Below are 57,671 nucleotides of genomic sequence, written 5' to 3'. Positions count from 1 at the left end.
TTCGCCGACGTGGCGGGCGTCGACGAGGCCAAGGAGGAACTCAAGGAGGTCGTATCCTTCCTCAAGGACCCGACGAGGTACGGGAGGCTTGGAGCCCACGTCCCCAAGGGCGTGCTCCTGGTGGGACCGCCCGGCACCGGCAAGACGCTCCTGGCCCGTGCCGTTGCCGGCGAAGCCGGCGTGACCTTCTTCTCGATCTCGGGTTCCGAATTCGTCGAGATGTTCGTCGGCGTCGGCGCCGCGCGCGTGCGCGATCTCTTCGAGCAGGCGCGCCGGAGTGCTCCGGCGATCGTATTCATCGACGAACTCGACGCACTCGGCCGCGCCCGCGGTTCTTTCCTGCCGGGCGGAGGCGGGCATGACGAAAAGGAACAGACGCTCAACCAGCTCCTGACGGAGATGGACGGGTTCGACGCGAGCGCCGGCGTCGTTCTGCTTGCAGCGACCAACCGCCCCGAGATTCTCGACCCGGCGCTGCTGCGTGCCGGCCGCTTCGACCGGCAGGTGCTGGTGGACCGGCCGGACAAGAAGGGCCGTGCAGAAATCCTCCAGGTGCACATGCAAAAGGTCAAGCTCGCCTCCAATGTGCCGGTCGACGACGTCGCCGCGCTGACTCCGGGCTTTACCGGGGCGGATCTTGCCAACCTCGTCAACGAAGCGGCGCTGCTCGCCACGCGGCGAGGCGCGGAAAGCGTCGCGCTCGATGATTTCACCCAGGCAATCGAGCGCATCGTAGCCGGGCTGGAAAAGCGCAACCGCCTGCTCAATGCGCACGAGCGGGAAGTGGTGGCGCATCACGAGATGGGCCACGCCCTGGTGGCGATGACGTTGCCTGGGATCGATCCCGTCCAGAAGGTTTCCATCATCCCGCGCGGCATTGCGGCTCTCGGTTACACCATGCAGCGGCCGCTCGAAGACCGCTTCCTCATGGACCGCGCGGAGCTTCTCAACCGCATGACGGTGCTGCTGGGCGGGCGAGCGGCGGAGAGCCTCGCCTTCGACGAGGTTTCGACGGGCGCAGCTGACGACCTCGGCAAGGCAACGGAAATCGCCCGCAACATGGTCTTGCGCTATGGCATGGACGAAACGCTCGGGCAGGTCTCCTACGAGCCCCAGGCCGCCCCGCTCCTTGGCGGGTCGGACGGCGCCGAGTGGCATCCGCGGCGCTATGGCGAAGAGACGACGGCGGCGATCGACAAGGCCGTGCGCGGCCTGATCGACAATGCTTTCCGTGAGGCCGTCGCGATCCTCGCTTCCAATCGCAAACTGCTCGAGCAGACAGCGAGAGATCTTCTGGCCAAGGAGACTTACTCGGCGGATGATTTGCGCGCGATCGCAAGCAAGCTCACGCCAGTTTCGAGTACCGAAAAGACACCAAAGCCGGCGGCATTGGTCGTGCCGGCACGGGCGGGATGAGGGGGGTAGCCATGCGTGTGCCGGAACATGATGACGCCCGAAGAGGCGCGGCCACGGCGAAGGGCACAGCCCTGATGAGTGTACATTTGCGACGGTTGCCGCCTGCAACCCGGAACAGGGGAGTCACCCAATGAGAGAGGCGTTGCTTTTCATTCATCCGACCCTCGGCGTGCTCGGTATCCTTGGGGCGGTCTGGGTTTTCGTCGAGGCGCTGAGTGTGGACAAAGACCGGCTGCGACGCATGCGGATCATGAGCATCGTCGTGGCGGTGCTGTTCCTCCTCACGTGGATATCGGGAGGGCTCTGGGACAGCTACTATTACGGGGCCGACCGGATGATGGCCGCAAAAGGATCATGGGTGGCGGTCGGCGATATCGCGATGGAATTCAAGGAGCACTTGTTCGTCCTCATTCTTCTGCTTTCCCTCTACCTGCCTGTCCTGACCTATCGCCTCGACCTTCAGAACACCGTCGCGCGAACGCCGATCCTGACGGTCGCTGCGCTGATCGTGCTCTTCGGCCTTGCCATGGAAGGCGCTGGCGCGACGCTTGCCGGCTCTGTCCACGTCGGCATGGAAACGATGATGCCCTCATAGGAGAGAACCATGGACCGCCAAATCTACTCGTTCGGTGCATCCATCGTGGTCGCATCGCTTCTGACCGCGGTGATCTACGCCATAAAAGCCGTCATTCCTGGCCTGGACGAAGCGATCGAGGATTCGATCGGGCACGCCTGGTCATACATGGGCGTGATCGGGCTGGTCGTGTTCTTCGGGCTCGGCCTCGCGCCGGTCCGGTTTGCAAAGGACGGCAGAAGCCTCGCCGTGCAGATTGCTGGAGCGGCCCTCGTCAGCGCCGGCGTGCTGTTTCTGCTTTCGGCCTGGCTTGCGGTGCGCGGCAACTGATCGCGTTGAGCCAAAGGAAGCGAAGGAATCGGCAATGACCAAGGTGACGTTTGAAACCCGCGGCCTGATCTCGATGCTCGACCACTTGGCGGTGGAGAAGCGGCTGCTGTCCATCCCCGGGGTCGTCAACGCTGTCATGAATCCCGGTGGCGAGACGGCGACGGTCACTTTCGATGAAGGCCGCACCGATGCTGCCGCCATCCGACGCGCCATCGACGAGTGCGGTTTCCATTGCCGCGGCGAGAAAGTACCACGGCACGTCTGCATAGCTGACAGCACGGCCGTTCCACCGGACCACGCGCACGCGCCCTCGCACGCCGAGCACGGCCGACATGCGCATGCGACAGCCGCTCAGCGGCACGCCGGCACTGCCCCGGCCGCTCCCGCCCATGACATGGCGGCGCACGAGATGGGACACGCAGCAGGCATGGACATGCAGGACATGGTCCGCGACATGCGCAACCGTTTCCTGGTCGCGCTTGTCTTCTCGCTGCCTCTCTTTGCCATGGAGCCGATGGGGCTGGGCGAGCCTCTCCTCAGGCCGCCTTTCGGACTCAGCGAGAACGTCACGATGTTCGTGCTGGCCAGCGCTGCAATTCTCTATCCGGTCTGGCCCTTCGCGGTCGCGGCATGGCGAGCCCTTCGAAACGGCGTATTGAACATGGCCGTGCTGGTCATGCTCAGCGTCGGCACGGGTTATCTCTTCAGCACCGGCAGCACCTTCATTTGGCAAGGCCAGCAGTTCTATGAAGCAGCTGCGGTGCTCCTGGTCTTCATCCTGCTCGGGCATTGGCTGGAGATGCGGGCGCGGGCCGGAGCCTCGGCGGCCATCAGAGCCCTTCTCGATCTTGCGCCGCCGAAGGCGACGGTGATCCAAGAGGGCAGGGAGGTCGAGGTCGCAACCGCAGATGTCGCGCTGGGCGACGTCGTGGTCCTCCGCCCCGGCAACAAGATTCCCGTGGACGGCACGGTGACCGAAGGCGAATCGGCGGTCGACGAGTCCATGCTGACCGGCGAGTCCATGCCGGTGACGAAAAGGGTCGGCGATACCGTCATCGGCGCCACGATCAACAAGAGCGGCACGCTTCGCTACCGTGCGACCAAGGTGGGCGCGGACACCGCGCTCGCGCAGATCGTCAAGCTCGTCCAGGAGGCACAGAACTCCAAGGCGCCGGCCCAGCTTCTCGCCGACCGCGCGTCGCAGTGGCTGGTCCTGGCAGCAATCGTCATCGGCCTCATGACTTTTGTCGTCTGGTTCTGGTTCCTCGGTCAAACGCTGCTGTTTGCCCTGACGCTAACGATCACCGTCTTCGTCATCGCCTGCCCAGACGCCCTTGGCCTCGCCACCCCGATGGCCGTGATGGTCGGGACCGGGCTCGGGGCCATGCACGGCATCCTGTTCAAGAACGCCAGCGCGCTGGAGGACGCGACGAAGCTCAACGTGCTCGTCTTCGACAAGACCGGCACGCTTACGATGGGCCAGCCCAAGGTCGTCGAGATCGTACCTGCCGCCACCGTGTCACCCGACGAAGTCCTGCAGGCCGCAGCCGCTGTCGAGCGCGGATCGGATCACCCGCTCGCGATCGCCATCCTTGAGCGCGCCAAGAGCCTCGAGATTCCCGGCACGTCCGGTTTCCTCAATATCGAAGGAAAGGGCGCGACCGCCGTCATCGCCGGCAAGCAGGTCTTCCTTGGCAACCGACGCCTCATGGAGGATCAGAAGATCGACCTCTCGGCTCTCGGCGAGAAGGCGGAAGCGCTCAAAGGTGAGGGCCGCACCGTCATCCATGTGGCGCGGGCTGGAGCCCTTCTCGGACTGGTCGCCATAGCCGACACGCCCCGCCCGAGCGCCGCGGCAACGATCGCAAAACTGCACGACCAGGGCGTGCGCGTCGCGATGCTGACAGGTGACAACGCCGGAACCGCCAAGCGCATCGCCGACGTTCTCGGCATAGACATCGTTCTGGCCGACGTTCTGCCGGGACAGAAGGCTCAAAAGATCAAGGAACTACAGGACCAGGGGCTGAAGGTTGGCATGGTGGGCGACGGCGTCAACGATGCGCCGGCCTTGACGCAGGCCGATGTCGGCTTCGCCATCGGCGCCGGCACGGACGTCGCCATCGAAAGCGCCGACGTCGTGTTGATGAAGAGTGATCCTTACGACGTTGTCGGCGCGATGACGCTTTCGCGCGCAACACTCCGCAAGATGCATCAGAACCTCTGGTGGGCAGTCGGCTACAACCTCATAGCCTTCCCGCTTGCAGCGGGCGTGCTCTACCCCTTCCTGCTCAGCCCCGAGATCGCCGCGCTCGCCATGTCCGGCAGCTCGGCGCTGGTCGCCATCAACGCGCTCCTGCTCAAGCGAACGAAGCTGGAGGGGATCGGTCCGAGCCGCGGCACCGCGAGCGGCCAGCTTGACGCTGGCGAGAACCCTACAGGAGCTCTGGCGTGATCCGGCTGGCGAAGACGCTCGAGCGCCGTCAGTCGCGGGCGCTTGCCGCGCTCGTCTTCTCCGCATTCGTGATAGCCCTCGGCTACGGAACGATCCTGCCAGTGCTGCCGCAGATGGTCCAGCGATTGCTGTCGGCGCCGAACGCCGTCGACATCGCACGTCACACAGGATTCCTGACCGCCGCATTTGCTGTCGCACCGTTGGCGACAGCGTTTCCCTGGGGTCGATTGTCGGATCGCTATGGGCGGCGGCCGATACTAATTCTCGGCCTCGCGGGATTCGCCGTCACCTTTGCGGCAACGACAATTCCGCTAAGCCTGACGTTTCTCTATGTCATGCGCCTGCTCAACGGCGGCTTCAGTGCGGCCGTGCTTCCCAGTGCCTTTGCGTTCGTCGCGGACACTGAAGCCGACGAGCAAAGACGCGCTCGAGCCTTCGGGCGGATCAGCGTGGCATCTAGTCTCGGGCTTCTAGCCGGCCCAATGATCGGCGGGCTCGCGTGGCAGCGGCTCGGCACCATGCCGTTTGATGAGATGTCAAACGGCGCGTTCCTTTTGAGCTTTCTCGTCGCCGGAGGGGCCGTCGTCGCCGCGGCGACGGTTGCGCGTGCCATTGAGCGTGGTCCACCGCCGCGGCAGAAGCGCGACGACCTCGAATCCACGGCGGCGGCGAAATCAGGCGAACTCCGTTTGCTGGTGCTCGCGGGCGTTTTGGCGGGAGGACTCGGGCTGTTCGAGGTGGGCCTCACGCTGCGGAGCCGCAGCCTTTCGATCACACCGACGGAGCTCGGGTCCATGTTCGCGATGTGCATGGCGGTCATGTTGATCGCTCAGGGCATCGTATTCTCGCGGCTGGTGAAGCCGGAGACGACACGGTGGCTAATCGCTCCAGCTTTTGCAGTGATGGCCGTCGGCTTGGCGATGGTTCTCCTTGCGGGCGGGTCCGATGGACTACTGATCCCTACAAGCATGGTGGCGGCTTCCGGAGGCCTACTGGCTCCTACGCTCACCTATTGGATATCCTGGATTGCCAAGCGCGGCCATGCTGCCGAACTTGGCCTCCAGAGCACCGTGACAAGCATGGGACAGGCACTCGGCTCCGCAGGCGCCGGGCTGCTTTACGAATCTTTCGATGTCTCGGTTGCGTTCCTTGCGCCTGCCGCGGTGCTAGCCATTGCCGCGGTGGCAAGTCTGCAGCTGCCGCGTCAGCTTGAGACCACGCCGGCTGTCGCTCGCGACCCTGGCGGGAAGAGCGTCGCAGAATGAGCATTGCCGCAATGTCGCACGCAGTCGGGAGCATTCCATGAAGAGTTCTTCTTCCTTCTCGCTTCGATTTCTTGGCGCGGCCGGAACAGTGACAGGGTCGCGATATCTTGTCGAAGCGGACGGCCACCGCATCCTCGTCGACTGCGGTCTTTTCCAGGGCTACAAGCAGCTGCGCGACCGTAACCGCGCGCCGTTCCCGGTACCGCCAGAGTCCATCGAGACGGTGCTGCTGACCCACGCGCATCTCGATCATTCCGGCTACATTCCCGCGCTCGTCCGCGACGGCTTCCGCGGCCGCGTTGTCTCCACCCCCGCCACCGCCGAGCTCTGCGCACTGTTGCTTCCCGACAGCGGGCACTTGCAGGAAGAGGAGGCGAGACACGCCAAAGAGAAAGGCTATTCAAAGCATGCGGACCCACGGCCGCTCTACACAGCCGAGGATGCACGAGCTTCTCTTGAGCGTATCGTAACGCGGAAATTCGATTCCGATTTCGATGTCGGGCATGGCATCCGGGCGCGCTTCGTTCATGCCGGGCACCTTCTGGGCGCCGCGCAAATCCGCCTCGACCTGGAAGGCACAATCCTGCACTTCAGCGGCGACCTCGGGCGCACGCAAGACCTGTTGATGCGGCCGCCCGAGCCGCTGCGCGAGGCCGACGTGCTCGTCTGCGAATCCACCTATGGCAACCGCGCGCATCGCCGGATCGATCCGGAGGCGGAACTCGCGCCGATCATTCAGCGTGTCGTCGCACGGGGCGGCGTGATCGTCATTCCGGCGTTCGCCGTAGGCCGCGCACAGGCCATCATGCTCTGCATAGCCCGCTTGCGACAGCGCGGCGCGATCCCTGCCGTGCCCGTCTATCTCAACAGCCCCATGGCGATCGATGCTACGGATATCTACCATCGTTTTCACGACGAGCATCACGTCAGCCTCGACGATTGCCGAGCGATGTACACGCTTGCGACCTTTGTGCGAACCGTTGAGGAATCGAAGGCGCTGAACCTCAGGCGCGGCCCGATGATCATCATATCGGCGAGCGGCATGCTCACCGGTGGGCGTGTGCTGCATCATATTCAGGCCTTCGGAGCAGATGCGCGAAACGCAATCCTGCTTTCCGGCTTCCAGGCCGGCGGCACACGCGGCGCGGCTCTCGCGGGCGGCGCGGACCACTTGCGGATGTTCGGGCACGACGTTCCGATCCGCGCCGAAGTCGTGCAGCTCGAAAGCCTCTCAGGCCACGCCGATGCCGAGGAAATTCTCGAATGGTTGCGGCACGCCGGGCGGGCCCCGGAGATGACCTATCTCACGCATGGCGAACCCGACGCGGCCGACATATTGCGTGGCCGCATCAGTCGTGAAGTGAGGTGGCAGGCGCGCGTTCCCGAGCATCTCGAACGCATCGACCTGGAGCAGCCGACATGAGCGAGCCACGCACACGGCTGCGCATGGTCCGGACGGGCATCGGACGCAGCGTTCTGGCGAACCAATTCTTTTCCAGCAAATGAACAAGGAAGGAACCCGGAGATGGCCAGCCGGAGACTAGAACCCGCTCCCCTCAGCCCGCTTTCGGAAGAGGAGCTGCAGCAGATCGACGCCTACTGGCGTGCCGCGAACTATCTCACGGTGGGTCAGATCTATTTGCTCGACAATCCGCTCCTGCGCGAACCCTTACGGCTCGAACACGTGAAGCCCCGGCTTCTTGGTCACTGGGGAACCTCTCCGGGCCTCAGCTTCATCTACACGCATCTCAACCGGATGATCCGGACCCAAGACGCGAACATGATCTATATCTGCGGGCCGGGACATGGCGGCCCGGCGATGGTCGCGAATTCGTATCTTGAGGGAACCTACAGCGAGCTCAACCCGGACGTTTCCCTCGACGAGGCGGGAATGCGGAGGCTCTTCCGGCAGTTCTCGTTCCCCGGCGGAATTCCAAGCCATGCGGCGCCCGAGGTTCCGGGGTCCATCAATGAAGGCGGCGAGCTCGGCTACGCACTATCGCATGCCTATGGCGCGGCCTTCGACAATCCGGGTTTGATCGTTGCCTGCGTCGTCGGCGACGGGGAAGCCGAAACCGGACCGCTGGCGGCCGCGTGGCATTCAAACAAGTTCCTCAATCCCGGGCACGACGGGGCGGTGCTGCCGATCCTGCACTTGAACGGCTACAAGATCGCAAACCCGACAATACTGGGCCGCATCCCCGCGGACGAACTGCGCTCCCTGTTCGTCGGCTATGGCTATGAGCCGCTCTTCGTCGAGGGCGATGAGCCGCGCGCGATGCACCAACAGATGGCTGCGACTCTGGACGAAGCGATGCGGAAGATACGTGCGATCCAAGAGGCCGCGCGAAACGGCACGGACCGCCAGGATAGGCGTCCGGTGTGGCCGATGATCGTCCTGCGTAGCCCGAAGGGCTGGACCGGGCCTAAAACCGTCGACGGCCTCAAGACGGAAGGATTCTGGCGCGCCCATCAAGTGCCGCTCGCCGCTCTGGCCGAGAATCCGGAGCACCTGCGTCTTTTGGAAGAATGGCTGCGCAGCTATCGCCCGGAAGAACTGTTTGATGGGGCAGGCTCACCGATAGCCGAAATCCGCGCGACGGTACCAAGCGGACAGCGCAGGATGGGCGCGAACCCACACGCCAATGGCGGGCTGCTACGCAAATCCCTTGATCTGCCCGATGTCCGCCAGCACGCCGTTTCCATTTCACTGCCCGGCACGGTGAAGGCAGAGGCGACCAGGGTCATGGGCGACTATCTGCGGGCGGTCATGCAACTCAACGAGGCCTCGCGCAATTTTCGCATTGTCGGCCCGGACGAAACCGCTTCGAACCGACTGCAGGATGTCTTCAACGTGACCGAACGAGCCTGGATGGAAGAGATCCTTCCGGAGGACGTCCATCTCGGACGGGAAGGAAGGGTTCTCGAAATCCTCTCCGAGCACACCTGTCAAGGATGGCTCGAAGGCTATCTCCTCACTGGACGACATGGGCTTTTCTCCTGCTACGAGGCGTTCATCCACATCGTTGATTCGATGTTCAACCAGTATGCGAAATGGCTTGATGCCAGCCACGGAATTCCATGGCGGCGGCCGGTTTCGTCGTTGAACTATCTCTTGACCAGCCATGTCTGGCAGCAGGACCACAACGGGTTCAGTCATCAGGATCCCGGCTTTGTCGATGTGGCCCTGAACAAGAAGGCTGACATTGTCCGGGTTTATTTTCCGCCGGACGCCAACACGCTGCTTTATCTGACCGACCACGTGCTGCGGACCTGGGACCGCATCAACATCATCGTGGCTGGGAAAGCACCGTCTTGGCAGTGGCTTTCAATGGATCAGGCAATCACGCATTGCAAAGCGGGAGCCGGCATCTGGGAATGGGCCTCGCACGGAAACAGTGTCGAACCCGACGTCGTGATGGCCTGCGCCGGCGACGTGCCCACGTCCGAAACGCTGGCCGCCGTCCAGATCCTGAAAGAGCACATCCCCGATCTCAACATTCGTGTCGTAAACGTGGTCGACCTCATGACCCTGCAGCCAAGGGAGGTCCATCCCCATGGCCTGACAGATCGCGATTTCGATAGGCTCTTCACCACCGACAGGCCGGTTATCTTCGCCTATCACGGCTACCCGTGGACCATCCACCGACTGACTTATCGCCGGACAAATCACTTGAACTTTCATGTGCGCGGCTACAACGAAGAAGGAACGACAACGACGCCCTTCGACATGACCGTCCTGAATGGCCTCGACCGCTTCCACCTTGTCCTGAGCGTTCTTGACCGGGTTCCCCAGGTCAAGACTGCTGCGCAGTTGAAACAACTGATGGACACCAACCTCATTGAGCACCGTCGCTACGTCCTGGCCCATGGACAGGACCTGCCGGAGGTTCGTGACTGGAAGTGGGCGGTAGGGTGACAGGTTGCGGCACAGATGCCATCGACCGGCTTCGGCTCGCCGATTGGACAAAATTCGCGAGGTGATCCCGGCATGACCGACTTAACACTCGTCTTGAATGCCGGACCATCGAGCGTTTGCGCTCTTGGAGCGGCACCACGGACTCTCCCTACTGCTCAATCGCAAGTTTTCGAATGGCGGCGACGCGCCGAGCGGGCTCCCAAGATGACCTGTCTCGCGCACGGCGAACCCGCTGCGGCCAACATATTGCCTGGCCGCATCAATCGCGGAATTGGGTGGCAGGCGCGCCTTCCCGAGTATCTCGAACGGATCGAGTTGGAGCAGCCGACATGAGCGAGCCACACAACCGGCTGCGCCTGGTCCGGGCAGGCATCGATACATACCAGCAGCCAGTGGTCTACATGCATCGCGATTGCCATGTGTGCCGTTCCGAAGGCTTCACCGCGCTAACACGCGTTTTGGCGCGTAGCGGCGATCGAGAGGTGATCGCCACGCTTAACGTGGTCGTTGACGATCATCTTGCATTGAATGTCGCCGCGTTGTCAGAGGCTGCCTGGCAAGTGCTCAAGCCCGACCCTGACGCGTGGGCGACCTTCTCCCACGCGGAGCCACCCGCGTCGGCAGCTGCGTTGCGGGCCAAGGTCTTTGGCCAGCGGCTCGACGACACGGATTTCCTTGCCCTCATGCAGGATGCAGTCGCCAATCGCCTGTCCGACATCGAACTGACAGCCTTCGTCACGGCCTGTGCCGGCGATCGATTGGACAACGACGAGACGATCGCGCTCACCAAGGCAATGCTGGCCGTCGGTGAGCGCATTGAGTGGGGCGGCGGGCCGGTGCTGGACAAGCACTGCGTCGGCGGCCTGCCAGGGAATCGCACCACTCCGATCGTCGTTGCAATCATCGCTGCTGCGGGGCACCGGATCCCCAAAACGTCCTCCCGTGCCATCACATCCCCGGCGGGCACTGCCGATGCCATGGAAGTGATGGCGCCTGTAGCCCTGGATATCGATGCCATGCGGCGCGTCGTCGAGCGGGAGGGAGGCTGCATCGTGTGGGGCGGCAATGTCCGTCTGAGCCCGGCCGACGATCTCTTGATCCGCATCGAGCACCCGCTCGACTTCGACAGCGATGGGCAGTTGGTCGCAAGCGTACTTTCCAAGAAGGCCGCGGCCGGCTCCACACACGCTCTCATCGACATTCCGGTCGGGCCCACCGCAAAGGTGCGCTCCGCGGCAGCCGCCGCATCTCTCGAGGCGAGGCTGCTTGTGACGGCACAGGCTCTGGGACTGCACCTTACGGTGATGCGCACTGACGGCGCCCAGCCTGTCGGATACGGCATCGGTCCGGCCCTTGAGGCGCGCGACGTGCTGAGCGTCCTGCGCAACGAAGCAGAAGCCCCCCGTGACCTGCGCAACCGCGCGCTCGACATAGCCGGCGCGCTGCTCGATGCCGTGCCTGGCGCCGAGCCTGGCAAGGGGCGCGCACAAGCCCACATGCTGCTCGATAGTGGTGCCGCGCTAGCCAAATTCCTCGCGATCTGCGAGGCGCAGGGCGGCTTCACCGAACCGAAACCGGCGCCGCATCTCCGTCCGGTTCTCGCTAACCGGACAGGCCGGATCGAGCGGATCGACAACCGCCGACTTGCAAGGATCGCCAAGCTCGCCGGCGCACCCGGCAGCGCTGCTGCAGGAATCGATTGCCGCGTCCGGATCGGGAACAGCGTCCGTTCCGGCGAACCGTTGTTTCAGATCCACGCTCAAACACCGGGGGAACTCGAATACGCGTTCGGGTACGCCACCGCTCATCCTGACGTTTTCGAAATCGGAGCGGCAGGATGATTCACACGATGCCCCCTTGGCACTTCGGCGGGAGTATGAAGCCATGACGCGCCCGCTGCTTTTTGCGCTACCCGGCAACGAAGCCCTGACCAGGAGCTTGGCTAGCCGGATCGAAGGAGAAATGGGCGTCCTGGAGGTGCGGAGCTTTCCCGATGAGGAAACCTACCTGCGCCTCGGCACGGATATCAAGAACCGCTCCGTCATCCTCGTCTGCACGCTCGATCGCCCGGATGCAAAGTTCCTGAAGCTCGCCTACGCCGCCGCAACAGCCCGCGAGCTTGGAGCGCAGCGTGTCGGCCTCGTGGCCCCCTATCTGGCCTACATGCGCCAGGACAAGCGCTTCCATCCCGGCGAAGCGGTCACCTCGGTTGCCTTTGCACGCCTCCTCTCGGCCGAGATCGACTGGCTGGCCACGGTCGATCCGCATCTTCACCGCCATCCAAGCCTCGGCGCGATCTATCCAATTCCCACGGAGACGGCGCACGCGGCACCGCTTCTGGCTGCCTGGATCAGGTCGAACGTGGAACGGCCGCTTCTGATCGGTCCGGACATCGAAAGCGAGCAGTGGGTTGCCGCCGTCGCTGGCATGGTGGGCGCGCCCTACCGAGTTCTTCGCAAGGAGCGGCGGGGAGACCGCGACGTGAGGATCAGCGTTCCCGACCTTCACCTTTTTTCGGACCGTGTCCCTGTGCTGATCGACGACATCGTCTCGAGCGGCCGTACGATGATGGAAACCGCCCGACACTTGCGCGAGCAGCATCTGCCTCCCGTCGTTTGCGTGGCAGTGCATGCGCTGCTCTCGACCGAGAGCTATCGCAGTCTGAAGGACATCGCCTCGGCCGTCGTGACGACCAACGCGGTTCCTCATCCGTCGAACGCAATTGATTTGACGCCGATCATTGCCGACGCCGTCGGGAAGCTGATCTGATCGTTGCAACGCAGGCGGTAGGAGAAGGATCATGTTCACTAGAACCCAACACCCGATCGCGATCGAAACGACTGGACTGACGCCTATGCTACGCACCCGAGCGAAGCGGCTTGGACGGTTGGTGGAGATTCTCGGATTCCTTGTCAGCGTGTTTGTAGTGGCGATCGCTGCCGGAAGCCTGGCTTCGGCCGCCGATAACGACGACAGCTACAAGACCGCTCAGGGGTTGGCCGTTTACCTCGGCGTCCTGCCGGCGGCCATCGTGCGGGGGCACCTTGAAAGCCATCCCGAAGCGACCATGCATGGCGGCGCGCCACAGGGTAAACACGAGGACCACGTCGTCGTCGCCGTTTTTGACGCCAAGACAGGCGCACGCATCGAGAACGCTCGCGTAACGGCGAACGTATCGGGGCTTGGCCATGTCGGAGCGCAGAATATCGACCTTGAGGCGATGTCGATTGCCGGGACCGTCACCTACGGCAACTTCGTCGAACTGCCGGGCAACGATCGCTACGATATCAAACTCAACATCACTGTCCCGGGTCGGAAACCGGCTTCCGTGCAGATCGACTTCACCTATCAGCACCTACAGTAGGCCGGAGACGGCGCAGCATCTGATATGTTGAAATGGCGTTACTTCGGGTCCTTCGCATCGCCTTCGAGATCCTGAGATTTGTTCTCGGGAACGCCTTGCAGCGGATTCATTTGCTCCCCTCGAAACCGCCGCCGCCCGAGCGGCTGCGCCTCGGCCTCGAACGGTTGGGGACCACATTCATCAAGCTTGGCCAGGCTCTCAGCATTCGCCGGGACATGTTGTCCGACGACTATGTCCTTGCCTTGCAGTCCCTACAGGATCGCGTCTCGCCGTTTCCTGCCCGCGAAGCGATACAGGAGATCGAGATCGGGCTCGGCCGTCCGATCGCCGAATTGTTTGCCGAATTCGACGAGACACCTCTAGCCGCCGCCTCCGTCGCGCAGGTTCATACGGCGCGACTCCACGACCGAAGAGAAGTCATCGTCAAAGTTCGCCGTGCTGGCCTCAAGGCCCAGATCGACCGCGACATGCGCGCCCTTTGCTGGCTGGCGCGCGTTGTCATCATGCTCGTGCCGCGGCTGAGGCATTACCAGCCCCTGCGCATCCTGAACGAGATCAGGGGCAATCTCGCCAGGGAAATCGACTTTCGCCGCGAAGCGCAAAACATCAAACGCTTCGTGACTGCCTTTGCCGGGTGGCCCACGCTCATGATTCCAGATGTTATCGACGGCTTCGTCTGCGAGACCGTGATCGTCCAGGAGCGGAGCGACGGACTGCGGATCGACGACCCGGCAGTCAGACCCGATGGGGCACGCCTCGCGCGGAATTTCGTTGAAGCCTACCTGCATCAGATTTTTGTCCTGGGCGCATTCCACGGCGATCCGCATCCCGGCAATCTCTTCATCACCAAGGACGGACGGATTTGCTTTCACGATTTCGGACTGATCGGAATTCTGGACCGGGCCACGCGCCGCAAGCTTGCCGCCTTCACCAGTGCCTTCATCCGCCAGGACGCGGACTGGCTCCTGGATGCGGCGATTGACCTCGGTGTGCTGGGCGGCGAGATGGATCGGGGCGAGTTCCGGTGCGGACTGGCGGAAATACTCGCCGATCACGTCGGCCTGCCGCTCAAGGACTGGTCCCTCGCGGAAGCCTTCCTGCGGGTGACACGGCTCGGCCAGGCACAGAATGTCTTCGTGCCTCTCGACCTCCTTATCCTCATGCGAGCAATGTTCCTCGCCGAAAACGCGGTGCGCGTTCTCGACCCGGACTTCCAGCTGCTTGAAACTTTGCAGAGCAAGGGGGCCGAGGCGCTGAAGGCCGCTATGGAGCAGGCGGACTGGAGGGGCACGCTTGACCGCCTGAAGTTCGATGCGCTTACCGCGGCACAGGACCTGCCGCCCCTGGCCAGGGTATTTGCGCGGCAATTGCTCCAGGAAGGCGGCGGCCTGGGATTGAGCCTGAACGTCCGTGAGCTCAAAGGTCTCAATGAGCACATAGACCGCGGCAGCAATCGGCTGGCTCTCAGCCTCGTCACTCTGGGCCTCTACATTGCTGGGTCGCTTCTGATGCAGCACAGCATCGGGCCGCGCATCTTCGGCGACTTCCCGCTTCTGGCCGCGTTCGCCTATGCCCTTGCGCTTTGGTTTACTTCTCGGATCGCCCGTGGAATCGCGCGCTCGGGCAGGCTTTGATGCGCGCGCGGCCCGACAGGTCCTCGTGATCCCGTAGGCGATCACGCTTCGCCGTATCTACGCCACGCCGAGCACACCCAACGCCGAGTGAAGGCATTGTGGCTTCTGCGATCGCAGCGCGTTCTTGATGCGGCGCAGCTCGCCATCTTGATCCGCATCAAAGACCTGATGCACAAAACGCGGAAGGGTGCGGCTGCAAGTCGGTTCCCCGGTTGTCGTTCTTTCGCCGAGGAGGCGCCGAACAAAGGGTGTTCCGGGCCGCCTTGACGGCGGTTCAAGGCGACTGTTTCGGCTCCCCTTCAGAACGGCGCTAGGAGCTACCCCAATGTCCGCTGGTGAGCGGACCGAGTGTCAAATTGGAGCCAATGCAAATGAACTTTTGGTCACAGAACTGGCTCTGGATCCTTATTGGTTTGGGCGTCGTCTTCTTCGTCTTCAGAGGCGGCCACGGTTTTGGCCACATGCGGCATAGTGGCTACGGCGGTCACCACGGCCATGATGGTCACGGAGATGGTGACGGTTGGAACCAGGATCGACGACCGGGTGCGGTCTCGCAGACCGTCGGAGCGGCCGTTGATCCCGTAAGCGGTGCTGCCGTGCGGACCGGCTCGGCGCTCACGTCGCTTTACCAGGGTCGCGTCTATTATTTCGCCAGCAAGGACAATCGGGACCGTTTCGAAGCAGCTCCGAACGAATTTGCTGGGAAGGCGTCAGGCATCGAACTGGGCGGGCCGCCGGAGCGTCCGCGGCGCAGAGGCGGATGCTAATTAGTGAAAACTAGCCAGGCGATTGCGCTATCCTGGCCGGGCTCCATCCGCCTGCGCTGTCACGAACCTCGCCCTCGGCGGGCGTCGCTGTCGGCGGCGGAAGGGGCGGAAACGTCCAGGATGAGTGCGTCGATGTCTTGAAACTGGACGGGGAAATCGATCGCGCAATGGATTTGAGAAACAATCTGACAAAATATGCTGTTTTGGCCGTCCTGATCGGAGCTGGCGTCCTGTTCTGGCGAAACACTGGCCCACGGCCGCCGGTCCACGCAACCACGGTCGCTGTCCAGGTGCCGCAATTTTCGCCCACGGCGTTCAGGGGCAAGGCGGCTTTCGACAAGGTTTGTGCCGCCTGCCACGGTGTCAATGCATCTGGTACCGAAAAAGGGCCGCCGTTCATCAACGAAATCTACAATCCGGGACATCATTCGGACGACGCCTTTTTTCTCGCCGCCAAATTCGGGGTTCGGCAACATCACTGGCCTTACGGAAACATGCCGCCGCAGCCGCAGGTCTCGGAAGAAGATGTTGCCGCAATTGTTCAATATGTGCGTGAACTCCAGCTCGCGAACGGCATCAGATATATGCCGCACACGATGTGAGGCGATCTAAGACCATCAGATGCTGATCCTTCAGGGAATTGGTCTTGCGGCTCGCCGATCAAGGGTGGTCCCTTTTTTGACCGGCGATGCTGTTTCTGGAATATGAGAGGTGGTGTTCAGCCGAAACGAAACGCGGGCAGCGACCGGACACGCTCGATGAAGTCGCACCGGTCGAGCGCCTGCGATTGATTCGCCGGGGCGTTGCCGCTTCGCCGAACTGCAACGCGGGCCGGCGTGAACATTCTCAGCAGCAACCGCGGCTGTGACCAACCGCGCCTTCATTGCCGATGTAGCGTTCGGGACTGGCCCGAAACCTGTCACGACAAGATGCAGAACAAAAATAGTATCTCCGTCCCTGGAAGGTTTCGGTTGCCGCAGCTTCCGTGCTGTCAATCTGCATTCCGCAAACGGGATCGGTAACTCGCATCGCGGTGAACTCCTTTCAGTTTCAACTCAGTTCCCTGTTCCGCCAGGATATAGGACGGCACCACCTGTAGTGCTGATTTAGGTTCGGTTCTTTGATCTCGGTTAAACGGTGTTCCGAGCGACCATTGCGATGGGGACTTCGTATCCATCGCCTGCTACAACTCGCGCTGTTGGGATGACGAGATCCGCCGCCGCTGTTTTGTTGGCGGATGTTGCGCGCACCGCCGCGACGCCATCCAGTCTTCGCAACAGCCCTTTGTCGTACTTCGAAAGCTGAGCCCGACGCTTGATGTCCTCAAGGGCCTCGTCGGGATGGCAGCGTTCGTAGTCCGCGCGGATCAACGGCACCAGGTATTCCCGATCGCGGATGCGATCACTGAGCGGCGCGCGGCAATGCGGGCAAGCGCCAACCTGGCGGCTTCCGACCGAACACGACAGAGGCGGGAATGGACGGCGCTATCCTGCGGCGCCATTTGGAAATGCAGGATTTGCGATTCTCGTGATGCGTCGATGTCATCACCGGTTCTTCGAGCCTGCGATTGACCTGCGTCAAAGCCTCTCCCCCCGAACAGCAGATCATGACGGACGCCAGCGGGAGCAGCAAAATGAACACGAAGCCGCTTCAAAACTCTCCAGGTCTTGGGCACGAGCCGGAAGCCGGAAAGCAGCCACCCACATCATATCGTCTGGCTTGGGCGTGCCTGCCGGTGATGCTGGCGCTGAGCGGTGCAATCCTGCTCTTGTTCGGCATCTCATGGTGGACGGCACTGATCGTCGTCCTGCTGCTCGCCTGCCCAGCGGCGATCGCGGTGGCGGCATATGCCGGGTTCGAGCCGCGGCCGGGCGCTTCCGGTCGACGTCGGGACAGCAGCAAGCAAAAGGAAAATAACGGTTGGCCGGCGCGGGCCGGCAGACAGGACAACTCAGGGCCGGGGCAAAGATAGATCATGAAGAAAAGTTGGCTTTGGAGCCTTGTGACCCTCGTCGTCCTGGCAGTCGGGTCCTACGCGCTCTATGCGTACCTGCAGCCATCTGCGCTCACGGCAGGACTCGTTTACGGGAACGGGCGCATCGAGGCGACCGAGGTGAGGATCGGCAGCGAGATTGCCGGTCGCGTGGCAGAGAGCCGCCTGGTCGAGGGCTTGCCAGTTTCGGCGGGCGACCTGCTGGTTCGCATCGACGACACCGAGTTGAGCCTGCGCCTCGCACAAAGCAGGGCTGAACGAGAAACTGTCGCGCGAGCGCTTGCGAAGGCAAGGGCGCAACTCGAAGTGGCGCATCATCATGCCGAGACCGCAAAGGCCGATGTCGAGCGTTATCGAAGCTTGGCGGCCAACGATACGGTTTCACGGCAACGTCTTGAGCAAGCGGAGAATGCGTTTCAGGAAGCGCAGGGCCAGGTTACGGCGCTGGAGGCCACCCTGAGCGAAGCCGAGGCGCAGGTGACGGCCGCCGACAAGGGAGTTGCCGTCCTTGAGGATCAGGTTGGAAGGACCAGGATCACGGCTCCTGCCGCCGGTACGATTCTTGTCAAGGCGAGCGAGCTTGGCGAGGTCGTGGCGCCGGGTCAAAGCCTTGCCGTAATGGCTGACCTCTCCCGTCTCGAGCTGAAGCTATTCGTGCCTGAGCGGGATCTGGCGAAAATCAAGCTTGGCGTACCGGCGCGGGTCGTCACCGACGCCTTTCCTGATCACTTCGCAACGGCAGCGGTGACGCGGGTCGACGAAACCGCGCAGTTTACGCCGCGCGACATTCACATGCCCGACGAGCGGGTGCAGACGGTGTTCGGGATCACGCTAGCCGTCGACAATCCGCGCGGAGAGCTGAAACCCGGAATGCCGGCCGATGCCTGGATCAAGTGGGATGAGGCGGCGACATGGCCGGATCGCCTTGCCGTTCCGCGTTGAGTGCCTGACGTGATCATCGACGCAACCCGCCTCGGTCGCCGGCTCGGCCGGACACGCGCGCTCGCGGATCTGAGCTTCACGGTCGCCGAAGGCGAGCTGTTCGGCGTGGTTGGGCCGGACGGAGCCGGCAAGACGACGCTCCTGCAGATGCTTTCGGCCATTCTCGACCCGACCGAGGGAAGCTGCCGGGTGCTTGGCTTCGACAGCGTCCGAGAGGCGCACAAGATCGTGTCGGCGATCGGCTACATGCCTCAGGGCTTCTCGCTCTACCAGCGGCTAACTGTCGACGAGAACCTCGAATTCGCGGCAAGCATCCGCAACGTCCCCGCCGCCGCATGGGGCGAGCGCCGCGAACGGCTGCTCGCCATGACCGGACTGGCGCCGTTCAGCGATCGACAGGCCGGCCGGCTTTCTGGCGGGATGAAGAAGAAGCTCGCGCTCTGCGCCAACCTGGTCCACCAGCCGCCGCTCCTCTTGCTCGATGAGCCGAGCCTCGGAGTCGATCCTGTGTCGCGGCGCGAGTTCTGGAAGCTTCTGGAGGAGTTCCGGCGCGCTGGCACGACGATCGTGGTGGCGACCTCCTACATGGACGAGGCCGATCGCTGCGACAGGGTCCTGTTCCTCGAGCGCGGCCGGTCGCTGGCGGTTGGCACGCCCGCCGAGCTCCGGGCCGGCGCATCGGCCGACGTCTACGAGATTTCTGGAGCTGACCTTGCCGGGGCGGAGGCGAAGCTACGCGCCCTGCCTGCCCTGCGCAGCCTGAAACGGCTTCCCGATCGCCTGCGGGCGGTCGTGGCCCGGACGGAACCCGGCTCTGGGATCGAGATTCCGTCGTTCTCGCGCGTTCCTCCATCGCTGGAGGACGTCTTCGCGATGCTCGAGCGCGAAAACGGAGCGCAAACCTCGCCGGTTGGCATCACGCCAATCCGGACGCCTGCAAAGACGGCCATCCGCGCGGAGGGCGTGACCTGCCGCTTCGGGTCATTCACCGCCGTCGATAACGTCTCCCTGTCCATCGATGCCGGCGAGATATTCGGTTTTCTCGGCCCCAACGGTGCCGGCAAGACAACCTTCATCCGAGTCCTTTGCGGACTCCAGGAACCCCTGGCTGGCCGCGTCGAAGTCGCCGGCATCGACGTGCGCCGCAAGCCGCGCGCCTTACGCCCTTACATCGGTTACGTTTCACAGCTGTTCTCGCTCTATCCCGACCTGACCGTCGGCGAGAACCTTGCCTTTTTCGCTGGCGTCTACGGCCTGAAAGGCAGCGCTCGTGCCGACGCGATCGAATGGGCCGTATCGATGGCAGGGCTCGATGGGCTCGACGCGGTCCTGCTCAGGGACGCGTCTGGAGCGATCCGGCAGCGCGTCGCTCTCGCCTGCAGTGTCATGCACCGTCCTCCGGTGCTTTTCCTCGACGAACCCACCTCCGGCGTGGACCCGGTGTCGCGGCATCGGTTCTGGGAATTGATCCGCGCCCTCGCCAAGGCCGGCGTCACCGTCTTCGTGACGACCCACTATCTCGAGGAAGCGGGATATTGTGACCGGCTCGGCATGATGCTTGCGGGCCGGCTGATTGGCCTCGGCACGCTTGCAGAGCTCCGCGCCGGCCTGCCGGAAGGGACCGCCGCCAATCCCGAGGAAATATTCCTTGCCTACGTGGAGCGCGAGCAGAAGAAGCAGGAGAGGGTGGCGCCATGAACGCTCGCGGCATCATCGCCGTCCTCAAGAAAGAGACGATCGAGCTCAGCCGCGATCCCGTCACGATCGCAGTCGCGCTGCTGATGCCGTTGATCATGCTCTTCCTGTTCGGCTATGCCGTCTCGCTCGACGTCAAGGACATCCGCTACGGCGTCTGGGACCTCGACCGCACGACGGCAAGCCGGGAACTCGCCGACAGCTTTGCACGCAGCGGCTATTTCGTCCGAGCGGCCGAACTGGACAAATCGAACATCGAACCGATGCTCCTGCACGGTGACATCCGCATGGCAGTGGTGATCCCTAACAGCTTCGAGAGCCGCATGAGCCGCGGCGAGGCGGTTCCGGTGCAGGTGCTGGTTGACGGCACCTATTCGAACGTGGCGCAGATCATCGTCGGTTACGCGGACGCCATCATCGCCAGCTTCAGGAATGGCACCGTTAGCAGCATCGAGCCGGAGGTCCGCGTCTGGTACAACCCCTCGCTGAGAAGCGCCAACTATGTCATTCCCGGTTTGCTCGGCGTGATCATGATGGCCTTCCCGCCCTTGCTCACGGCGCTCGCTGTCGTGCGCGAGAAGGAGTCCCGATCGATCGAGCAGATTTTCGCTTCGCCACTTACTTCAGCGGAATTCCTCGCCGGCAAGCTGATGCCTTATGGTGCCATTGCTTTCGTCGAATTCCTGATGGTCATGGCGATCGGGTTCCTGTGGTTCGAGGTACCATTCAGGGGAAACATCGTTCTCCTCACCGGAGCCGCCCTGGTCTACGTCTTCACCACGGTCGGGCTCGGGCTGTTCGTCTCAACGATCGTTCGGACTCAGGTCGCGGCGATGCTGCTCGCGCTGGTGGTCACGTTGATGCCGTCCGCTCTCTTCTCCGGCTTCATCTTTCCGGTTTTCACCATGCCCTACGCATTGCAGCTCTACGCCTCCAGCTTTCCGGCCCGCTATTTCATCGACGTGGCGCGCGACGTGACCCTGCGCGGCGCCGGCCTCGGCGACGTTTGGGTCAACATCGTCCTGATCGTCATCTATTCGGCGGCCGTGTTCGCTGCGGCGGTCTGGCGCTTCCGCAAGAAGGTGGCCTGATGCTCAGCCGTTTCGGAAGCCTGCTCCTGAAGGAATCGATCCAGTTCTTCCGCGATCGCGTGGTGCTTGCTCTGATCATGTTCCTTTACGTCATCGACAGCGCCATGTGCACATTGGCCCTGTCGTACGACGTGAAGAACGTCTCGCTTGCCGTCGTCGACGAGGATGGCACCTACACGAGTCGCGACCTCGACAAGCGCTTCTTCGCCACGCCCGAATTCATTCCTGCCGGACATCCGGCTTCGGAGCGCGAAGCTGCCGAATGGCTGCAGTCCGGCAAGGCGATCGCCGCCGTCATAATCCCTCCTGGCTTCGCCCATGACCTCGCCGTCGCGCCGCCGGCCAAGCTGCAGGTGCTGATCGACGGCACAAATTCGAACACAGCGCTGATTGCACGCGGCTACGTGCTGCGTATCGTCCAGATCTTCCAGGCGGAAAAGGCGCCTGCGGGAAGTGCTGGACAGGCTATGGCGCATCCTGTGGTTCGCGTCTGGTTCAATCCGAGCCTGACCTTCACTTCGTTCATGGTGCTGTCCATGATCGCCACGGCGGCGATGATGGTCGGACTTCTGCAACCGGCGGCCTCGATCGTCCGCGAGAAGGAAGCCGGCACGATCGAGCAGCTGATGCTTACCCCGATCCGCACCGGCGAGCTGTTCCTGGCGAAGACGCTGCCGACGCTCGCGACAGGCCTCATTGCGGTTTTCCCCTCCCTTCTGGTCGCCTATTGGTTCGGCGTGCCGCTGCGAGGCAGCCTTCTGCTTTTTCTTGCGCTTACCGCGCTTTTCCTGATCAGCGCGATCGCGCTTGGCGTGCTCCTGGGCACCATCACCCGGACTCTCCAGCAGGCCTTGCTTCTGTCGTTTCTTTGGCTCTTCTCGGTCGTGTTCCTCTCCGGCACGCTGGTCCCAATCGACAGCATGCCGCCATTCCTGCGCACGCTCTCCCTCGTCAGCCCGCTGCGCCACTATCTTGACGTGACCTTGGGTATCTTCCTCAAGGGTTCCGGGATCGCAGAACTTTGGCCACAAGCCGCCATCCTCGCAGGGCTTGGCACGGTCCTTTACGGACTCGCCTGGCTGCGCTTCGCGCGAAGATAAGGGTCAGCTCACGCAGTTCACCGGGAGTGACAATGTCGAATTCTGCAACCTTGCCGGCTCCTTTGGTGATCCTCTCGGAGCTTACCGCTCGCGATGATTTCGTCGAAGTCGTCGAGCGCAAAGGGCTGGGCCATCCAGACACCATTTGCGATGCGCTTGCCGAGAACTTTTCGCGCAACCTGTGCCGGGAATATTCCAGGCGGTTCGGTCATATCCTCCATCACAATGTCGACAAGGCGCTTTTGAGCGGCGGCCGCTCCGCTCCTTCGTTCGGTGGTGGGTCCATGATCGCCCCGATAAACATTTATCTGGCGGGCAGGGCTACGATGCGGATCGGTGACGAACGCATTCCGGTCGAAGACATTGCGATCAAAGGATCGCGATCCTGGCTGCGCGCCAACCTGCATGCGCTGGAGCCGGAACAAGACGTCCGGCTTCACGTGCTAACTCAACCAGGCTCCCAGGACCTGCGGGAGCTGTTTGCCCGTGCGAGCCAAGTGCCTCTGGCCAACGATACTTCGATCGGGGTCGGTTATGCGCCGCTCAGCGCGCTCGAACAGCTGGTGCTCGCGGCGGAGCGACGGATCAACGGAAGAGATCGCGCTCGCGAAAGCCCGGCATGGGGCGAGGATGTGAAGGTCATGGGTATCCGGCGCGGCGGCTCGGTCCGGCTGACGGTCGCATGTGCCATGATCGGACGCCATGTCGCCAACATCGAGGACTATTTCGCGGAGAAATTGACGCTCCAAAAGCTCGTGGAGGAACTTGCAGAGCAACATGGTTTTGCCGACCGCGCGATCGGCGTCAACATCGCGGACGGGTCATCCCCGAGCGCGGTCTATCTTACGGTGACGGGCACGTCGGCCGAGGCCGGCGATGACGGCCAGGTGGGCCGCGGCAACCGGGTCAACGGCCTGATCACGCCTGGCCGGCCGATGAGCCTCGAAGCGGCCGCGGGCAAGAACCCGGTGTCTCATGTCGGGAAGATTTACAACGCGCTTGCACGGGACGCCGCGGCGGCGATCGTCGCTGAAACTCCGGAGATTGCGGCTGCCGAGTGTCTGCTGGTGAGCCGGATCGGCGCGCCGATAACCCAGCCGGCGGTCGTGCAGGTGAAAGTCGCCACCCGGGACGGGAAGCCCCTAGCCGAAATCCGCCGGCGAGTGGAAGACATCACCGCAGATTGCCTCAACAGGATTCCCGCACTCGTCGAGGGGTTCGTTACTGGCGAGACACCCGCTTTTTGAGCGACTATGGCTGGTCTCATGAGGGACCGGCCGATGTCGGGTTTAGCCCATGATGCACCCTCGAGAGCGCGTCATGGATGCACCGGCCGGGCCGGAAGCCATACAAGATCGGATCGATGTCCGTATCGAGCGTCGGGCAGGTGACTTGCGACCGACAGCAGCGGTTGAGGTCGAATGCGGCACAGATCGGCGCCACGACCGAGGCGGCATTGATGCAAGTCAAGGCACACACCTGTGCAGTGTAGTCCTATCGCTAGGGGAGCTGTTCGACAGGCAGGGAGGCTGATATGAGGCCAAGGCTCAGAGGGCTGCAAGCAGGGATGATATGTGGAGCCCTCAGCCTGGTTTCGCCGGTCGCTGCAGACGACATGCCTCAAGGCTCGTCGATGATGCAAGGCTCGTCCATGATGCAAGACGGACACATGCCACACCGGATGATGAGCCCCGGGTTGATAGTGCCCACTATGAATCCATCCAACGGTCGCAAGCTCTTTGCCGAAAAAGGGTGCGTCGTCTGTCATTCCATTAACGGCATCGGCGGCGAGGACGCGCCCGCATTGGATGCATCGACAATGCCGCCAATGATGAATCCGTTTGAGTTCACGGCGCGGATGTGGGCCGGCGCTCCAGCGATGATCGAGATGCAAAAACAGGAACTGGGCGAGCAGATTGAATTTACCGGGCAGGAGCTGGCCGACATAATTGCCTTCGTCCACGACGCCGATGAGCAAAAGAAGTTCTCGGAGGCCGACATTCCGCCCAAGATCAAGAAGCTGATTCATTCAGACACGGAAGGCGGTCATGAAATGAACCAGATGAAGCAAGGCGGCGCAATGAAGATGAACGACGACCAGTCGCCGCAATAGAAAGCCGCTCGTGCGAACGCAGGAGGAAAAGCAGCTTGCGAGCGGCTTGGCTGGCCCTACTTACGTTCCACCGAACCACTGGAGGCAGCTATGCGGAGCAGGCGATTGACGGTTTTCTTGCTGGCACCGACCACGGTAGCAACACAGATCACGCTTGGGCCCTCGCACCTGGATGGGACTGTCGGCTTCAGGTACCCAGCGGCAGTCGCGGCAGAGCAAAACAGTCCGGGGTTTCAAACCATCACGAGCGAGCAGTTGAGCCAGATGCTGCCGCGCAAGGATTTCTTCTTTGTGAACGTCCATATTCCCTATGAAGGGCAGATCAAGGGAACGGACGCCTTTATCCCCTACGACAAGATCGATCGGAATCTTGACAAGCTTCCCGCCGATAAGAATGCGAAGATCGTGCTGTACTGCCGCAGTGGTCGCATGAGCGAGATCGCCGCGAAGCAGCTGTCGAAACTCGGCTATCTGCATGTGAGCCATCTATCGGGCGGGATGATCGCTTGGCAGGCTTCTGGACATGCTCTCGTGGAGCATTGAACGCGGCGCGCCGATTGGCCTGCCTGGTTTGGGGGATCGGCAGGATCGGTATGGCATTGTGATCTGCGAAGCCGAACAACGGGGCAGCCCCCGCATCCAAGGCCATTCTCATTTGATTTCCGTCAAGGACGTAAATCCCTAATGGGACTCTACTTGCCTTCCACAGTTCTGGTTACCAGCACGGGAAGGTCGATGTGGAGAAGAAATCGTGGAGGAGGGCCTTTCTAAGGGCGATGATTGCCCTCTGGATTTTGATTTCCCCCTGGGTTCTTGTGCACCTCGCCATGGGGCCATCTCCGCTTAAGATCGGCAGCAGCGCTTTGTGGAACTTCCTTCTCGTGGGTCTTGCCATGATGGTGACGTCCATGGCGCCACAGACGGTCTCGGCGGCTTCGGCAGACCGAGTGAACGCTGTCTTGGCCGTATGGCTTGTCATTTCGCCATGGGTTTTCGGCTTCAGCAGCGACTTGATTCTGACCTTGAATGCGATTCTTGTTGGGGTTCTCACCCTGGTGATAGGTTTTCTGGGCAGAGGAAAGCCAACTGAAGGCGGTGGAGTGCTCATGTCGGGCGCAAGGCCGCACAACCGGCAATCGCGAAGCAGACGCGACCGGCTGGATCAATATTGATGCTACTCGGCCCGTTGTTGCGTCGGCAGATCGGCCCGCGTGTCGCATTTGGCCTGTCTGCCAGAATACGGTCTGATCCACTCCGCAATCGAGTTCGCCGAAGCAACAGGCAAGCCTGCCGCGGTTGGCAAGCTCGACGATGCCCTGGCAAATCATCAAGGGCGAGCGCGGCACATTGTTGGAATCTGACGCTGCAGTCCGCCCGCCGTCCCCGAGCACGACCGAGCGGTTGTTGCGATCTCAAGGAGAAATTCGATGATGAATGGAACCGGAATGTGGTTCGGCAGCGTATGGATGCTACTGATTGCAGTATTGGTGGTTCTCGCCATCGCCGCTCTTGTGAAGTACCTCGCGAAATAGCCACTCCGGTGACAAGGAAGCTAACCTAGCGCCGAGGTATTTCCACGGCGGAAGGATAACACTTGCCCGCTTCACGGTCCTTTGCTGTGCAGGGTCGGCCTGCCCAATGGTCGGCTGGCAACTGCTGACACGCAGAAACAGCCAGTGCTGCCGTCAGCAATAGCAGGGCAGGGATGCTTCGCTTGGGACCGGTCCAGCCCGACGCCCTTGCAGCATGGCTCGGTGATAGGGTGCCCCGGCTCACAGCTGTTCTGTCGGTTCTCATGTTCTTACCCCTCATAGTCCGGTTGCAGTTGCTTCTAAAGTCGTTCCTGCGCCGCCAGGTCTGAGATCAGAAATGCGATGCGGCCAAAGCAATATCGCGTTCAACGGTACTTTCTTTGAGCCAAATCAAATATCCGAAGTGCTCGGTATCTCTGATCGGTTTGATCGGCCACCTCTCCGGGTTCGTAGATCGGGCCGGGTTATTGTGTGTGAGACATCCTCCTTAAACGGAGCTCTTGAGCGACTCATTCCTTTGCCCTTTGCTGGCAAACCTTCGGATGGTTTGGTCGAGGATCCGCACCGGATGATCTGGCGGCCAGCCGAGCAGCAGCTGAGAGAGCCGAAAGAGCCATTGCTAGACGGGAGCCTTGCGGGCCGCCAACAGCCAGCCACCTGAGAATTGGGATAGACTTCTCAACTTGCGTCGATGACCACCATCAGTCCGCCGCCGCCCTTCTCCTCGACATTGTTGTTCGTCGTGTGATGCGGAATGTGACAGTGGATCAGCCACTTGCCGGGACGCTGCGCCTTCCAGATGACGTCATAGCGCTGGCCCGGTCCGACATTGATGGTGTCGGCAAGGAAGCGGGCCGAAGGGGCAACCGTCTCGCCGTCGCGCGCGACGACCTCGAACGGCCCGCCATGGATATGCATCGGGTGGATGAAGCCGTTGTTGGTGCCGATGAAGCGGACCTTCAGGGTCTCGCCGACCTTCATGCGGATCGTCTCGGTCGAGGGATAGGCCTTGCCGTTGATGGTGAAGAAGTTCGGCATGCCGCCGTCCATCGGCATGGAAGGATAGGTCAGCCCTTCACGCACCAGCCATTCCTGCAGCTCGATGACGTAGTCATGGTCGGCGGCGACCTCGTCGGCTGGATTGGCGGGATCGATGATCAGCGCGCCATAGAGGCCGAGCGCCTGGGTTCGGTCGGGCTTGGCGTGCGGATGATAAAAATAGGTGCCGTGCTGGGTGGCCGTGAATTCGTAGGAATAGGTCTGCCCGGGCTCGATCGGCGCCTGCGTGATCTCGGCCGGCCCGTCCATCTGGTTGGGAAGGATCAGGCCGTGCCAGTGCACTGTGGTTTTCTCGGGCAGGCCGTTGGTGACATTGATGCGGATGCGGTCGCCCTGGCGGATGTGGATTCGCGGGCCAGGTATCTGGCCGTTATAGGCATAGGCCTCGACCGTCACGTCCGGCAGGATTTGCCAGCGGATTACCGAGGGCCTGAGCTCGAACACCTTGACGCCGTTTTCCATGCGGAACGGCAGTTCCCGGTCGCCCTTGGCCGCGAGGCTGTAGGAGGCGGTCACCAGGCGCGGATCGGCCGCTGCCATGTCGCGCATGGTGTCGGCCGACGTGTCGCGGTCCATGATCATGCCGCGCGGCATGATCACTCCGCCGACATCGCGGGCCGATAGCCTGAGATTCAGCCAGTTGGCAGGGGCCACCATGCCGATCGCCAGCGCCAGCGCCGACACCGCGCCGAGCGCCGCGATCTGCGGCGTGGTTGCGTCCGAGCGCATGCGATGGCCGGCACTGCGATTGCCCACGTGAGCGGCCGAGCCGTGTTCGTGATGGCCATGGCCGCCCGCGTCCGCCTGCTGCATCTGCATCCGCGCATGCTGCTCGCTGGCAGGAGCACGACGGGCTGCCACGGCCTCCACTGCACGCTCGGTCATCAGGCCATGCTTCAGCCCGCGCGCAACCAGCCAGACATTGGCGGGATAGGCCAGCGTGAAGCCGGCAATGACGCCGAGCGACATCACGCCCCAGAACAAGAGCTCGGTCGGCTCCATGGCGCGCATGTCGCGGCCCATCATCAGGAAGCTCATGACCGGCGCCATCCCGGCCATCATGAAGTTCATGGAGATGAATTCGGGCAGGAAGCTCTTCTTCACATTGTCCCAATAGCTGCCGCCCATCATCGATTTCATGAACAGCGACTGGAAAATGAACAGGCCGAAGGCAAAGCCGGCGAGGTATTCGACGATGAGGTCGAGCCACATCGGCAGGCCGATCGTGGCGGTAACGACGGCGGCAAGGATGATGCCTGTCGCATCGCCGGCGACGCAATGGATGGTCGAGCCGACGCCCTGCTTCGAGAGCGGGCTGGTGAAGGCCTCGTGCTCGCCAGGGCGCGGTTCCTTGTCGGCAAGCACATAGAGCAGCAGGCCGAGCGGTCCCATGTAGAGCGTCACCAGGATGAAGCCCCACTTCATCACCACTGGCTCGGGATTGTTTCGGTACTGGTCAAAGCCGACATAGAGCGTCGACGCGCCGGCAAGCACAAACCAAACGGCGAGGAAGTAATCGATCGGTTGGATGAACACCGCTCTCCATTTCCTGGTCAGTTCCTGAAAGTGGCCTTTCGGAACTAATGGAGAGAACGCGGCCGACGCGATTGCGATCCGTCGTCGGCCGCTAGGTAGGTCAAGCTGCCAGCTTTTGGTTATCGTATCCCGCCGATTTGATGACCTCACGGATCGCACTCTCCTCGGCAGTTGAGTTGACAGCGACGGTCGATGAACCCAGGTCGATCACCACGCGGGCCGCTGGATCGATGCTTTTGACTGCCTTTTCGATCGTGCTAGCGCAATGGCCGCAGCTCATTTCCGGGACTTTTAGTTTCAGCATCATAGCTCTCCTTGGTTTGCCGATGGAGGGAATATGGGGCTTCCCATCGTTGGAAGGTCAAGGGAGGGTCTCGCTGTGCAAGACACTTTTTCTGGCCCGCGTGCGAAACAACGAAAAACCCTCTTGACCTTCCCATCACTGGAAGCTTTATCTGTTGCTGCAACCACCCAGAAAGGGAGTTGCCAAACGATGAATGCGGTAACGAAGCACGTATCCGCCGGAACAGTCCCGAATTGCGAACCTAAATTCCAGATCGAAATCGAGGGCATGACCTGCGCCTCGTGCGTACGGCGTGTCGAGAAAGCGATAGCCGCGGCCACGGGCGTCGCCAACGCATCGGTCAACCTGGCGACCGAACGGGCCGAAGTGACGTTTGCGGGCAAGCCGGACCTCGCCCCTGTTCTCGGCGCAATCGCGGATGCCGGCTTTGCCGCGCGCGAGGAGACGATTGAACTTGCCATCGATGGCATGACCTGCGCGTCCTGCGTCGCACGCATCGAAAGGGCCCTGAAAGCCGAGCCTGGCGTAACGCAGGCGATCGTCAATCTCGCAACCGAGCGCGCGAGCGTTCGCGTGGTCGCGGGTGCTGCTGATGTTTCGGTGCTGGCGAAGGTGATCTCAGAGGCGGGCTATGAGGCGCGTCCGGTTGCCACCGATGCGACGGAGGAAGGGAGGCGCAAGGGTCGCGAAGCCGAAATGCACGCGCTCGCCCGCGCGCTCGGTATCGCGGCGGTGTTGACGCTGCCGGTCGTCATTCTCGAAATGGGCTCGCACCTGGTGCCAGCTTTCCATCACTGGGTGATGATGACGCTCAGCGACTGGAACTGGCGCATACAGTTCGTCCTGACCACCCTCGTGCTGTTCGGGCCCGGCCTGCGCTTTTTTAGCAAGGGCATTCCGGCCCTGTTCAGGGGCGCGCCCGACATGAACGCGCTCGTCGCCCTTGGTTCGGGGGCGGCCTGGACCTATTCGCTCGTCGCGACCTTCCTGCCCGGCCTGTTACCGGAAGGAACCGCCAACGTCTATTACGAAGCGGCAGCGGTGATCGTGACGCTGATCCTGCTCGGCCGCTTCCTTGAAGCACGCGCCAAAGGGCGTACCGGCGAAGCGATCAAGAAACTGGTCGGGCTGCAGGCAAAGACCGCGCGTATCGTCCGCGACGGCGTCACGCAAGACGTTCCACTCTCCGAAGTGCGGCACGGCGACCTGGTGGTAGTGCGGCCGGGCGAGAAGATCGCCGTCGACGGCGAGATCGTCGAGGGCTCGTCTTTCGTCGACGAGGCGATGATCACCGGCGAGCCGGTTCCGGTCGCCAAAGGCATCGGCGCCGAGGTTGTCGGCGGAACCATCAACAAAAGCGGCAGCTTCACCTTCCGCGCCACAAAGGTGGGATCGGAAACGCTGCTTGCGCAGATTATCCGCATGGTCGAGGCGGCCCAGGGCGCGAAGCTGCCGATCCAGGCGATGGTCGACAGGGTGACAGCATGGTTCGTGCCGGCCGTGATGGCGGCCGCTGCCGTCACCTTCGGCATCTGGCTCCTGGTCGGGCCACAGCCGGCGCTCTCCTACGCGCTCGTCAACGCGGTTGCGGTTCTGATCATTGCCTGCCCCTGCGCCATGGGACTCGCCACACCGACCTCTATCATGGTTGGCACCGGCCGAGCGGCCGAACTCGGCGTGTTGTTCCGCAAAGGCGACGCCCTGCAAACGCTGCGCGACGCTTCCGTGATTGCGCTGGACAAGACCGGCACGCTCACCGCGGGCCGTCCTGACCTGACCGATTTCGTCATCTCCGCCGGCTTCGACGAGGACGAAGTGTTAAGGTTCGTCGCGTCCGCCGAGGCCCGTTCAGAGCATCCGGTTGCCGAGGCAATAGCGCACGCGGCGAGACGGCGCGGTCTGGCGCTTGCCGTGGTGACGGACTTCGAGGCCGTTCCCGGCTTCGGCGTCAGGGGAACAGTGCATGACCGCTTGGTGGAGACAGGCGCCGATCGCATGATGGACAGGCTTGGCCTCGACATCTCTGCCTTTGCCCCGACAGCGGCGCGCCTCGCCGACGAGGGCAAAACCCCGCTCTATGCAGCCGTCGACGGTCGCGTCGCTGCCATCATCGCGGTCGCCGACCCGATCAAGGAATCGACGCCGGCTGCGATCAGTGCGCTTCATGCCCTTGGCCTCAAGGTGGCGATGGTGACCGGCGATAACCGCCGCACGGCGGAAGCGATCGGGCGGCGCATCGGCATCGACAAGATCGTCGCCGAGGTGCTGCCGGACGGCAAGGTCGAAGCTGTGAAGAGGCTCGGCGCAGGCGGCGCCCGTGTCGCCTTCGTCGGCGACGGCATCAACGACGCACCGGCGCTTGCCGCGGCCGACGTCGGCATCGCCATAGGTACGGGCACCGACATCGCCATCGAAAGCGCCGACGTGGTACTGATGTCGGGCGACCTCAATGGCGTGGCCAATGCGATCTCGCTATCGAAAGCGACCATCCGCAACATCGGCCAGAACCTGTTCTGGGCCTTTGCTTACAACGCGGCGCTGATCCCTGTGGCGGCCGGCCTGCTCTACCCGGTCAGCGGCACCTTGCTGTCACCGATGCTGGCGGCGGGCGCCATGGGGCTTTCCAGCGTCTTCGTGCTTTCCAACGCGCTCAGGCTGAAGCGCTTCCGGACACCGCTTGCGGCAAGCCGGAGATTTTTGGATCAGCCTGAGCTGGCGGTGGCGAAGTGACCTTGGTGATTGCGCTTATGCCGGCGGGCCTACAACACGTTAAAAGGAGCGTCCTATGAACATAGGTGAGGCAGCCGACGCCTCCGGCGTTTCGGCCAAGATGATCCGCTACTATGAATCGATCGGGCTGATCGCGAGCGCGTCCCGTACCGAGGCTGGTTACCGGGTCTATTCGGAAGACGACGTTCACACACTATGCTTCATTCGCCGCGCACGCGATCTTGGGTTCTCGGTGGAGCAGATGGGCAACCTGCTGGCCTTGTGGAGCGACAGGTCGCGCGCCAGTGCCGACGTCAAGCGGATCGCGCTCGACCATATCGCCGAACTCAAGCGGAAAATGCGCGAGCTGCGCGACATGACACATGTTCTGCGGCATCTCGTCGACCATTGCCAAGGCGATGAACGACCGCATTGCCCGATCATCGAAGACCTATCGAACGGCCGCAATGCCGCGCCGCCAAAGCCCGGTCAGGCCAAACGACGCATTGACCGGGCCGGGCATAGACAGGCCTTGTAGCCATTGGGCTTCGGCCCGGCCGTACTCGACAAAGACGTAGGAGAATAACTGATGCACCGACGCACTTTCCTGATGGGCCTGACCACACTGGCAGTTGGAGGCTCCGCTGCCGCGCAGATGAAGATGGATGGCATGCAGCACGAAATGCCACGCATGGACATGGGCGGCGGCCAGGACATGGGAGCGTCTGCCAACGCCGAGCCTATGCTGCCGGAAGGTGAACCGCTGCGCGAGTTGCCGCGGCTGGCGAACGAATCGACAGTTCCCGGTTCTTTCAAGGCGCGCCTGACGGCCGAGCCGGCGACGGCGCGTTTCGCCGAAGGGCTGGATACGCCGATCCTCGCCTACAACGGCACAAACCCCGGTCCATTGATCGAGGTGAAGGAGGGCGACCGGGTCGAGATCGAATTCAACAACAACATCCCTGGCGAGGAAAGCACGATCCATTGGCACGGCATGCCGGTGCCAGCCGATCAAGACGGCAACCCGATGGACCCGGTCGCATCGGGCAGCAGCCGGACCTACGCATTCGACCTGCCGGAAGGAAGCGCCGCCGCCTACTGGTACCATCCGCATCCGCACGGCAAAACGGCCGCGCAGGTCTATCGCGGCCTTGCCGGCGCGTTTCTGGTCAAGCCCAAGAGCGATCCGATTCCGGCCGAATATGGCGACACGATCCTGATGCTCACTGACCTGAGGCTGGCGACAGACGGGACCATGCCGGCCAGCACCATGGCCGACTTGATGAACGGACGGGTCGGAGATCATGTGCTGGTCAATGGGCAGAAGAACCCGAAGCTTTCGGTGGGAGAGGGCGCCAAACGGCGCTTCCGACTCTATAACGCCACCAACGCGCGCTTCCTGAAGCTTGCCTTCGATGGCGCGCTGATGACCGTCATCGGCAGCGACGGCGGCCTGCTGGAGGCGCCGGTGGCAGCGAAGGGGATCCTGCTCAGCCCAGCGGAGCGTCTTGAACTTATCGTATCCTTTGAGAAGCCCGGCCCGATTACGCTCTACACGCTAGAGTACGACCGCGGCTGGATGGGCCCAGGCCGTCCGGCGGATGCCGGGCTGACGCTGCTCACGGTCGATGTTTCGGACAGTCCGGCCCAGCCAGCCCCCGAACTTCCTCGGAAGCTGCGCACGATCGCTGCGCTCGGCGCTCCAGCCGCCAACCGGCGTTTCGTCTTCACCGAAACCATGGGCATGGGCGGCATGTCCATGGGTTCGGGCGGCATGTCAATGGACTCGCACGGCATGCAAATGGGCGGCGAGGATATGTCGATGGGCGCAGGCGGGATGAAAATGGAGTTCCTCATCAACGACGCTAGCTTCGACATGAACCGGATCGACGTCGTTTCGAAAGCAGGCGAGGTCGAGCTATGGGAAGTGGTCAACCAAGCCGACATGGACCATCCCTTTCACGTGCACGGTACCCAGTTCCAGGTCGTCGAGCGCGAGCGGGGCGGCAAGGTTTCGAGAGCGGACTACCTATCCTGGAAGGATACGGTGAACGTCGCGCGCGGCGAGACGGTGCGTCTGCTGCTGCGCCAGGATCGTCCTGGGCCGTGCATGTACCACTGCCACATCCTCGAGCATGAACAGCTCGGGATGATGGGGATAGTCAACGTGCAAGCCTGACCAGCGCTGGCGGCAACGTGGAAACACTCGCTCCCTATGGCGCGCTGTTCGTCAGCGCGTTCGTCGCCGCTACGTTTTTGCCGGCTCAGTCGGAACTGGTGCTGGCCGGGCTGCTTGCCGCCGGCCGTGGCGATCCGGGCCTGTTGCTTGTCGTCGGGACCATCGGCAACACGGCGGGCTCGGTGGTGAACTGGGCGATCGGGCGCGGCGCCGACACGCTTCTCGCTGAACGCTGGTTCGGAACAAACCGGGGTGTCTACGAAAGGGCGGTCCGCATCTTCCACCGTTACGGACAATGGTCGCTTCTATTCGCCTGGCTGCCCGTGGTCGGGGACGCCTTGACCCTCATCGCGGGAGGCGCCCGGGTGCGTCTCGTACCGTTCGTTGCCTTCGTCGGGATCGGCAAGGCCGCGCGATACGGTGCGATTATTGCCGGCTTAGCGTGGTGGACATAGGAGCGACTTGATCTACTTTCCGCGCCGCATCACCCCCACTTGAGGTCGTCATGCATCGGCGGTCGCCACGATCCATGAGTGTCTGGGGCTGGTAGGGTCCGCCTCCAGCATGACCTCGGCGCAGATGGTATGGCTTTGAGCGATCGGTTCTGCGTCCAGAGCGAGATTCGCCACAAATTTGCTTCAAACGCAAAGCCCTGTGGCCGTCGCTCCTTTGGAGAGGGGCATCTGGCGATCGACTCGAGAGGCGACTCGTGTCGCTATCGCATTCGGCGGAAGCAATGGTTAACCATTAGGATCGATATTCGGATGTGAAAACGACGCATCCGTTTGGGCAAATCCGGGGACAAACGGCAGCCTGCAAGGCCTTTTGATTTGAACCAAGTCGAACGACGCACAAACGGGCGGCATTTTCACATGAGCGTCTGGCCAAGGTGGCTGACGTTTGTGATTTTGGCCGTCGGGTTCCTCTCGGCAGCAGCCTCCGGCGCGAAGGCCGAAATCCGTTCGCTGAAGCTCTATCACCTGCACACGGGGGAAAAGGCCGAGATCGTCTACAAGCGCAATGGCCGCTACGATCCGGAAGGCTTGCGCAAGATCAACATCATCCTGCGCGACTGGCGCCGCAACGAGCCGACGAAGATGGATCCGCATCTGCTCGACCTGGTGTGGGAAGCCTACCGCGAGAGCGGCGCGACGGACTACATCCAGGTCGTCTGCGGCTATCGCTCGCCCTCCACCAACGCCATGCTGCGCAGCCGAAGCCGGGGCGTGGCCAAGGAAAGCCAGCACATGCTGGGCAAGGCGATGGACTTCTACATTCCTGGCGTGCCGCTGAAGAAGCTGCGCAACATCGGGCTGAAGATGCAGGGCGGCGGCGTCGGCTACTATCCGAGGTCCGGCTCGCCGTTCGTCCATATGGATGTCGGCAATGTCCGCCACTGGCCGGGCATCAGCCGCCAGGAGCTGGTCAGCCTGTTCCCGACCGGCAAGACGCTGCATGTGCCGAGCGACGGCCGGCCGCTGCCGGGCTATGAGCAGGCGGTGGCCGCCTACAAGGCGCGCAAGGGCGCCGGCACCCCCAATATCGAGCTGGCCAGCGCCGGCGGCTCGACCAAGCGGTCCGGCGGTCTGCTTGCCGCGCTCTTTGGCGGCGGCGGCGCGGACGAGGCCGACGACAGCGCCGATGTCGCGAGCGCCGAACCCGCGCCCCAGCCGAAGGCTGTGAAGCAGGTGGTTAGCGCAAAGGGCAATGTCCCGGGCATCGCAAGTGTTACACCGCAGGACGCCAAACGCGCCAACGTCCCGCAGATCGCGGATGACAGCGCGGACGATTCGCAGCAGCCGCAGCAGGACACGCCTGAAACGATCATCGCAGCGCTGTCGCCGAAGGATATTCCGCTGCCGGCGTCTGCGCCGAGGCCGACGACCGCTGCCGGCCAGCAGACGCCTGAAAACGTGCCGTTCGCCACGGCCGACGCATCGGCCACCAAGGAGCAGGCAGCGGCCCCAGCGAGTATCCCAATTGGGAAGACCGATAACGCCGATCCTCTTACCACCGGAACCGTCGATCCAGCGCAGGTTATAGCCGGCAATATTCCGCTGCCGACCTGGCGAGCAAATCGCTCGCTGCCGGCCGAACCGGCGCCGACGCATGGTGACGCTCTGACAGCACTGGCCTATACGGGGCAGTACGACGATCTGGCGTCCGATGCGTTCTCGGTGCTGCCGACAACGCGGCCGGAACCCGACAAGCCGGATAAGATCAAGGCCGTCCTCGAACAGGCCAACGCAACCGAGGCCGCCGCGAGCGGCGCGGAATATCAGGTGGTGTCGCTGACCGAGCCGCAGCCGCGCTCCGCCTTCACGGATCCGTCGGGCCTCGACGCGGCATCGCCACGTGAAGCCATCGCCGCCCGTCCAGCCGGCACCAACCCCGCGCTGGCGATCGGTGCAGGCGTCAAGACGGCGCGCAAGGAGGCGAGGGCTTCCGCCAACGATCTGAAGCCCGGGCCGAAGGCGATGGTGGTGGCGACGCCGCCGCAGGCTGCAAGGTGGGCGTTGGGCAGCGGCGAGAACATCGCCACCGTTTCCGATCCGACGACCGCCCCGCGCTATGCCTATAACATCGTGCGCACGCCGCCGAGCATGGTCTATACGGCGGGCTTCCAGACGAATCCCCAGACACCCGATTCCAGCCGCTTCACTGGCAATGCCGTGAAGTTTCTTTCGGTCGCACGTTTCCAAACGAACTAAGAATTAGCTGCCCCGTCCGGGCGGCTTCCTATTGTCTGAATGGCGACTGCCTTCGATCAGAAATCGCCGACAGCCGTTGTAAATCAACCGTTCGTCAACCACGGTGCGGAACAATCGCGGCCTTGATCACGGGCCAAATTTCTGTTCAACACCGCTGGACAAGTTCAGATTCGTCCGCGCCGACTAGGCTCAAGGCATGTCAAAGAGAATTTCTGTCTGGGCGTTGGCGTTGACGGCTACGCTCGCCGGCTGCGTCTCCACTGTGTCGACCGTGCTTGAGGTCGAGAACAAGGCCGTCCAGCCGATGTCCTCGAAGCTTTTGGCGGAAATGGCCAAGAAGGGGATGACAGCGCAAGATCCGATCCTGGTGCGTATTTTCAAGGACGAAAGCGAGCTTGAAGTCTGGAAGCGCGATAGATCTGGAAAGTATGCGCTTCTTAAAACGTTTCCCATGTGTCGATGGTCTGGCAAGCTCGGGCCCAAGACGAAGACTGGTGATCGGCAGGCTCCAGAGGGATTCTACAATGTCTCCGCCGGGATGCTGAACCCGAATTCACAATACTATCTGTCATTCAACTTGGGCTATCCAAACCGGTTGGAAAAGGCCCTCGGCTACACGGGGGAAGCCATCATGGTGCATGGCGCGTGCTCCTCGTCAGGATGTTTCGCGCTGACCGACGAGGGAGTCGCCGAAATCTATACGATTGCCCGCGAGGCGTTGAAGGGAGGCCAAACAGCCTTTCAGGTGCAGTCACTTCCATTCCATATGACCCCGGAAAACATGGCCCGGAACCGCAGCAACCCGAACTTCGAGTTCTGGACCAACATCAAACAGGGCTACGACTACTTTGAGGTCACGAAACGCGAACCCAAGGTGTCGGCGTGCGGAAGGCACTACGCATTCAACACTGAATTTGATGGAGGCGAGCCCAGCGATCCCTTGGCGCCGTGTCCGCCATCGTCAAGCGCCGGGACCGGGGATCCGAAAGTTGCTGCAAAGCAAGCCGCCGACACAAGGGCGATGGAGGCCGCTCTCCAAGGCAAACCTGAAATTTCGGAACATGCCTACCTAGACGGCGGTATGCATCCGAGCTTCCGTGCCCTGTTGAAGCGTCGAGGCGCCCAGGAGCTGGCGAAGGAAACGTCCTTGACGGATGTTCCGATCAGCCGTCCTGAATCAGCGCTGGCCGATCCCCACAAGCCCGGCGAATAATCCGAAGACAAGTTCATCCCGGTGCGACGACCTCCAATCTAGGTCGACCGAGGTTCGTCATCGGCGGGCACCGGTGTTCTCGCGGCAATAGCGCTGTTCCAGTACAACCTGCGGACAGATATCGAACCTCGGCGCGTGGCCCTTGGCCACTTCCGCTGGAACTGGTCGTCGACTTCGGGCGGTGGGCTGGCGTCCTCGGCTGCTTCGCAGGCGATGCGATCCCAGGTGTTCGCGCCCCCACTCAGCCTTCGGAACACGCGGTTTTCATCGCATGGAGGGGAACCTTGCACGGGCTGCTTTGTTAGACTGACCTTAAGCCAATAACCACGGATAAACGACGTGAAGCACGTTCTTGCTCGAGTTGCTGCCCATTATGGCAAGGGGGCGCTCCGCGCACTTCTTGGACTGCTTGTTGCCGCCGGAATTTCAGGGGTCACGCCCGCCTATTCCAAAAGCCGCTCTGACCGCGCCTTCCTGGAGTGGGCGATCCAAATCGAAATTCAACAGCAGGATATGGGCAGGATTGCACAAAGGCGGGCGCAAACCCCCGCGATCCGGGAGCTTGGCGCTTATCTCACCGAACGACACCGTCAGGCAGAGTCCAGGCTGAGACTAATTTCAAACCGGTTGGGCGTTCCGCTTTCGAACAGGCTGTCGGCGACGCATCTCAGGGTCCAAAGGCGCTTTACATCGATTCCGAGCGCAGACTTCGATAGAGGATTCATCCGCCACGAAGTAGGCGACTACCGCTACTTCATAACCCATTTCGAGGCGGCGGCCGCTTCCCGCAACAGCTCAATTCGGCAATACGCGAGCAACGAACTGTCAAGCCTCAGGCAGGATCAGACCACGATTTTGACCCTGGCGCATCAGGGGTCGTGAATCCGCCGACATCGCAAACGCAACCAGTCGCGAGCGCAGAAGCCTTAGTCCGTCGTCGACGGGCGACAGCAGTGTCTTCGCTCGCCACAAGCCTCGGCATACCTGCAACTGCCCCAATCCACCCGCATCGATTTCCCGCGGTTCAGGGACATTCTCTGGCATGCCAACGAGCGAGTTCACACGACACCGTCGACCGCATTGAGGAGCTTGCGACTGCCCGCCGGCTGCTACAACCCATTGTCCGGCTGCTCGATCGGCGTGTAGATCAGCACGAAATTGTGGAAGCCGCTCTCGCAGACGTTCCAGGAGAAGTGCACCCGGTTTCCGCGGTGCGCGTCATTCCAGGTCTTGGTCGAAAAGTTGCAGTCACCTAGGGTGCTGCTGTTCTTCTCGGCGGGCGCTCCGTATTGGTTCGAAAGCCGACCTCCGACAAGCGAGGCGGTTTCTCCATCGGCAATCTCAAGGTAGACGCCGCTCAGCCTATCGTCGGCAAAGTATAGCCAGACCGGGGCCTTGAATTCCGGAGCCGCGTAGATTCCGTTCAGAAGCGCGGCGCCGCGGATTAGCGGGATCGCATGCCCAGCTTGTTCCTCCGGCGTCGTTTGGCTCAATGCGATCTTGCTGGATTTCAAGACCTCGTCTGGCGACTGGCCCCAACGGGTGAATTGCCAATCGGCACGAGCCATCGTCGTCGGCAGGAAGACGGCTAGCACAAGGCCATGGAAAGTTGCGGCAACCGAACGTGAAGCCCTTTCCATCGATGTCCTCTCCCTGTCGCCTACAAATCTCAACTTATTGGCGAGCCTTTTGCCGTGTCGACTTTCTTGCGGCCTTGGCAGGGGCTTTCCGACCAAGTCCCATCGACTTCGCCAACTCCGAGCGCGAAGCAGCGTAATTGGGCGCAACCATGGGGTAGTCCGACTTCAATCCCCACTTCTCGCGATACTCGTCGGGCGTTAGCCCGTAATGAACGCCGAGATGCCGCTTCAGCGATTTGAACTTCTTTCCATCCTCGAGGCAAATAATGTAGTCGGGGAACACCGATCTCTTCGGATTGACTGCCGGAGCCTGGGCCGGCTTCTCGGATTCGGTTGGCTGGCCGATTTTCGAGAGCGACGAATTCACGCTGGAAATCAGTTCCGGCAGAGACGCGACGGGTACGGGGTTCTTGCTGACGTAGGCGGAAACGATATCGGCAGTTAGTTCGATCAGATTGATAGTCTCGTCGGACAAAATAAACTCTCCTGCTTAAGTGCGTCCGTCTTCCTAACTTCCCGAAGCCGTGCAATCAACGACAGAACTGCACATTTATTACTGGTTCACCGGGGCGCCTTTGCGGGCGGCTGAGGCCGACCGACTTCAGGCTTGAACGGTCCTCGAAGGAATCCGCGGATTTTGGGAAATGTTTTCCCGACCTGGATTGCCGCTGTCGAAAAGGTTGTCGAGTACTCACCATTGGGTTGTAATCGCTGCCCTGGGTAGCAGAGATCAAACCCGGCTCGGCTCTGTAGAATCTAACGAAGGCATTTACGGCGGATTCACCCTTCATTCAGATGGCTCAGTTTTTGTCGCAGGGGCTCTCGACTCCCCCGGCGCGCTTTTGTATGTCAGCGACCATGTTCAAGAGCGCCCTTTCTTTCGCACGCATATGACCCTCGCCATCCGGTGAGCGACGTCATTTATCGTGCAAAGAAAGGAACCAAATCTTGGATATCACCGCTCGTATCAAGCAGGCCATTGCCGCGCATTCACAGCCGCTGCCTGAGTACGCTTCCCTTAGCGCCTTCGACCTTCGCTTCCGTGACGGCAACGCTGCCGACGGCTGGCATCTCGATGACGAGAGCCTGACGCGCGCAGGATACTACTGCACGTATGCCCGGAGGGCGACGGCGGTCGTGCTCATGCCCGGATTCCCGTCGATCCCCACCTTCTGGCGCCCGGCCGTGTTCTTCCTGCCGGACGACCCGACCCTGAAGCCGGAGATGGCGTACGACGGCGATCCGCTGCGGCGCGGCTGCAAGCCCGTCCCAGTCGCGCAAAGCGACGTGTCGAAGGCGAAGATCGAGCGCGAGGTTTTCGGGCATATCGAGCCCGCGTTGGATGCCCTGGCTCGCTTCTACCGGCGGACCGGACAGCGCTGGGAAGTGCTCTATCTCCGCGAGCGCGACCGCTGCCAGAAGGCGGGCGAGGCGTTCGACTGGTCCGAGTTGCCTGTCGACCCGGGCACGCTCTCCTAGCGTCTTCCGTTCGGAGCCGTCCTTTCGGGCGGCTCCTCGCCAAAAACACTGAGACCAACGCGGCTTTCGACGATAATGCGGTTGCCAGCGTGCAGCCGTGTCGTCGGGAAGAGATGCCCGACCTAAGTCGCCTTAGCCTTTCATAAAACCTGTTCTGCTACTTCCATCGATTTTCGGGGGCTTGGATACGAGCAGGAATGGATCGACCTATTGCCGCCGATTCGTGGCAGGAAATACGCCTTCAGGTTCTCGAGCGTGACCACTACCGCTGCGTCTCCTGCTCGACCCCGGTGAAATCGGCCGAGGCGGATGTCCATCACCTGTTGCCCAGATCGATGGGTGGGACGGACGAGCTCTCGAACCTGATCACACTTTGCGATGGCTGCCATGCAGCCCATCATCCAAACCTGGCCGGTGGGCTTGCGAGACGAGTTATCGAGCGATGGGCGGTCAGGCTTGCTCGCTGGTTGGATACCGAAGGCAAGTTTTCTGAAGGCGTGGGCAATTTCGGCCCGGCCCTTCGGCTGTTCGGGAAGGACCGCTTCCGGGAAGGCCAGTTGCCGATAGTGCTGGCTGCGCTCTCGGGAAAATCGGTCCTGGTCGTCAGTCCGACCGGATCGGGCAAGACCCTTTGCTTCCAGCTGCCTGCCGTGCTTCGCCGCGGCCTGACCATGGTCGTCAGCCCCCTGAAGACCCTGATGTCGGAACAGGTGTCCGATCTGCTGGCGAAAAAGGTCCCTGCCACCTTCATCAATAGCGACCTAAGCGTTGAGGAGAAACAGACCCGATTTTCGCTGCTGGGCCGGGGCGCGATCAAGTTGCTCTATCTAGCTCCCGAGCGCTTCTTCGTCAGGAGCGAGAGCGAACGTGCTCGCCTGAAGCAGACGCGGCCTTCGTTCATTGTCGTGGACGAGGCCCACTGCGTCGATCAATGGGGCAGGGACTTTCGGCGGGAATACGGCCGCCTCAAGGAGGTCCGCGAAAAGCTAGGTGCGCCACCCGTCCTAGCGTTCACGGCGACCGCCGGGCGTGAGATGCAGCAGCGCATCCTGAAATCGCTCGGCATCGAGGACGCCGAGGTCTTTGTGCGCGATGTCGACAGACCGAATATCGCGCTCCTCCGATGGCGATGTGCAGCCGATCAGCGAGCCGTCGAAATCGCATCGCTCCTGCGGTTGCCACAGCTCCAGGGACAGAAGGCGATGATCTTCGTGCCGTCAACGAACGTCGGCGAGGAGCTGCAAGCGGCTCTGCGCAGTCTCGGGCTTGAAGTGCCGCTCTATCATTCCAAACTGGGAAACGCATGGGAACGGCAGGAACTCGTCAAGCGCTTCCTTGGGCAAAGCAAGCCGGTCGTCGATCAGATCATCTGCACCAATGCCTTTGGCATGGGCCTCGACGTCCCGAACGTCCGCCTCGTGATCCATTGGCAGCAGTCGGCGTCGGTCGAAGATCAGCTGCAGGAGTTCGGCCGCGCCGGAAGGGATGGGAAGCCTTCCGTGGCGGTTATGTTCCATAGTGGTTCGAGCGTCGGCCGCGATATCTCAAGGTTGCGTTTCATGGCGGAGAAAACGGTTGAGGCAGCACAGGTCCTCGCGCTCGACCGGGAGCAGATGCTGGAGCAGCGCCATCATCAGATCGATCAGGTCAGCGAGCTGATGAGGACACGGTCCTGCATGCGCACCGCGATCTCCGAATATTTTCAGGGGCCGAAGGCCATCCGGCGCCCAAGCCTTTCGGTCAGGATTCTGGATTGGGCATTCAGCAGCCGAAGCAAGACTCGACGTTTCCAGGCCTGCTGCGATCATTGCAACCAGGCGGAGATCAAACGCCGTGGAAGGGCGGGGTACGTCGCCCGTGTCATTGCCGGCTAGGTTTACGGGTCGACGAGGCCCGTGAATAGCAGCGGACCGCGCCTGATCTTCTTCCTGCTCGGATCATCGCCCTGGCAATCGCCAGCTCGGCCTCGACCTTGGTGGTTTCCGGCGATTGAAGGAGATCCGGTGGGAGCGGCGAGTTGCCTGGCGGGACGAATAGCCAACCCGGCTGCCACGTCACACGACGATGCCTTTTGCGCTGAGCAGTCGATCACTGGACTTATATAAACCTTAAGTGGGAAAGCTCTTAATCCCAAGTTGAGTTTTGTAGGATCGAAGATCTAATATCCAGCGGTTGAAGCAGGTGTTGAGGGGCTGCCTAGAATGAACGCCCGCCTATGTTGTCTTCCGGTTTTGATCGCGCTCTGGATGGCGACGATTTCGATTGCCTCCGCCCAGGATTTCAAGGCGCCCAAGGGCGAGCATTGGGTGGCGGTAGCGAGCACCCAAGACATTAACAACGCAATCGGCATCGCGCGATACTTCGGTCGCGACGCGCGGGCGGTGCGAACAAGGAATGGATGGTTCGCCGTCGTTCTTGAACCGCGAAAGGGCACGATGCAGGAGATCAGAAAGAAGCAGGCGTGGCTGCAACTCCCCGGTGATGCCTTCCTTGCGGATGGAAAATTCATCACCGAAATAGTTTGGGCGCCGCGAGATGCCGTTCTTGCTCAAGGCTCGTTGACCAGTGAACGTCCGGCCGTGGTGACCTCGGGGCGTTTGACGGTGGTAGCCCAGCGGAGGATGGGTCACGATGGATGGACAGCGCATCTGATCGGCCAGATCGAGGGCAGGCAGGCCTTTGACCTGAGCTATACGTTCGAGACGGCCGCGGATTATCCCTCTACACTCCAACTCGTCCATTTGAACAAAGACAATGAATTCCCCGATGTGGTGTTCGACGCAAACACTGGGGGAGCTCACTGCTGCGTACAAACGATGGCCGTCACGCCGGATTTGGCTGGCCACTGGTCGGTCGTCGATTTGGAAACGCTCGACGCCGGAGGCCCTGGTTTTGAAGATGTCGACGGCGATGGGGTCGCTGAAATCGTTCACGGCGACAATGGGTTCCTGTACCTCTTCGCGCCGTATGTAGAATCGTTTCAGCCAATACTCATCAAGAAGCTGGTTGGCGGTAGCCTGCGAGACGTTTCGCTGGAAACCCAGTCGCGGCCACGTCTAATTCAAGACACCAGGGGTCTGGAGTTTATGGCGAAGCTGGATCCTTCGCTCTGGAACAAGAACGGCTTTCTGGCTGCCTGGGTAGCTGACAAGGTTAGGATAGACGAAGGATCCGACGCTTGGAACAAAATGCTCCAGGCATACCAGCGTGACACGGACTTCGGAGTGAGCAAGTGCGAGATCGATGAGCCCATCGCCAAGTGTCCGTTAGACAAACAGCGAATGCTTCCGTTTCCTGAAGGTCTATCGCAACATCTCCAGGAAGCCGCGTACACGCATGCCTATGTAGAAAATACCCCCGCGCCGACTCCGGCTAGTGTCCCGAGCACGCCTAGTTCGCCACAAGGCGGCGAAGCGGCGGCGACCGGGACCTCGGGGACGGGTTTTTTTGTATCAGGTGACCAACTGCTGACCAACGCCCATGTAGTCAAAGGGTGTGAGGATGTTGATACTTCCATTGGTGGGATACGAACTCCCGGAAGGGTCATGGCGAGGGACCCAATCAATGACCTGGCTGTAGTAAAGGTGAACAGCGCCGGCGCGGCAGTCGCACAATTAAGAGGCGGCGTCAGACTGGGTGAAGATATAGCCGTGTTCGGCTTCCCTCTCAGGGGCATTTTGGCAAGCTCTGGCAACTTTACCAGGGGCACGATAACGGCCATGGCGGGATTGGGCGACGACTCGCGATATTTCCAAATCTCGGCTCCGGTTCAGCCCGGCAATAGTGGAGGGCCCCTTGTTGACCGAAACGGCAACGTTGTTGGGATAGTGGTCTCGAAGATCGATGCCCTAAAGCTTGCTTCCATCACGGATGACATCGCCCAAAACGTGAATTTCGCGGTCAAGGCTTCGATTGTTGAGAGTTTTCTCCAGGCAAGCGGAGTCCAATTCTCCTCGGACTCTGCTCACCAAGAACTGGCTCCGGAGGATTTGGCTGCAAAGGCCCAATCCATTTCCGTTCCGATCGAATGTCGGCCTCGGATGCAGTGATCGCAGCGAGCTGATCACTAGAAGCGTATCTCCACCAATGGCAGCGCCGCCGGGAACATGCAGGCAAAAACGACAGTCATCGCCAACCATTTTGAGTGTGCCAGGCCGCATCCGCTGTGCCCTGCCGAAGCCGAATTGCGGCCGACTGCAAGCCCTTAGAACTCGCCCGGCCTAGCAGGAGAGATCGCTCCTGTCCCCGATGCAGTCATTCGAGCTGCCTGTAGGTGGACGACGTATGAGGGTCGAGGCCGGTTCGCGCTTTTAGGAAATCGATGTAGGCAACTGCGGTGTTGTAGAAATTCCTGGCATTTTCGGGGTCAGCCATTCTCGCGAAATCGCGATGCATGGTCTTTCGGTGCAACCTACCGGGAGCCTTGATCGTGTCGGCAATTTCCGTCGGGCCGATCTCGTAGGGAGAGGAGTGGGTCACGAGATTGCGCCATTGTTGCATCTGGCCGATGTCGCGAAAGAGTCCGCGGCTCTTGTCGACCTCGATCCCAGCCGCAGACATCAGCAACTCCATCTTGTCCCAGAACGCCCTCTTGGTCCGGTACGCCTGGAAATCGAAGCCCGCGAAACGCTCTTCCGATTGCATTGCGAACGCAACCGACGCGGAGAAGCTTTCGATAGCGGCGAACGCCAGAACCATGCCCCCTGTGAAAAAGGAGAAGCCCATCGATAGGCTGCCGGACCGCGGCTTTTTATCCATCGCGAGACCCGCCCTAACCAGTTCGCCGGCAGCGTGCAGGGTCAAATCCCAATCGTGGCTCTGCGCTGTGTATTCGTGAGACAATCGAGCTCCTTTAGCTTACCAATCCATGTTCGCGGCGATGTCCATAGCGCCGACAAGATGATCCGCGAAACGGTTCATCGCCTCGATGGAGGCCATGGCATTTGCGTAGGTGCCGTCACGAGCCATCGTCATTATGAGTGGCAATTCATATTCCTGGACGTAGATTTTGGCGGGCGCGCGCGGCCCGTCCCACAAGTACGGAATGAATTCTGCAATCGAGGCAAGCGCGCTTTCGATATTGAACGAGGTAGATTGGCCGAAGGAGAAAGTTCCGCTGCCGATCGGATCAGGCAGCCGAACCGGCACAGCGCCAGCCGATGAGTGAAAATCGAATGCCTCGCCCTCCTTTCCGAAGGAGCCGTGGGCCACGAAATTGCGCAACTCTTTGCGCACTCTGAGCAACTCGTCATAGAGCTCTTTTGAACGCGTGTCCGAGAGGTCGAACGCCAGCTTGAACTTGGTGGCCCAATCGGCTTCAGCGGCGTGCGCGACCTCGCCCGCGCTCGCGAGCATGCCGCACAGGATGCCAACATGGATCAGGACGTGTTCCGTCCAGCTGAAGAAGGCCTCGATCGCGGCGAGGCCGAGCCATCTTGCCTCGGTTCGAATGCGCATGGCCGGATAGGATATTGATTGCCAGCTATAGCCCCTCTTGTTGGTTTCCGATGTGACGTTACGCTCGCCCTTCCGCTTTTCAGCTTCCTCTGCCTTTCCGAGATAAAGGTCACGTAGGTACTCGAAACGCTCGAAGAGCGAGGCGCTGTTGTTCCTAACGTTAACTGCCGAGTCTTCCACAGCCTTCGTGGCAAGCCAGTCGAAAAAGGACCGCGCGGCCTTCACCGCTTTGTGGATGTGATTGACGATCTTCGCAGCGTCCGCCTCATCCCGCTCTCCGCCTGCCGCGAAGACCCCGACACCGAACTTCCGATGCTCGACCAGGAAAGCGCGGCCGTTGAATTCGAGCGGGATTGACCATGCCAGTTTCTCGAACCGTCCCAGATCTCTGAAGCCCAGAAGATCGGCCAGGACGAAGTACACGAGATGCTGTGGCGGGAGCTTGCGGCCTGCGTCCGTGCGCCGGGCGTTGAACAGGAAATCCTTGTCGGCCGGCGTGTTCTCGGTCGCCGGGCTGACGGGCCCAAGAGCTCGGCGCGCCTTTTCGCGCACGCCTTCGAGTTCGGGGGGAAGGGGGTGGCGTTTACCCGGCATGATCTTGAATTCAGAACAGCTCGCGCACTCGGATGAAGGGGCCGCCCGTTTCCGCCGCACGGCGGATCTTCTTCGCCAGAACGTCTCCCAAAGGGAGCTGGCGGGTCAGCGTTTCGTGCAGATCGAACCCGTCCATGCAGATAATCGAGGTAGGCGCTCTGCCGAACGCGGTCAGTCCGTCATCGCTGAAGCCTGTGTGGCTGATGAACAGGCCGCGCGCCCACTTTGCCTTGGTCTGTACCTTGCCCGAGAAGGCATGAAGGTCGGCGATTCCGGAGAGATCGTTCTTCCATTTCGCTTCAAGCAGGTAGGTTTCGCCGTCAAGGGAAAAACTCCCGTCAATCTGTTCTCCCACCAAGCGAAAGGAAGCGTGCGGCGCTAGGCCGTAGGCATCAAACAATTCCCGAAGGAATTTCTCGAAAGCGTAGCCGCGCGGCTGCGGCTCCAGCTTGCTGACCTCGATCAACTGGCCGGCTAGCGAGGCAAGCTGCGCGGCCGTCGGCTTTCCCGGCGTCGCCTTTTCCTTCTGCGGAGGCGGGTCGCGCCGGGGGAGCATGCCAAGGAATGATTCATCGGAGAGTTCAGGTATGCGGAACGAAACGCCGCGCAGCAGCGTATTGAGGTGCTCGATCTCCTCGCGCATCAAAGGATCGTTATGCCCGCGCCGCCAGGTCATCGACTGGCGAACGATTGCGTTGATGAGCGGGCAAAAGCGGTTTCGCCTGTGCTCGAGCGTCATGGAGAGAAGCTGGACCAGCGATGGCAACTTGCTGCCGGGCTGCCAGAACTCCCCAACGCCAGCTTCATTTGCGGCCAAGGGGAATGATGTACGAGAATTGCCGCTGCCCGGAAGAAAACCGTAAAGCAGGTCGGCGATCTCGGTAACGGCAGTCACCTCTTTCATACCAAGCGGCATTTGCTAGTCCTTCGCATCGCCTTTGAGCGAGTACACCAACGTTGTCATAAGCCGAAGACGGCTGGTCTTTCCAGTCACCAGCTAAAGAGTCAGAGAGAAACTTTCGGAGCAGACGGTAGCAGAGAACGATAGCCGCAGTGGGTGCGCCCGACTTAAGCTTGCAGAGGCGGAAGTGAAGGTGCCTCGATGCAAGGTCGCGCGTGACTTGTCGCAGTCGCGACTGCCCTGCCATTGGAACGTCGTCCGGACATTCAGTCCATCAGAACTCCATCAAATATGCGTTGATTGTTCGGTTCATGGCGCGCATTATCGCGCCGGGTGGGGATATGGCGAAATTACCAGACGCTACTGATGTCGATGTTGTGGTGGAGATTCCGCCGCAGTTCGCGAAATACGCCGATGCCGCGATGCTTCGGCTGCAGGTGCTTTACCCTGCTTGCCGTCTCGCGAAGCAGAGCGGTGGAATATCAGTAAGTTCACCCGGCGGCCTTGCCGCAGATCAGTTTCGCAAAGACGTTCTTCACGCCGTTTACCGCGAGAAAATCTACTGCGAAACTCTGACAATGCGCCAGGCGCTCGTCGCTGCGGTGACAGCCCGATGAACGTCTGGCCGCTGAAGTTCCGCGAGATGTCAGACGGTTCGGTGCTGTTCTCCGACGACTCAGGTGAGTTTTTCAAGTCCAGCCACGTCTTCCTGGATCGGTACATCACTGACAATCTGTCCCCCGCCGACGAGACGTTCCTGAGAGAGGGAAATCACGGCTTCGACAAGGAGTTCGACCTTCAATGGACCTCTTTCGCCTACAGGTGGGCGCGGCGCCAGTCGAGGCCGACGAGAATGAATTACGTCATCGTCGTGCCGACGCTCCGCTGCAACCTTGCCTGCGGCTATTGCCAGGTTTCCCGCGCTGCCGAAAATGCCCGCGGGTTCGACTGGTCGGCCGAAATCCTCGCCGGCGTCCTTTCGTTTCTCGACGGACTTGAAGGTCCCGACGTCAAGATCGAATTCCAGGGCGGAGAGCCCCTGTTGCGGGTCGACTTGCTGGAAGCTGTCCGCGACTTCTGCCGGGAAAAGTTTTCCCAATCGCAGTTCGTCGTCTGCACGAACCTGCAGCGACTGGATTCGCGCGCATGGGCATTCCTGGATGCCGCCGACACCTTCATCAGCACCTCACTTGATGGAGACCCGGCAACGCATGAGCGCCAGCGCACGCACGGAAGCGAAGTCACCGATGCCTTCTTTCGAAACCTCGAGGCAGCCGTTTCCCGCTATCCGAAGGGAAAAATCTCGGCACTGCCGACGGTGGATGTCGCTGATCCGCCGGACTTCGAGGCGCTTCTCGACAACTACGAGCGCTACGGGATTCGGTCGGTTTACCTGCGCCCGATCAACCACCAGGGATTCGCGCGAAAGATTCGGCAGGGCGACAATGTCCTCGCGCGCTGGAATCGTCTCCATGCCGAATTCATCGACCTTTTGATCGCCCGCAATCACCGGACCGGACGCTTCATGGAAGAGTACTACTTCAGCCAGTCCCTCAAGCGTGTGCTCCGTTTCGACGCCGACAATCACGTCGACATACGGAACCCAAACTTCTTCGCCTCCGACTACGTCGTCATAGATTATGACGGCCGGTTCTACCCGACCGACGAAGCCCGAATGCTGTCCAGGATCGGCCGCATCGATCTCAGCATCGGCGATGTCGGGACAGGAATCGACCGGGCGAAGGTCGATATCCTGGATTCCGGGGCGTTCAACCACTTCGACCCTGACTGCATCCACTGCGCCTACCAGCCGTTCTGCGGGACGGACGTGATCGACGATATCTCCCGGTATGGCCGGATCGACGTTCCGCGGCCGGATACATGGTTTTGCGGTCGGCAGATGTCGATCTTCGACAAGGTGTTCGAGGTCCTTTACCGCAACGACGAGCCTGCCCGTGCCTCGCTGGCGGCATGGCTAGGCGTGGGTGGCTGGGACGGCAGCATGGCGCCGACGCACCAATGATACCCTTGCGCATTAAGGTAGAGGCAAACGCTGACCAGCCTTTCGTGGTGCGACTTCGCTCGTTTGAGGCCGATGCCTGGGAGCAAAGGACTGAACAGCTGAATCCTTTCGATGCGGCGCTGGAGCGCGTCGGCCCGGAAGGTGCGGACTACGTCGGCGAGGGCGGTGCGATACGAATCCTTGGCATCGACCCCTCCAAGGTCAACGGAGACGTCCTGCTAGTGAATCCGCGGCGCGGGACCGCGGACCGCCTCATTCGTAGCGCGTCGCATCACAACACCTTCCTGGTGACCGAACGATGCGACCAGGTCTGCCTGATGTGCTCCCAGCCGCCCAAGAAGCACCATGTCGACCTGTTCCCGCATTTCGAAACCGCGGCGCTGCTTTCTCCGGAAGGCGCGACGATCGGGATTTCCGGCGGGGAGCCGACGCTTTTCAAGGAACAGCTGTTCCGATTTCTGGAGCGCGTGCTCGAGGCGCGCCCGGACCTTTCCATTCACGTCCTGACGAACGCCCAGCATTTTGAAGAGGTCGATCGGCAGGCGATGGGCCGCATCGACCAGGGCAGGGTGGTCTGGGGTATCCCGCTCTATTCCCGGGATCCCGGCGTGCATGACGAAATTGTCGGAAAGGCGGGCGCACACGTACGGGTTTTGGAGAATTTGGCTGTGATGTGCCGTCTGGGTGCCCAGGTAGAGCTCCGCACCGTGTTGATGCGTCCGAACGCAGATGGGCTGCCCGACCTGGCAAGGTTCATCGTGTCCGCTCTGCCGTTCATCCGGACATGGGCTGTCATGCAGATGGAGAACATCGGCTTCGGGCGTATGAACTGGAAGGCGCTCTTCTACGACAGTTCAAAAGCCTTCGATGTTGTCGGCCGCTCCATCGATCTCGTGCGGAGCCGTGGGATCGACGCCTTGCTCTACAATTTCCCGCTCTGCACGGTACCGGAGCCATACCGCCATCTCGCGCCGGCCACGATCTCCGACTGGAAGCGCTCCTACCGGGAGGAGTGCGACGGATGCTCGTTGAAAGCTCGGTGCGGGGGATTTTTCGAGTGGCATCCAGCTAACCACGGATACAGCAACTTGGGGGCTATCCAATGAAGAAGCGGCTTTTCGCGATACCGTCGCTGCTCGCGGCGGGATTCTTGCCAGCCAATGCACATGCGCTGCCGGCCAAGCCAACATTGGACGGCGGCGTCGGAAAGGCGAAAACTCTCTTCGACATCTTCAAGCTCGACCACCTCTACACTCTGGCCGGGCATCGGAGTCACAGCAGCCATAGTTCGCATTCGAGTCATCGATCGTCCACGGGCGGCTATTCCTACATCCCGCCGGCGCCGAGCCAACCCGCCCCGCTATACAGCGCCCCGTCAACTTCCACGCCGACCTATCAGGCGCCCGCGATCGCGCCTACCCCGGCGCCGCTCAAGATGCTCCCGGGCAATGCCTACAAGTTCAAGGAAATCGTCCAGCAGGTCCAGTTCGCCTTGCTGGCGTTCGGTTATTACAGCGGCGAGATCGACGGCGAGATGAATCCCGAACTGAGGGCCGGGCTGCAGCGTATGCAGGCAGACTACTCGTTGAAGGTGACCGGGACGATCACGCCCGAGACGCTGACTGCGCTGAGGATTGAGGCGCGCTAGCGCCTTTTTGGGCGCGTTTGCAGCCGCAACCGATCTACGGGACTCGGCCATCGTAAAGAATTATTCTTTGAGCAAGACGGATTTGATCGGCTCGATCGCGATGATGATCAAGGAAGACATCATCGATCCAGAGACACCGAAGGCGCTGCCGGAATTGCAGCAGTTTGCGGATCTGGCGGGCGCCTGACTGCTGTCGGTGTTGTCGGCGTTGTCGCACCAGTCGCTCTCTCCGATGTTGTGGATTGCTTTGATCGACGTGCGTGCAGGAATTGAATGGGCCGTAAACCTTCCAAACTCGATGTCGTCCTCCCAAAGCGCCAGAGCTCGGCATTCCAGGTCACCGCTTTAGGCGTCGATCCCGCCGTTCATGCTGAATTCCAGAAGGAGGCATTGGCAGTCGCTAGGGAAGGTGCTGCGAAATTCCCAGGGCTGGTACAGGCGGTGCTGAACGAGCTTCGCGTCGTCGACCCCGTGGCCATCCTGGCCTGCTTCGCGAGCTACGGACTTCAGGTCCGCCTGGGACAGGATGGGAGGGAGATAAAGGCGCTCCCAGACATCCACCAGCACCACGCCGAGATCCTCCAGGCATTGTTATTGACCCTTCCGGCGACGGATTGGGGCAAAGGAGTGCTGCTGCCTCAGGCGCTACATTCCGTTCTGACGACCGTCCCAAAGCTTTCGGAGGCCTTTTTCGCTCAGCGCATCGTGGACAGCGAGGCCATCAAGGATGATCATGAAAAGCTCGCGGTGCGTTCGCTCCAGGAGAGGATTCGGCTGCACACGCACGGGGTGCGGAACTGGGGTTACAAGGGGGATGTGATCAAGCTGGCCGTCGATCTCTACGGCGCGCTTGATGCTGCCATGATCGCTCGCCATGGCTTCGGCGCCACTGATGTGATTGAGATCGCCCGGGCCGTCCTCGCCGAATTCGAACGGAAGCAGGGTGCCCACTGGGAGAAGGTGCGGACGATCATTCGAGCTTCCAGCGTCAAGAAGATGGCCGAGCTGTACTACACGCTAGTCCCCGATCTTGTCGGCACGGCCAAGGAATTCGTCGCGGGCCTCCCCGGCAATCTCACTCCGGAAATGTTGCGGCCCGCGATAATCGCGCACATGGACTTGCGGCTTGACCAGATCGCGCTTTTCAGGGCTGCGGAAATCTCAAGGCTTGTTGGGCGGCCAGAGGATGTCGTCGCCGCTGTGTTCCGCGCGCTGTCGTACAAGCCCGGCTCGCTCTCCGAGACAAAGCCCGAGCATCTCCTCCTCGACAATCCGGTGTGGGACAGGCCTGGTATCGAATGCGGAGACGCATTTTTCATACCGATCCCGCAGATGATCTTCAGCCATATACATCGCGTGATGGAGAGACTGGCGAAGGAAGCCGGCCTGCAAACGCAGCTGAACGAACGGCGCGCTGCGTTTCTGGAAGCTGAACTGGAGGCCGTTTTCAGAAAGGCTCTCCCCGATGCCGCTATCAGATCTGGGGTAGCCTGGAAGGAGAATGGCCAGCAATTCGAGACCGACTTGCTGGTGACGATCGACCGCGTGGTGGTGATCGCGGAGGCAAAATCGCACCGCTTGACGCCTCAGGGCCTGCGCGGAGCGCCCGATCGGATCAAGAAGCATGTCCGCGATATGGTTCTCGATCCATCAATTCAGTCCGAGCGTCTCGAAGAGGCAATCCTGGCCGCTCGAGCGGGCGATCCCGAGGCCATCTCCACCGTCAAGGCCCTAGGCATCGACCCGGACATGGCCGACCGCGTCATTCGCCTGTCGGTGACGCTCGATGACCTGTCGGTCCTGAGTTCAGCCGAAGGCGACTTCAAGAAGGTCGGATGGGTCCCTGCCGAACACTCGCTGGCCCCAACGATCCTCGTATCCGACCTTCGTTGCGTAGCCGACATCCTCGACGACCAGTTGCTCTTCCTTCACTACCTGAGCGAGCGGGCGTATTTGCAGAAGGATTACAGCCTTCTCGCGGACGAACTCGACTACCTGGGTCTATATCTCTCGACCGGGTTCAATCTGCGCCAATTGCATGATGAGATTTCCCTCTTCGTGCCAACCGGCATGTCCGCGCCGATCGACCGCTACTACATGGGCAGGGATAACGGGATCGAAGTGCCGAAGCCCACCATGGAACTGCGACCCCTCTTCCGCGCGATCCTGGCACGGCTCACGACGGTAAAGCCGCCGGGCTGGACGTTGATTGGCTTCCATCTGCTTTCATGCGCCGATCCCGCGGAACAGAAGGCCATCGAAAAATCTCTGATGAAGCTGCGCCATAACGTGCGGCGCAATTTCCGGGATCCGGACCACCTGTGCATTCTGCGCGTTCATCCTCCCGAAGACCGACAGGCGCGCGTCGTCTTCTACCTCTTTCCTGAACAGCACCGCGACAGCTATCGCCGACGGATGGAGAGTCTGGCAACCCGTGCGATCGAAGAGGACGGCCTGAATGCATGTGTGGTCTTCGCCCGCGGGGTCGAAACTTGGGGTCGGCCCTTCGAAGCCGTGCTTCTGTCGGAGCGCTCATAGCCGGAGTTTCGGTTAGCCGCTTGGATCCCCATGGCTTCCTGCGGTGGCCCGCAACTCTGCGGATTCGATCCTTGCTTCCAGCCAACGCAAGCTCTTGCGGAAACGGGAGTTCGAAGATGTCAGCGGAACCATTCCCCATAAAGCACGATCTTTTCCAACTGGGACGGAAAGGATTCGCTGTTCTCGAAAGCATGGTCTTCCCCTTGCCGCTCGACCGCGAAGGCGCCAAATACCGGGCGGCTCGCCTCACGATCCGAACAGGCGAAGCCCAGTACGCCGTATTCGCTGCGAACATGAACCTGGAAGCCGCAAAGGAACTTGCCAGCCTGCTGCCGCTTCCTCGTCCGGAACTTAACGGGCTGAAGCTTACTGCAGGCTTCGATGGCTGGCGCGGCTGGGGCGACCCGCTTGTAGCGGCTGGTCGGCTGCCGTCGCGTGATTGGGTTCTGCAGGTCGACGATCCTGGCGACGCTGCTGTTCAGGTCGACGACATCTTCACGCCGGATGGCCTCGATCGCATGACGCCGTCGAAGCATCCCAACGCCCAAATCGAAGACCATGTCGCCAAGGAATTCTACCGTGAACGAGTCGCGGAGAGTGCAGCCGGGGTCGTCCCTTGAAACCAGGTGTAGGATGGCCTCTCGGGGAACGCGTCCTGCACTCGAGGCGTAGCGTGCATTCAAGAGGCCAATTCGTAGGCCAGAACTGCACTTTGCGTCTTTCTGCGTTCACCATGCGTCAACGTCTTTCAGGTACGTAACTGGCGCAAGATTAGCTTTTTATGGCAGAAGATCGCAGATGCTTTCGGTCTATATAAAGCCGACGTTCGGCAATGCTATCAATGATTATGATTGGGAGATGTTTTCTTGGTTGTCGCAACTAATCGTTAATGAAGCCGTCAACAACAGAGAGGCTGACTTCAATAAGGGCGTGAAGATCGAAGACATTTCGGCGCCTGGCAAACCTGTGAGGACAATTCGCGCGGAGTTTGTGGATGTATATGGATCAACCATCACTGTTTTTGCTGCATTCGATGATGGGACTGAGAACGGTTCCGTGGTCATTTTTCATGCTACGGACGACCCGGCCGTTGTGATTCCACACCTGGATATGCATGAGCCAAACTATCGAGGCTAGATAAAACTACCAATATCGAGCTGCAATTAGCTGAGCTTCCGGTTGCGAGCGGCATCGGAAATCCTATACTGCCTATGCGTCCTTTCGAGAAGCGCTTCATGACCGTGCAAATTCTCGCAGGCTTTCGCTTCGATTAGCCAGCGAGACGCTGTGGCGCGCGGTGTCTACCTTCCTCGTGTCGGGCCACCATGTCGGCCACCTTGCTGGCATTGCCGTCTTTGAATCGCTTGTAGGCGTCCTTCATACCTACGCTCGCCGGACGGCCGACCACAAGAGCGAATAAATCGTAGTACGGCTTGAAGTGTTTCTTGTCCGCCTTGTATTTCCAAGACCACCGCCAGGCCCATTCGAAGTCGTGCCCGGGATCGTTCTGCGCGGTCACGGTTCGATCGGTCACGAACTTGAAGATGTGGTTGTTGCAGGTCTTCACGAACACCTGGAGCGCGTCGGCGATGTTGGCTAGTTCGTCTGTCGACGCCGAGAACAGGCCGCCGATAAGATGGTGGTGTTTCGACATGCCAAGGTCGTTGGCATTCTTGTTGCCGAGGTATCCGAAGCGGTGCACGCAGCAGTGCCGGACGTGGCAGATGCTCTCGTAGGTTCCAAGCGCGACTTCGATTTCGGTGGGAAGCTTCGACATGCCTATCTCGCCGAGGCGCGCCTTCAATTCCTTTACCGAGGCGAAGGAGTCTTCATACAGGGCCTCGGCGAGGGACTCGCGTGGGCGTTTCATGGCCACAGAAAAGAGCAACTGCTTCTGTCCAAGAGCTTCCATGGTCAGCTCGTCGATGTGAGCCAGCCGACTGAGTAAAGTTCTGAAATAGGTTTCGACCGCCGAGAGGTAACCCAACACAACGATGGAACAGAGTTCCGGCGACGGGTCCTGATCCACCGTCGCGCCGGCCAGGATGACGTTGATCGCGTTGGTATTCGCGATGAACTTGTCGATCGGACTCCAGACTTCACCGGTGTGTCTGAATAGCTGTGTCGTGTCGATGGAGGGAAGCGGCTGGACTTCGACCAGAGGGGGAATCGCGACCGCGGTCATGACATCATCTCGTCGACATACTCCTCGACCTTGGTGAGGATTCGATCAGAACGTGCCTGCGCGATCGCGGGGATCTTCCGGAGTGCGCTGCCCGGGTCTTGGAGAGCCCGCAGCGCCCCGACGGTACGTATGCTAGCGCTCTCCATCTTCGAGATCAGGAACGGAGTTAGGCCAGGCACGCCGTTGATCTGCATCGCCATGATGCGGTTGTAGATGAGTTCGTCCACCAGCTTCGTGCCGCAGTTCTGGCAGAACTTCTGTTTCTCGTTGCTCCTAGGCTCGCCACACGCCTGGCAGGGTGGCAGATCGAGCTTCAATGATTCCTTCATGCCCTGGTTCGCGAACACCGTCGTGAACTTGCGCCGCACGGGATGCTTCTCGTTCGGGCGCGAAATGAACTCGACGATGTTGCCAAGCGATGTACCGCGGTCGCCCGGCGAGAAGGCCCTCGCTGCGATGAGTGCGGCGAGGTGAGGAGTGAAGCGCCTGTATTGCCTCTCTGGCCCATGAGATACGGCTTCCTCCTTGTGGAGCAGCCCCGCTTCGGCCAGCAGGTCCACCATGCGGCTGGAGAGCGGATCGAAGTCGTCGGCCTCGATGCCGAGCACCGTCGCCTTTTCCTTCTTCCCCTTGAGTTCTTCGTTCCGGCGCGTCATGGCCAGGACCACGCCGTCGAAAAAGCTCTCGCCGACCCGTATCAGGGTCTTCAGTTCGACGACCTTCTCCCCAAGAGAGCGGAACTCGCGAATCCTGTTCTCTCGGTGTGACCGGATGACTTTCGTGACCGTGCTGGCGAGGCTCGACTTCGTCGGCTTGGCTGCCTGGACTGATCTTAACAGCGTGAGATAGGCGCGGGGGATGCCGAACGCAGCATACTGCAGAAGGGTGCTCGCTTCGGGTGTGATCCCGCTAAGGCCTTCTGGATAGCGGCGCTCCGCAATGGTCTGCATCATCGCGCCGTAGCCCGGGTTGTCGATCGCGGCCCACGCTGAAACGGTCCTGCCCTCATGGTCGGCATGGAACCGGGTTCCGAACACTGTGGTGCCGGGATAGACCGAGCATTTCGGCGCGATCTCCGGGGATTTGATCACCCGAAGAATATCCAGAAACTCCGTCATGAAGGCTGGGGATAGCGTGAGCGCTGCGTCGTCCAGCAGGAGGACTGTACGTGTCCGACCGCTTCTCGCGGCCAGGTCCGCAAGGACTCGTTTCACAGCTTCGACGGATAGCTTCCGATGCAGCATCTCGTCATCTGCGTCGAGCTGGAAGTTGCGCTCGAGAGCCTTAACGAGGTTGTCAAGCTGCTCG

General features: G+C 61.3%; 49 protein-coding genes (2 of these 49 cut by a window edge). 38 read left to right on the top strand and 11 right to left on the bottom strand.

Going from position 1 to position 57,671, the window contains the following annotated elements; translation table 11 throughout:
* The 13 genes from ftsH to RFN28_RS05470 form a co-directional block, all read left to right on the top strand.
* Nucleotides 1-1,416, top strand: the 3' portion of a protein-coding gene (ftsH, locus tag RFN28_RS05525) for an ATP-dependent zinc metalloprotease FtsH (protein WP_320286366.1). The gene continues 474 nt to the left of window position 1, outside the view; the window shows 1,416 of its 1,890 coding nt (coding positions 475-1,890); its start codon lies off the left edge, out of view; its stop codon occupies nt 1,414-1,416.
* Between the two features lie 130 nt (nt 1,417-1,546).
* Nucleotides 1,547-2,011, top strand: coding sequence for a hypothetical protein (locus RFN28_RS05520; protein ID WP_320286365.1), 465 nt, complete (start codon nt 1,547-1,549; stop codon nt 2,009-2,011).
* Nucleotides 2,012-2,020: 9 nt separating this feature from the next.
* Nucleotides 2,021-2,320, top strand: a complete 300-nt coding sequence (locus RFN28_RS05515) for a hypothetical protein (protein WP_320286364.1) — start codon at nt 2,021-2,023, stop codon at nt 2,318-2,320.
* A gap of 34 nt (nt 2,321-2,354) precedes the next feature.
* On the top strand, nt 2,355-4,772 hold the full coding sequence (locus tag RFN28_RS05510) for a heavy metal translocating P-type ATPase (RefSeq protein WP_320286363.1): 2,418 nt from the start codon (nt 2,355-2,357) through the stop codon (nt 4,770-4,772).
* A complete protein-coding gene (locus RFN28_RS05505; RefSeq protein ID WP_320286362.1) occupies nt 4,769-6,037 on the top strand; it encodes an MFS transporter in 1,269 nt (422 codons plus the stop codon). The genes RFN28_RS05510 and RFN28_RS05505 overlap by 4 nt, the downstream gene beginning before the upstream one ends.
* 37 nt (nt 6,038-6,074) lie before the next feature.
* Nucleotides 6,075-7,460: an MBL fold metallo-hydrolase RNA specificity domain-containing protein gene (locus RFN28_RS05500; protein WP_320286361.1), complete on the top strand. Its 1,386-nt coding sequence runs from the start codon at nt 6,075-6,077 to the stop codon at nt 7,458-7,460.
* A gap of 102 nt (nt 7,461-7,562) precedes the next feature.
* Nucleotides 7,563-9,956, top strand: a complete 2,394-nt coding sequence (locus tag RFN28_RS05495; RefSeq protein ID WP_320286360.1) for a phosphoketolase family protein — start codon at nt 7,563-7,565, stop codon at nt 9,954-9,956.
* Between the two features lie 329 nt (nt 9,957-10,285).
* A complete protein-coding gene (locus RFN28_RS05490) occupies nt 10,286-11,797 on the top strand; it encodes a thymidine phosphorylase family protein (protein ID WP_320286359.1) in 1,512 nt (503 codons plus the stop codon).
* A 43-nt stretch (nt 11,798-11,840) separates the two neighbouring features.
* On the top strand, nt 11,841-12,725 hold the full coding sequence (locus tag RFN28_RS05485) for a ribose-phosphate pyrophosphokinase (protein WP_320286358.1): 885 nt from the start codon (nt 11,841-11,843) through the stop codon (nt 12,723-12,725).
* A gap of 31 nt (nt 12,726-12,756) precedes the next feature.
* The gene (locus RFN28_RS05480) at nt 12,757-13,320 is read left to right on the top strand and encodes a hypothetical protein (protein ID WP_320286357.1); all 564 of its coding nucleotides are present in this window, start codon (nt 12,757-12,759) and stop codon (nt 13,318-13,320) included.
* A 32-nt stretch (nt 13,321-13,352) separates the two neighbouring features.
* On the top strand, nt 13,353-14,954 hold the full coding sequence (locus RFN28_RS05475; RefSeq protein ID WP_320286356.1) for an ABC1 kinase family protein: 1,602 nt from the start codon (nt 13,353-13,355) through the stop codon (nt 14,952-14,954).
* A 461-nt stretch (nt 14,955-15,415) separates the two neighbouring features.
* Entirely contained in the window at nt 15,416-15,721 is a 306-nt protein-coding gene (locus tag RFN28_RS34820; protein WP_430677326.1) for a YHS domain-containing protein, read from the top strand.
* Nucleotides 15,722-15,858: 137 nt separating this feature from the next.
* Nucleotides 15,859-16,323, top strand: coding sequence for a c-type cytochrome (locus RFN28_RS05470; protein WP_320286355.1), 465 nt, complete (start codon nt 15,859-15,861; stop codon nt 16,321-16,323).
* Between the two features lie 244 nt (nt 16,324-16,567).
* Here the strand turns inward: RFN28_RS05470 and RFN28_RS34815 are convergent, their stop codons facing one another.
* Together RFN28_RS34815 and RFN28_RS05465 are read right to left on the bottom strand one after the other, a co-directional pair.
* Nucleotides 16,568-16,750 carry a YHS domain-containing protein gene (locus RFN28_RS34815; RefSeq protein WP_430677306.1) on the bottom strand — a complete coding sequence of 61 codons (183 nt, stop codon included), beginning with the start codon at nt 16,748-16,750 and terminating at the stop codon, nt 16,568-16,570.
* 101 nt (nt 16,751-16,851) lie between these two features.
* The gene (locus RFN28_RS05465; RefSeq protein ID WP_320286354.1) at nt 16,852-17,097 is read right to left on the bottom strand and encodes a hypothetical protein; all 246 of its coding nucleotides are present in this window, start codon (nt 17,095-17,097) and stop codon (nt 16,852-16,854) included.
* A gap of 257 nt (nt 17,098-17,354) precedes the next feature.
* Between RFN28_RS05465 and RFN28_RS05460 the strand changes: the two genes are divergently transcribed.
* The 9 genes from RFN28_RS05460 to RFN28_RS05420 all read left to right on the top strand — a co-directional run bounded on the left by RFN28_RS05460 (nt 17,355) and on the right by RFN28_RS05420 (nt 25,827).
* On the top strand, nt 17,355-17,693 hold the full coding sequence (locus RFN28_RS05460; RefSeq protein WP_320286353.1) for a hypothetical protein: 339 nt from the start codon (nt 17,355-17,357) through the stop codon (nt 17,691-17,693).
* A 30-nt stretch (nt 17,694-17,723) separates the two neighbouring features.
* Nucleotides 17,724-18,656 (top strand): HlyD family secretion protein, encoded by a 933-nt coding sequence (locus tag RFN28_RS05455; protein WP_320286352.1) that lies wholly within the window; start codon nt 17,724-17,726, stop codon nt 18,654-18,656.
* A 9-nt stretch (nt 18,657-18,665) separates the two neighbouring features.
* Nucleotides 18,666-20,354, top strand: a complete 1,689-nt coding sequence (locus tag RFN28_RS05450) for an ATP-binding cassette domain-containing protein (RefSeq protein ID WP_320286351.1) — start codon at nt 18,666-18,668, stop codon at nt 20,352-20,354.
* On the top strand, nt 20,351-21,442 hold the full coding sequence (locus RFN28_RS05445) for an ABC transporter permease (RefSeq protein ID WP_320286350.1): 1,092 nt from the start codon (nt 20,351-20,353) through the stop codon (nt 21,440-21,442). Before RFN28_RS05450 ends, RFN28_RS05445 begins: the two co-directional genes overlap by 4 nt.
* Nucleotides 21,442-22,542: an ABC transporter permease gene (locus RFN28_RS05440; RefSeq protein WP_320286349.1), complete on the top strand. Its 1,101-nt coding sequence runs from the start codon at nt 21,442-21,444 to the stop codon at nt 22,540-22,542. Before RFN28_RS05445 ends, RFN28_RS05440 begins: the two co-directional genes overlap by 1 nt.
* Nucleotides 22,543-22,607: 65 nt before the next feature.
* Nucleotides 22,608-23,789: a methionine adenosyltransferase gene (locus RFN28_RS05435; RefSeq protein WP_320286348.1), complete on the top strand. Its 1,182-nt coding sequence runs from the start codon at nt 22,608-22,610 to the stop codon at nt 23,787-23,789.
* 287 nt (nt 23,790-24,076) lie between these two features.
* Complete coding sequence (locus RFN28_RS05430) at nt 24,077-24,655, top strand: c-type cytochrome (RefSeq protein ID WP_320286347.1); 579 nt, start codon at nt 24,077-24,079, stop codon at nt 24,653-24,655.
* 105 nt (nt 24,656-24,760) lie between these two features.
* Complete coding sequence (locus RFN28_RS05425; RefSeq protein WP_320286346.1) at nt 24,761-25,198, top strand: rhodanese-like domain-containing protein; 438 nt, start codon at nt 24,761-24,763, stop codon at nt 25,196-25,198.
* A gap of 194 nt (nt 25,199-25,392) precedes the next feature.
* The gene (locus RFN28_RS05420) at nt 25,393-25,827 is read left to right on the top strand and encodes an SPW repeat protein (protein WP_320286345.1); all 435 of its coding nucleotides are present in this window, start codon (nt 25,393-25,395) and stop codon (nt 25,825-25,827) included.
* A 1,038-nt stretch (nt 25,828-26,865) separates the two neighbouring features.
* On the opposite strand, the gene RFN28_RS05415 is transcribed toward RFN28_RS05420, so the two are convergent.
* Both RFN28_RS05415 and RFN28_RS05410 read right to left on the bottom strand, forming a co-directional pair.
* A complete protein-coding gene (locus RFN28_RS05415) occupies nt 26,866-28,782 on the bottom strand; it encodes a multicopper oxidase domain-containing protein (protein WP_320286344.1) in 1,917 nt (638 codons plus the stop codon).
* A gap of 100 nt (nt 28,783-28,882) precedes the next feature.
* Complete coding sequence (locus tag RFN28_RS05410; protein WP_320286343.1) at nt 28,883-29,086, bottom strand: heavy-metal-associated domain-containing protein; 204 nt, start codon at nt 29,084-29,086, stop codon at nt 28,883-28,885.
* Nucleotides 29,087-29,353: 267 nt separating this feature from the next.
* Here RFN28_RS05410 and RFN28_RS05405 point away from each other — a divergent pair, with 267 nt between their 5' ends.
* From RFN28_RS05405 to RFN28_RS05375, 7 genes are all read left to right on the top strand, one after another.
* Nucleotides 29,354-31,816 carry a heavy metal translocating P-type ATPase gene (locus RFN28_RS05405; RefSeq protein WP_430677324.1) on the top strand — a complete coding sequence of 821 codons (2,463 nt, stop codon included), beginning with the start codon at nt 29,354-29,356 and terminating at the stop codon, nt 31,814-31,816.
* 55 nt (nt 31,817-31,871) lie between these two features.
* Nucleotides 31,872-32,333, top strand: a complete 462-nt coding sequence (cueR, locus tag RFN28_RS05400; RefSeq protein ID WP_320286341.1) for a Cu(I)-responsive transcriptional regulator — start codon at nt 31,872-31,874, stop codon at nt 32,331-32,333.
* Between the two features lie 51 nt (nt 32,334-32,384).
* Complete coding sequence (locus RFN28_RS05395; RefSeq protein WP_320286340.1) at nt 32,385-33,974, top strand: multicopper oxidase family protein; 1,590 nt, start codon at nt 32,385-32,387, stop codon at nt 33,972-33,974.
* 17 nt (nt 33,975-33,991) lie between these two features.
* On the top strand, nt 33,992-34,429 hold the full coding sequence (locus tag RFN28_RS05390) for a YqaA family protein (protein WP_320286338.1): 438 nt from the start codon (nt 33,992-33,994) through the stop codon (nt 34,427-34,429).
* A gap of 417 nt (nt 34,430-34,846) precedes the next feature.
* Entirely contained in the window at nt 34,847-36,685 is a 1,839-nt protein-coding gene (gene mepK / locus RFN28_RS05385) for a peptidoglycan L,D-endopeptidase MepK (protein ID WP_320286336.1), read from the top strand.
* Nucleotides 36,686-36,881: 196 nt separating this feature from the next.
* Nucleotides 36,882-37,898: a L,D-transpeptidase family protein gene (locus RFN28_RS05380; protein WP_320286335.1), complete on the top strand. Its 1,017-nt coding sequence runs from the start codon at nt 36,882-36,884 to the stop codon at nt 37,896-37,898.
* A gap of 339 nt (nt 37,899-38,237) precedes the next feature.
* Entirely contained in the window at nt 38,238-38,780 is a 543-nt protein-coding gene (locus RFN28_RS05375; RefSeq protein WP_320286334.1) for a DUF4142 domain-containing protein, read from the top strand.
* 227 nt (nt 38,781-39,007) lie between these two features.
* Here the strand turns inward: RFN28_RS05375 and RFN28_RS05370 are convergent, their stop codons facing one another.
* Together RFN28_RS05370 and RFN28_RS05365 are read right to left on the bottom strand one after the other, a co-directional pair.
* Nucleotides 39,008-39,538 carry a hypothetical protein gene (locus tag RFN28_RS05370; RefSeq protein ID WP_320286333.1) on the bottom strand — a complete coding sequence of 177 codons (531 nt, stop codon included), beginning with the start codon at nt 39,536-39,538 and terminating at the stop codon, nt 39,008-39,010.
* 34 nt (nt 39,539-39,572) lie between these two features.
* Nucleotides 39,573-40,013 carry a Ros/MucR family transcriptional regulator gene (locus tag RFN28_RS05365; RefSeq protein WP_320286332.1) on the bottom strand — a complete coding sequence of 147 codons (441 nt, stop codon included), beginning with the start codon at nt 40,011-40,013 and terminating at the stop codon, nt 39,573-39,575.
* 473 nt (nt 40,014-40,486) lie between these two features.
* Between RFN28_RS05365 and RFN28_RS05360 the strand changes: the two genes are divergently transcribed.
* The 3 genes from RFN28_RS05360 to RFN28_RS05350 all read left to right on the top strand — a co-directional run bounded on the left by RFN28_RS05360 (nt 40,487) and on the right by RFN28_RS05350 (nt 45,066).
* A complete protein-coding gene (locus RFN28_RS05360; protein ID WP_320286331.1) occupies nt 40,487-41,017 on the top strand; it encodes a hypothetical protein in 531 nt (176 codons plus the stop codon).
* Nucleotides 41,018-41,214: 197 nt separating this feature from the next.
* Nucleotides 41,215-42,891 carry a RecQ family ATP-dependent DNA helicase gene (locus tag RFN28_RS05355; RefSeq protein ID WP_320286330.1) on the top strand — a complete coding sequence of 559 codons (1,677 nt, stop codon included), beginning with the start codon at nt 41,215-41,217 and terminating at the stop codon, nt 42,889-42,891.
* Between the two features lie 327 nt (nt 42,892-43,218).
* A complete protein-coding gene (locus RFN28_RS05350; RefSeq protein ID WP_320286329.1) occupies nt 43,219-45,066 on the top strand; it encodes a S1 family peptidase in 1,848 nt (615 codons plus the stop codon).
* 205 nt (nt 45,067-45,271) lie between these two features.
* On the opposite strand, the gene RFN28_RS05345 is transcribed toward RFN28_RS05350, so the two are convergent.
* From RFN28_RS05345 to RFN28_RS05335, 3 genes are read right to left on the bottom strand one after another with little or no spacing between them, the layout of a single operon-like run.
* Nucleotides 45,272-45,859, bottom strand: coding sequence for a hypothetical protein (locus tag RFN28_RS05345; RefSeq protein WP_320286328.1), 588 nt, complete (start codon nt 45,857-45,859; stop codon nt 45,272-45,274).
* A 15-nt stretch (nt 45,860-45,874) separates the two neighbouring features.
* A complete protein-coding gene (locus RFN28_RS05340; RefSeq protein ID WP_320286327.1) occupies nt 45,875-47,068 on the bottom strand; it encodes a hypothetical protein in 1,194 nt (397 codons plus the stop codon).
* A gap of 10 nt (nt 47,069-47,078) precedes the next feature.
* Nucleotides 47,079-47,984: a restriction endonuclease gene (locus tag RFN28_RS05335; RefSeq protein WP_320286326.1), complete on the bottom strand. Its 906-nt coding sequence runs from the start codon at nt 47,982-47,984 to the stop codon at nt 47,079-47,081.
* 598 nt (nt 47,985-48,582) lie between these two features.
* Between RFN28_RS05335 and hxsB the strand changes: the two genes are divergently transcribed.
* The 6 genes from hxsB to RFN28_RS05305 all read left to right on the top strand — a co-directional run bounded on the left by hxsB (nt 48,583) and on the right by RFN28_RS05305 (nt 55,315).
* Entirely contained in the window at nt 48,583-49,992 is a 1,410-nt protein-coding gene (gene hxsB / locus RFN28_RS05330) for a His-Xaa-Ser system radical SAM maturase HxsB (protein WP_320286392.1), read from the top strand.
* The gene (gene hxsC, locus RFN28_RS05325) at nt 49,989-51,098 is read left to right on the top strand and encodes a His-Xaa-Ser system radical SAM maturase HxsC (RefSeq protein ID WP_320286325.1); all 1,110 of its coding nucleotides are present in this window, start codon (nt 49,989-49,991) and stop codon (nt 51,096-51,098) included. The genes hxsB and hxsC overlap by 4 nt, the downstream gene beginning before the upstream one ends.
* On the top strand, nt 51,095-51,640 hold the full coding sequence (gene hxsA, locus RFN28_RS05320; RefSeq protein ID WP_320286324.1) for a His-Xaa-Ser repeat protein HxsA: 546 nt from the start codon (nt 51,095-51,097) through the stop codon (nt 51,638-51,640). The genes hxsC and hxsA overlap by 4 nt, the downstream gene beginning before the upstream one ends.
* A 273-nt stretch (nt 51,641-51,913) precedes the next feature.
* Nucleotides 51,914-54,178: a hypothetical protein gene (locus RFN28_RS05315; protein WP_320286323.1), complete on the top strand. Its 2,265-nt coding sequence runs from the start codon at nt 51,914-51,916 to the stop codon at nt 54,176-54,178.
* Nucleotides 54,179-54,381: 203 nt separating this feature from the next.
* Nucleotides 54,382-54,798 carry a hypothetical protein gene (locus tag RFN28_RS05310; protein WP_320286322.1) on the top strand — a complete coding sequence of 139 codons (417 nt, stop codon included), beginning with the start codon at nt 54,382-54,384 and terminating at the stop codon, nt 54,796-54,798.
* Nucleotides 54,799-54,976: 178 nt separating this feature from the next.
* Entirely contained in the window at nt 54,977-55,315 is a 339-nt protein-coding gene (locus RFN28_RS05305) for a hypothetical protein (RefSeq protein WP_320286321.1), read from the top strand.
* Nucleotides 55,316-55,448: 133 nt separating this feature from the next.
* On the opposite strand, the gene RFN28_RS05300 is transcribed toward RFN28_RS05305, so the two are convergent.
* Both RFN28_RS05300 and RFN28_RS05295 read right to left on the bottom strand, forming a co-directional pair.
* A complete protein-coding gene (locus RFN28_RS05300; protein ID WP_320286320.1) occupies nt 55,449-56,363 on the bottom strand; it encodes a hypothetical protein in 915 nt (304 codons plus the stop codon).
* Nucleotides 56,360-57,671, bottom strand: partial view of a hypothetical protein gene (locus RFN28_RS05295; RefSeq protein WP_320286319.1) — the 3' portion only. It continues 434 nt past the right edge of the window; only the last 1,312 of its 1,746 coding nucleotides appear in the window; the start codon falls outside the window, past its right edge — the gene reads right to left on this strand; it ends in the stop codon at nt 56,360-56,362. Before RFN28_RS05295 ends, RFN28_RS05300 begins: the two co-directional genes overlap by 4 nt.

The organism is Mesorhizobium album (assembly GCF_033977205.1).
GTDB lineage: Bacteria > Pseudomonadota > Alphaproteobacteria > Rhizobiales > Rhizobiaceae > Mesorhizobium > Mesorhizobium album.
Note: the sequence above shows the minus strand (reverse complement) of the source record. Positions and strands in the feature narration are given on the sequence as shown.

Coding starts and splice junctions, on each gene's coding strand:
- RFN28_RS05300 (WP_320286320.1), bottom strand. CDS start 56,363: ATGACCGCGGTCGCGATTCCCCCTCTGGTCGAAGTCCAGCCGCTTCCC.
- RFN28_RS05475 (WP_320286356.1), top strand. CDS start 13,353: ATGGCGTTACTTCGGGTCCTTCGCATCGCCTTCGAGATCCTGAGATTT.
- RFN28_RS05410 (WP_320286343.1), bottom strand. CDS start 29,086: ATGCTGAAACTAAAAGTCCCGGAAATGAGCTGCGGCCATTGCGCTAGC.
- RFN28_RS34820 (WP_430677326.1), top strand. CDS start 15,416: ATGCGGCATAGTGGCTACGGCGGTCACCACGGCCATGATGGTCACGGA.
- RFN28_RS05370 (WP_320286333.1), bottom strand. CDS start 39,538: ATGGAAAGGGCTTCACGTTCGGTTGCCGCAACTTTCCATGGCCTTGTG.
- RFN28_RS05315 (WP_320286323.1), top strand. CDS start 51,914: ATGGGCCGTAAACCTTCCAAACTCGATGTCGTCCTCCCAAAGCGCCAG.
- RFN28_RS05515 (WP_320286364.1), top strand. CDS start 2,021: ATGGACCGCCAAATCTACTCGTTCGGTGCATCCATCGTGGTCGCATCG.
- hxsB (WP_320286392.1), top strand. CDS start 48,583: ATGAACGTCTGGCCGCTGAAGTTCCGCGAGATGTCAGACGGTTCGGTG.
- RFN28_RS05350 (WP_320286329.1), top strand. CDS start 43,219: ATGAACGCCCGCCTATGTTGTCTTCCGGTTTTGATCGCGCTCTGGATG.
- RFN28_RS05480 (WP_320286357.1), top strand. CDS start 12,757: ATGTTCACTAGAACCCAACACCCGATCGCGATCGAAACGACTGGACTG.
- RFN28_RS05340 (WP_320286327.1), bottom strand. CDS start 47,068: ATGCCGGGTAAACGCCACCCCCTTCCCCCCGAACTCGAAGGCGTGCGC.
- cueR (WP_320286341.1), top strand. CDS start 31,872: ATGAACATAGGTGAGGCAGCCGACGCCTCCGGCGTTTCGGCCAAGATG.
- RFN28_RS05460 (WP_320286353.1), top strand. CDS start 17,355: ATGAACACGAAGCCGCTTCAAAACTCTCCAGGTCTTGGGCACGAGCCG.
- mepK (WP_320286336.1), top strand. CDS start 34,847: ATGAGCGTCTGGCCAAGGTGGCTGACGTTTGTGATTTTGGCCGTCGGG.
- RFN28_RS05395 (WP_320286340.1), top strand. CDS start 32,385: ATGCACCGACGCACTTTCCTGATGGGCCTGACCACACTGGCAGTTGGA.
- RFN28_RS05305 (WP_320286321.1), top strand. CDS start 54,977: ATGCTTTCGGTCTATATAAAGCCGACGTTCGGCAATGCTATCAATGAT.
- RFN28_RS05500 (WP_320286361.1), top strand. CDS start 6,075: ATGAAGAGTTCTTCTTCCTTCTCGCTTCGATTTCTTGGCGCGGCCGGA.
- RFN28_RS05430 (WP_320286347.1), top strand. CDS start 24,077: ATGAGGCCAAGGCTCAGAGGGCTGCAAGCAGGGATGATATGTGGAGCC.
- RFN28_RS05490 (WP_320286359.1), top strand. CDS start 10,286: ATGAGCGAGCCACACAACCGGCTGCGCCTGGTCCGGGCAGGCATCGAT.
- RFN28_RS05380 (WP_320286335.1), top strand. CDS start 36,882: ATGTCAAAGAGAATTTCTGTCTGGGCGTTGGCGTTGACGGCTACGCTC.
- RFN28_RS05355 (WP_320286330.1), top strand. CDS start 41,215: ATGGATCGACCTATTGCCGCCGATTCGTGGCAGGAAATACGCCTTCAG.
- RFN28_RS05335 (WP_320286326.1), bottom strand. CDS start 47,984: ATGCCGCTTGGTATGAAAGAGGTGACTGCCGTTACCGAGATCGCCGAC.
- hxsA (WP_320286324.1), top strand. CDS start 51,095: ATGAAGAAGCGGCTTTTCGCGATACCGTCGCTGCTCGCGGCGGGATTC.
- hxsC (WP_320286325.1), top strand. CDS start 49,989: ATGATACCCTTGCGCATTAAGGTAGAGGCAAACGCTGACCAGCCTTTC.
- RFN28_RS05445 (WP_320286350.1), top strand. CDS start 20,351: ATGAACGCTCGCGGCATCATCGCCGTCCTCAAGAAAGAGACGATCGAG.
- RFN28_RS05520 (WP_320286365.1), top strand. CDS start 1,547: ATGAGAGAGGCGTTGCTTTTCATTCATCCGACCCTCGGCGTGCTCGGT.
- RFN28_RS05405 (WP_430677324.1), top strand. CDS start 29,354: ATGACCTGCGCCTCGTGCGTACGGCGTGTCGAGAAAGCGATAGCCGCG.
- RFN28_RS05495 (WP_320286360.1), top strand. CDS start 7,563: ATGGCCAGCCGGAGACTAGAACCCGCTCCCCTCAGCCCGCTTTCGGAA.
- RFN28_RS05485 (WP_320286358.1), top strand. CDS start 11,841: ATGACGCGCCCGCTGCTTTTTGCGCTACCCGGCAACGAAGCCCTGACC.
- RFN28_RS05510 (WP_320286363.1), top strand. CDS start 2,355: ATGACCAAGGTGACGTTTGAAACCCGCGGCCTGATCTCGATGCTCGAC.
- RFN28_RS34815 (WP_430677306.1), bottom strand. CDS start 16,750: ATGCGAGTTACCGATCCCGTTTGCGGAATGCAGATTGACAGCACGGAA.
- RFN28_RS05440 (WP_320286349.1), top strand. CDS start 21,442: ATGCTCAGCCGTTTCGGAAGCCTGCTCCTGAAGGAATCGATCCAGTTC.